This is a genomic window from Myroides sp. WP-1 (assembly GCF_014145635.1).
Classification (GTDB): Bacteria; Bacteroidota; Bacteroidia; order Flavobacteriales; family Flavobacteriaceae; genus Flavobacterium.
Genome location: NZ_JACHTC010000001.1, coordinates 346,030 through 399,706 on the forward strand (window position 1 = coordinate 346,030; position 53,677 = coordinate 399,706).

Annotated in this window: 42 protein-coding genes, 1 pseudogene and 1 riboswitch (1 of these 44 cut by a window edge); of the genes and pseudogenes, 13 read left to right on the forward strand and 30 right to left on the reverse strand. The window is 36.3% G+C overall.

Translation table 11 applies throughout. From position 1 onward, the window contains the following. The 3 genes from H4K33_RS01545 to H4K33_RS01555 form a co-directional block, all read right to left on the reverse strand. A protein-coding gene (locus H4K33_RS01545; protein ID WP_182646738.1) for a hypothetical protein crosses the window boundary here: on the reverse strand, positions 1-110 show its 5' portion. Its footprint begins 898 nt before the window's first position; only the first 110 of its 1,008 coding nucleotides appear in the window; the start codon lies at positions 108-110; its stop codon lies off the left edge, out of view. Continuing rightward, on the reverse strand, positions 97-693 hold the full coding sequence (gene pnuC / locus H4K33_RS01550; RefSeq protein WP_182646739.1) for a nicotinamide riboside transporter PnuC: 597 nt from the start codon (positions 691-693) through the stop codon (positions 97-99). The genes H4K33_RS01545 and pnuC overlap by 14 nt, the downstream gene beginning before the upstream one ends. Before the next feature lie 25 nt (positions 694-718). Beyond that, a riboswitch (TPP riboswitch) is annotated at positions 719-828 on the reverse strand. 87 nt (positions 829-915) lie between these two features. Beyond that, positions 916-2,331, reverse strand: a complete 1,416-nt coding sequence (locus H4K33_RS01555) for a PLP-dependent aminotransferase family protein (RefSeq protein WP_182646740.1) — start codon at positions 2,329-2,331, stop codon at positions 916-918. 85 nt (positions 2,332-2,416) lie between these two features. On the opposite strand from H4K33_RS01555, the gene H4K33_RS01560 reads away from it, so the two are divergent. Next, positions 2,417-3,292 (forward strand): DMT family transporter, encoded by an 876-nt coding sequence (locus H4K33_RS01560; RefSeq protein WP_220485279.1) that lies wholly within the window; start codon positions 2,417-2,419, stop codon positions 3,290-3,292. A 36-nt stretch (positions 3,293-3,328) separates the two neighbouring features. Here H4K33_RS01560 and H4K33_RS01565 read toward each other — a convergent pair whose 3' ends face one another. Then, positions 3,329-4,687, reverse strand: coding sequence for an MFS transporter (locus H4K33_RS01565; RefSeq protein ID WP_182646742.1), 1,359 nt, complete (start codon positions 4,685-4,687; stop codon positions 3,329-3,331). Between the two features lie 205 nt (positions 4,688-4,892). Between H4K33_RS01565 and H4K33_RS01570 the strand changes: the two genes are divergently transcribed. The 4 genes from H4K33_RS01570 to lpdA all read left to right on the forward strand — a co-directional run bounded on the left by H4K33_RS01570 (position 4,893) and on the right by lpdA (position 9,216). Next, positions 4,893-5,816: a helix-turn-helix transcriptional regulator gene (locus tag H4K33_RS01570; protein ID WP_182646743.1), complete on the forward strand. Its 924-nt coding sequence runs from the start codon at positions 4,893-4,895 to the stop codon at positions 5,814-5,816. Between the two features lie 129 nt (positions 5,817-5,945). Further along, complete coding sequence (locus H4K33_RS01575; RefSeq protein ID WP_182646744.1) at positions 5,946-6,539, forward strand: TetR/AcrR family transcriptional regulator; 594 nt, start codon at positions 5,946-5,948, stop codon at positions 6,537-6,539. 92 nt (positions 6,540-6,631) lie between these two features. Next, positions 6,632-7,795, forward strand: coding sequence for a thiolase family protein (locus tag H4K33_RS01580; RefSeq protein ID WP_182646745.1), 1,164 nt, complete (start codon positions 6,632-6,634; stop codon positions 7,793-7,795). 17 nt (positions 7,796-7,812) lie between these two features. Further along, positions 7,813-9,216 (forward strand): dihydrolipoyl dehydrogenase, encoded by a 1,404-nt coding sequence (gene lpdA / locus H4K33_RS01585; RefSeq protein ID WP_182646746.1) that lies wholly within the window; start codon positions 7,813-7,815, stop codon positions 9,214-9,216. A 112-nt stretch (positions 9,217-9,328) separates the two neighbouring features. Here lpdA and H4K33_RS01590 read toward each other — a convergent pair whose 3' ends face one another. Continuing rightward, entirely contained in the window at positions 9,329-10,429 is a 1,101-nt protein-coding gene (locus tag H4K33_RS01590; protein WP_182646747.1) for a hypothetical protein, read from the reverse strand. A 287-nt stretch (positions 10,430-10,716) separates the two neighbouring features. On the opposite strand from H4K33_RS01590, the gene nth reads away from it, so the two are divergent. Further along, on the forward strand, positions 10,717-11,388 hold the full coding sequence (gene nth / locus H4K33_RS01595; RefSeq protein WP_182646748.1) for an endonuclease III: 672 nt from the start codon (positions 10,717-10,719) through the stop codon (positions 11,386-11,388). A 13-nt stretch (positions 11,389-11,401) separates the two neighbouring features. On the opposite strand, the gene H4K33_RS01600 is transcribed toward nth, so the two are convergent. Both H4K33_RS01600 and H4K33_RS01605 read right to left on the reverse strand, forming a co-directional pair. Further along, complete coding sequence (locus H4K33_RS01600) at positions 11,402-11,557, reverse strand: hypothetical protein (protein WP_182646749.1); 156 nt, start codon at positions 11,555-11,557, stop codon at positions 11,402-11,404. A gap of 47 nt (positions 11,558-11,604) precedes the next feature. Beyond that, positions 11,605-12,189 (reverse strand): sigma-70 family RNA polymerase sigma factor, encoded by a 585-nt coding sequence (locus tag H4K33_RS01605; protein ID WP_182646750.1) that lies wholly within the window; start codon positions 12,187-12,189, stop codon positions 11,605-11,607. Positions 12,190-12,413: 224 nt separating this feature from the next. Between H4K33_RS01605 and uvrA the strand changes: the two genes are divergently transcribed. Continuing rightward, positions 12,414-15,224, forward strand: coding sequence for an excinuclease ABC subunit UvrA (uvrA, locus tag H4K33_RS01610; RefSeq protein WP_182646751.1), 2,811 nt, complete (start codon positions 12,414-12,416; stop codon positions 15,222-15,224). Between the two features lie 317 nt (positions 15,225-15,541). Here the strand turns inward: uvrA and H4K33_RS01615 are convergent, their stop codons facing one another. The 4 genes from H4K33_RS01615 to H4K33_RS01630 all read right to left on the reverse strand — a co-directional run bounded on the left by H4K33_RS01615 (position 15,542) and on the right by H4K33_RS01630 (position 20,235). Beyond that, positions 15,542-16,849 (reverse strand): glycosyltransferase family 4 protein, encoded by a 1,308-nt coding sequence (locus tag H4K33_RS01615; protein ID WP_182646752.1) that lies wholly within the window; start codon positions 16,847-16,849, stop codon positions 15,542-15,544. 19 nt (positions 16,850-16,868) lie between these two features. After that, entirely contained in the window at positions 16,869-19,295 is a 2,427-nt protein-coding gene (locus H4K33_RS01620; RefSeq protein WP_182646753.1) for a YfhO family protein, read from the reverse strand. A gap of 196 nt (positions 19,296-19,491) precedes the next feature. Beyond that, the gene (locus H4K33_RS01625; RefSeq protein WP_182646754.1) at positions 19,492-19,782 is read right to left on the reverse strand and encodes a DUF4834 family protein; all 291 of its coding nucleotides are present in this window, start codon (positions 19,780-19,782) and stop codon (positions 19,492-19,494) included. A 78-nt stretch (positions 19,783-19,860) separates the two neighbouring features. Beyond that, positions 19,861-20,235: a rhodanese-like domain-containing protein gene (locus H4K33_RS01630; protein ID WP_182646755.1), complete on the reverse strand. Its 375-nt coding sequence runs from the start codon at positions 20,233-20,235 to the stop codon at positions 19,861-19,863. Positions 20,236-20,326: 91 nt separating this feature from the next. Between H4K33_RS01630 and hemN the strand changes: the two genes are divergently transcribed. The 3 genes from hemN (at position 20,327) to H4K33_RS01645 (ending at position 22,567) form a co-directional block, all read left to right on the forward strand. Continuing rightward, complete coding sequence (gene hemN, locus H4K33_RS01635; RefSeq protein ID WP_182646756.1) at positions 20,327-21,688, forward strand: oxygen-independent coproporphyrinogen III oxidase; 1,362 nt, start codon at positions 20,327-20,329, stop codon at positions 21,686-21,688. A 10-nt stretch (positions 21,689-21,698) separates the two neighbouring features. Next, complete coding sequence (locus H4K33_RS01640) at positions 21,699-21,899, forward strand: hypothetical protein (RefSeq protein WP_182646757.1); 201 nt, start codon at positions 21,699-21,701, stop codon at positions 21,897-21,899. 266 nt (positions 21,900-22,165) lie between these two features. After that, entirely contained in the window at positions 22,166-22,567 is a 402-nt protein-coding gene (locus tag H4K33_RS01645; protein WP_182646758.1) for a DUF5367 domain-containing protein, read from the forward strand. 60 nt (positions 22,568-22,627) lie between these two features. Here H4K33_RS01645 and H4K33_RS01650 read toward each other — a convergent pair whose 3' ends face one another. The 6 genes from H4K33_RS01650 to ychF all read right to left on the reverse strand — a co-directional run bounded on the left by H4K33_RS01650 (position 22,628) and on the right by ychF (position 30,997). After that, positions 22,628-23,545, reverse strand: a complete 918-nt coding sequence (locus H4K33_RS01650) for a phospholipase A (protein ID WP_182646759.1) — start codon at positions 23,543-23,545, stop codon at positions 22,628-22,630. Positions 23,546-23,614: 69 nt separating this feature from the next. Further along, a complete protein-coding gene (locus tag H4K33_RS01655; protein ID WP_182646760.1) occupies positions 23,615-26,278 on the reverse strand; it encodes a DNA gyrase/topoisomerase IV subunit A in 2,664 nt (887 codons plus the stop codon). A 3-nt stretch (positions 26,279-26,281) separates the two neighbouring features. After that, positions 26,282-28,135, reverse strand: a complete 1,854-nt coding sequence (locus H4K33_RS01660) for a DNA topoisomerase IV subunit B (protein ID WP_182646761.1) — start codon at positions 28,133-28,135, stop codon at positions 26,282-26,284. Between the two features lie 95 nt (positions 28,136-28,230). Then, a complete protein-coding gene (locus H4K33_RS01665; protein ID WP_182646796.1) occupies positions 28,231-29,145 on the reverse strand; it encodes a YihY/virulence factor BrkB family protein in 915 nt (304 codons plus the stop codon). 5 nt (positions 29,146-29,150) lie between these two features. Next, positions 29,151-29,759, reverse strand: coding sequence for a TIGR02117 family protein (locus H4K33_RS01670; RefSeq protein WP_255493517.1), 609 nt, complete (start codon positions 29,757-29,759; stop codon positions 29,151-29,153). A 143-nt stretch (positions 29,760-29,902) separates the two neighbouring features. Then, positions 29,903-30,997, reverse strand: coding sequence for a redox-regulated ATPase YchF (gene ychF, locus H4K33_RS01675; protein ID WP_182646763.1), 1,095 nt, complete (start codon positions 30,995-30,997; stop codon positions 29,903-29,905). A 187-nt stretch (positions 30,998-31,184) separates the two neighbouring features. On the opposite strand from ychF, the gene H4K33_RS01680 reads away from it, so the two are divergent. Further along, positions 31,185-31,652 carry an N-acetyltransferase gene (locus H4K33_RS01680; protein ID WP_182646764.1) on the forward strand — a complete coding sequence of 156 codons (468 nt, stop codon included), beginning with the start codon at positions 31,185-31,187 and terminating at the stop codon, positions 31,650-31,652. Between the two features lie 91 nt (positions 31,653-31,743). On the opposite strand, the pseudogene H4K33_RS01685 reads toward H4K33_RS01680, so the two are convergent. The 4 genes and pseudogenes from H4K33_RS01685 to aroB form a co-directional block, all read right to left on the reverse strand. Then, positions 31,744-32,040 (reverse strand): annotated as a pseudogene (locus H4K33_RS01685) (DNA primase); the annotation flags it as partial. A 96-nt stretch (positions 32,041-32,136) separates the two neighbouring features. After that, complete coding sequence (locus H4K33_RS01690; RefSeq protein ID WP_182646765.1) at positions 32,137-33,111, reverse strand: deoxyhypusine synthase family protein; 975 nt, start codon at positions 33,109-33,111, stop codon at positions 32,137-32,139. Positions 33,112-33,136: 25 nt separating this feature from the next. Next, on the reverse strand, positions 33,137-34,540 hold the full coding sequence (locus tag H4K33_RS01695; protein ID WP_182646766.1) for an arginine decarboxylase: 1,404 nt from the start codon (positions 34,538-34,540) through the stop codon (positions 33,137-33,139). Between the two features lie 299 nt (positions 34,541-34,839). Then, the gene (aroB, locus tag H4K33_RS01700) at positions 34,840-35,907 is read right to left on the reverse strand and encodes a 3-dehydroquinate synthase (RefSeq protein WP_182646767.1); all 1,068 of its coding nucleotides are present in this window, start codon (positions 35,905-35,907) and stop codon (positions 34,840-34,842) included. 93 nt (positions 35,908-36,000) lie between these two features. On the opposite strand from aroB, the gene H4K33_RS01705 reads away from it, so the two are divergent. Beyond that, the gene (locus tag H4K33_RS01705) at positions 36,001-37,173 is read left to right on the forward strand and encodes a proline dehydrogenase family protein (protein ID WP_182646768.1); all 1,173 of its coding nucleotides are present in this window, start codon (positions 36,001-36,003) and stop codon (positions 37,171-37,173) included. A 60-nt stretch (positions 37,174-37,233) separates the two neighbouring features. Here H4K33_RS01705 and H4K33_RS01710 read toward each other — a convergent pair whose 3' ends face one another. Together H4K33_RS01710 and H4K33_RS01715 are read right to left on the reverse strand one after the other, a co-directional pair. Continuing rightward, on the reverse strand, positions 37,234-37,848 hold the full coding sequence (locus tag H4K33_RS01710) for a porin family protein (RefSeq protein ID WP_182646769.1): 615 nt from the start codon (positions 37,846-37,848) through the stop codon (positions 37,234-37,236). Between the two features lie 169 nt (positions 37,849-38,017). Further along, a complete protein-coding gene (locus H4K33_RS01715; protein WP_182646770.1) occupies positions 38,018-38,653 on the reverse strand; it encodes an outer membrane beta-barrel protein in 636 nt (211 codons plus the stop codon). A gap of 192 nt (positions 38,654-38,845) precedes the next feature. On the opposite strand from H4K33_RS01715, the gene H4K33_RS01720 reads away from it, so the two are divergent. Then, positions 38,846-39,370 carry a hypothetical protein gene (locus H4K33_RS01720; protein WP_255493518.1) on the forward strand — a complete coding sequence of 175 codons (525 nt, stop codon included), beginning with the start codon at positions 38,846-38,848 and terminating at the stop codon, positions 39,368-39,370. Positions 39,371-39,406: 36 nt separating this feature from the next. Here H4K33_RS01720 and H4K33_RS01725 read toward each other — a convergent pair whose 3' ends face one another. From H4K33_RS01725 to H4K33_RS01755, 7 genes are all read right to left on the reverse strand, one after another. Next, positions 39,407-40,276: a helix-turn-helix domain-containing protein gene (locus H4K33_RS01725; RefSeq protein ID WP_182646771.1), complete on the reverse strand. Its 870-nt coding sequence runs from the start codon at positions 40,274-40,276 to the stop codon at positions 39,407-39,409. Positions 40,277-40,576: 300 nt separating this feature from the next. Further along, positions 40,577-42,538 (reverse strand): OmpA family protein, encoded by a 1,962-nt coding sequence (locus H4K33_RS01730; protein WP_182646772.1) that lies wholly within the window; start codon positions 42,536-42,538, stop codon positions 40,577-40,579. Between the two features lie 11 nt (positions 42,539-42,549). Continuing rightward, on the reverse strand, positions 42,550-43,482 hold the full coding sequence (locus H4K33_RS01735) for a type IX secretion system membrane protein PorP/SprF (RefSeq protein WP_182646773.1): 933 nt from the start codon (positions 43,480-43,482) through the stop codon (positions 42,550-42,552). A gap of 11 nt (positions 43,483-43,493) precedes the next feature. Beyond that, positions 43,494-44,816: a gliding motility-associated C-terminal domain-containing protein gene (locus tag H4K33_RS01740; protein ID WP_182646774.1), complete on the reverse strand. Its 1,323-nt coding sequence runs from the start codon at positions 44,814-44,816 to the stop codon at positions 43,494-43,496. Positions 44,817-44,882: 66 nt separating this feature from the next. Then, positions 44,883-45,431: a hypothetical protein gene (locus H4K33_RS01745; protein WP_182646775.1), complete on the reverse strand. Its 549-nt coding sequence runs from the start codon at positions 45,429-45,431 to the stop codon at positions 44,883-44,885. A 66-nt stretch (positions 45,432-45,497) separates the two neighbouring features. Beyond that, entirely contained in the window at positions 45,498-50,036 is a 4,539-nt protein-coding gene (locus tag H4K33_RS01750; RefSeq protein ID WP_182646776.1) for a hypothetical protein, read from the reverse strand. A gap of 65 nt (positions 50,037-50,101) precedes the next feature. After that, on the reverse strand, positions 50,102-53,677 hold a 3,576-nt coding region (locus H4K33_RS01755; protein ID WP_370576646.1), incomplete at its 5' end, for a hypothetical protein.

The window sequence follows — 53,677 nt, forward strand, 5'->3', positions numbered from 1 at the left end:
TTTGGCACCCAAATTTGCAGCCATCTTTTACTGTAAATATGTTCAATGACGGATTGCTGAATAGCTGTTGCTCCGTGCATAGCCTGTCTTAGTTCACTAACCTCTAACATAGCGCTCTTCTTTTAAGATTCGACTCCATTTCACATACCCTATAACGGCAATGGTAAACAAAAACAAAGTTAGCCCTGCATAGAGGTATAGATTTTTATGTAACATCAGCGGAATGGAAATCAAATTACTGATATTCAACAGAATCCAATTTTCGATTTTGCGTTTTGCCATTAGCCACATCCCTGCCCAAGCAAAAGCACTCACCAAGGAATCCCAAATAGGAACATCCGAATCTGTATAATGTGTGAGAAAAAACCAAAATAAACCAAATGTAAAGGTGACAATCCCTAAAACAATGAATTTCTCCTGAGAATTTGTTGTAGAAATATGCGCTTCTTCTTTTTGTTTACCGTATTTCCAAAAAAGCCATCCATAGATACTCATCACTAAATAGTAGAGATTGAGGGCAAATTCAGCATAGAGCTTAGCCACGATCATGACGTAAAGCGTCAACGATATACCAGCAATACCAAATAGATAGTTATTGGAATTATTTCTTGAAGCAAGTACGACTTGAATCATAGAAAAAATGACACCGAGCCATTCGGTCCACGTAGTTTGTTGTAAGATTTCCTGCATCATATTAACTTAACTAAAGTAAATGATGAGATGATAAATGGTTGATCCCTACGCTAGCATTACCTAGATCAGGTGCGGAAACAAGTTCCAGGGTATCATCTCAGCCACATCGAAATGTAGCACCCCTTTCAAGACGCAAAGTTGACATTTTTTTTTGACACAAAAAAATTTGATCACGCTTCCGCCTACCTTATGCAGTAAACAACAAAGAGACAACAACTTATATCAAATCGCTTGCAAACTCAATGCTCCGACGCGTTTCAATTTCACTCGTACTTCTTCCGTCCAAGGCAGACCTATACTCACTCGAATACAATTCTGAAACTGTCCTTGTACGGTAAACATTCGTCCTGGTGCAATACTAATTCCCTCTTTAATACATAAATCGTATAGTTTGAGTGTATTGACGTCTTCTTGAAATTCTACCCATAAGGACAATCCTCCTTCAGGACGAGTAACTTTTGTACCTTTAGGGAAATCATGGATAATTACAGCTAATATTTTTTGATAATTAGCGTATAAATTTTGTCTCAATTTGCGCAGGTGCTTCTCGTATTTTCCCGATTTCATAAAATTCGCTACTGCTTCTTGTACAATAGCAGGAGATGAAATGGCGTGAATGAGCTTTTGTTGCATCACCTGTTCTTGATATTTACCTGCGCTCACCCAACCTACCCGATATCCTGGCGCTAGTGTTTTAGAAATAGAACTACACCACAATACATTGCCTGTTGTATCAAAAGCTTTACAACACATGGGACGTTTTCCATTGAAATTTAAGTCGCCATATACGTCATCTTCAATTAATGGAATGTTGTGTTGCGCTAGTAACTCAACAATTTTTTTCTTATTTGCTGTTGGCATACAGCTTCCAAAAGGAGTATTATAATTGGAGATCAACAAACAGATATCAATGGTTGAACAAGCTTGTTCTAATGCATCGATCTTAACACCTGTAACGGGATCAGTTGGCAACTCCACTACGTTGAATCCTAAATCGAGTGCCAATTGAAATATACCTGGGTAACAAGGACTCTCAATCGCAACAGTATCTCCTGGTTTTCCCAATGCCAACAGACACAGAGATATCGCGTGTATACTGCCATTTGTTGTAACGATATCATCCTCTGTCAAATTTCCTCCCCAATGCAAAGAACGAGAGGCTATCATTCGCCTTAAATTGCTATTTCCTCTAACTGATTCATAATCCATCCCACCATATGTCAGCTGTTTCGTCGCCTGAATGAGTTCTTTTTTCATTTGAACACTTGGCAAAAACTCACCATAAAGCGAATTAAACGAGAACAACGTCAATGCTTCGTTCCCCATATGAGCGTATACCTTATTAATAATCTTCTTTGGAACATCAATATCCGCTAAAGGCGTTGGATTACTCGCTTGTGGTAGAGGCAAATCTGCGTAATTAACATGACTCACAAAATACCCCGATTGGGGAACAGCTAATACCAATGATTCCGATTCTAGTTCCAAATACACGCGTTTTGCAGTATTCATACTAATGTTGTGCGTCTTACACAATGCGCGAATCGAAGGTAAACGATCTCCTTTTTTTAGTACTCCTTTGCGGATTTGAGATCCAAGATTTTCTGCTAAACGCAAGTAGATGTATTTCTCATTCATATCGTAAACTGTAACCATTCAAATATACAAAACTGCGACTGTATTGGTTGTTAAATTCACCCTACTTTTGAAAAAAATAAATAACATGACTACAGCTACAGTAACACAGACCTCAAACGGATGGACAAACGGATTAATTGGTGTACTTTTATTTAGTGGATCTATGCCTGCTACAAAAGTTGCTGTATTGAGTTTAGATCCTGTTTTTGTAACCTTAGTACGCGCCTTAATTGCAGCTCTTCTTGCTGCACTCTTTTTATGTTATAACAAAGTTTCTATACCAACCAAAGTAGAATCAAAATCACTCATACTTGTTTCTATTGGTGCAGTGATTGGCTTTCCTCTTTTATCTTCTTTAGCCTTGCAGCATATGACTGCCGCAAGATCTTTGGTTTTTGTGGGAACGCTTCCCTTGAGTACAGCTATTTTTGCCGTTTTACGTGGCAAGGAAAAACCAAAGCCTCTTTTTTGGTTATTTGCTTTATTAGGTAGCGCACTTGTTGTAGGTTTTGCCTATGCCCAACATGCGACCAGTTCTCTTACAGGTGATTTACTCATGCTTGCCGCTATCATATTGTGTGGTTTGGCTTATGCAGAAGGTGCTGTTTTAACTAAAAATATGGGAGGTAGTCAAGTGATCTCTTGGGCTATCATCTACGCTCTACCGCTCTTGATTCCAGCAATCTTCTTTTTTATTCCTTCTAACCTACACCATTTGCAAACTGACACTTGGGTTAGCTTACTTTATTTGGGAACCATGAGTATGTTTACAGGATTTATCTTTTGGTATAAAGGATTAGCACAAGGCGGAATTGCCACTGTAGGACAACTTCAATTGCTTCAACCTTTCTTTGGTTTGGCACTTGCAGCTTTTTTCTTGAAAGAGCACATTTCACTAGGTATGCTCGCAGTTACCTTAGGTGTAGTTGGATGTGTAGCAGCTAGTAAAAAGTTTGCGTAAGCTGTTTCTGGGTATTCACTGACATCCCTCCTTCTTTCACTTCATTTTTTGAGCCAAATAAATAGCCAGTAACAAGAAGAAACAGATTAACCCTAAAACGATACCAAAGGCGAATGTGTAACTTTGTATTTTGACTAACGCAAAAAACACACTTCCTAAAGCAGCAACCCCAAAAGCGGAACCAATTTGTAACCCACAATTAACAATTCCAGAAGCTAAACCTGCAAACTGAATGGGAATTTGACTCAAACTAAGGCGCACAACTGAAGACAATGTCAGTCCCATACCGCAACCTATCACAAATAAATCAAACGCAAACAACAACGGGTGATAGTGATATAGTGTAGCCCACAGCAGAATAAAGCCCGCTACATACACCCAAAGGCCTACCGATAAAATTGCTTCGCGTATATAGTTACTCAATATTGAAGAACACAAAGACATTACAATAAAACCAACGCCGAAGGGAATAATTGCCTGGCCTGCTTCCATGCGTGTCCAATGCCATTCTTGTTGTAAAAAAATGCCAAAAACTAAATAAAACACACCACTAGCATAGTAGAGAAAACTAATAATGACTCCTATTTTTAACTTGCTAAATTGAAAAATATCAAAATCGATAAGTACACTTTTTGCTTGTTGTTTTCTCTTTTGTTCCAATCGAACAAACAAGTAGATCAATAAACAGGCACTCAATAGATAACCTCCTGTTTCCAGAGTAAAACCACGTTCAATAAGGGTAGTTAATGGATAAATAAAACTCATCAATCCCAAGCTAAGCAATAAAGTTCCTTGATAGTCGATCGAAGCTACTTGATTCACTTCTTGCTTAGGCAAAGCGACAAACCCTAAACCGAAAGCCAATAGCCCAACAGGAACATTGACTAAAAAGATAATTCTCCAACCCAAATCGAAGAGATTCCATTCGATGAGTAAAGCACCTAGAAATTGACCTAAAGCAGCGGCGATTCCAAAAGTAAAACTATACAAAGCCATTACCCATCGCTTTTCTTTATCATTGAATAATCCATGTACAATTGCTAATACTTGTGGAATCATAATAGCACCAGAGACCCCTTGTCCAATGCGTCCGATGATCAGTAACATTGCTGACTGTGCCACTCCACACAGTACCGAAAAGGAAATAAACCCTAAAAGCCCAAGTAGAAATATTTTTCTTCGTCCATATATATCACCTAATCGTCCACCGGATATTTGAAATACCGCATACGCACAGGTATAAAAAGAAACAATCATCTGCAATTCACTGTTTGTTGTTTTTAGCGATTGTTGCATCGAAGGCAATGCCAAATTGACAATGTAAAAATCGAGGGGAGATAAAATCGTCGCTAGGAGTAAAATAAACAGAATAACCCATTTGTCTTTTAAAATCATGTGTTTTGTTTTTTCGAAGGAGTCTATTATACAAGACCTTCAATTAATTTGTACAAAACTCCGAAAGCTTTCGCGTTTGGAAACAACGTCAAAAGAAGCATAAACAACGTCAAAAGAAGTATTCAGGAGCAACATAAGATTAAATTTGAATACCTTATTTATAATCAATATAAATACGTATTTTTACAAGCTAAAACATGCGTCTATGTTCCCGTCAACACAACAATCTATTTTCTCTTCGTCTACTTCTTCATTGCTTATAGAACAGCATCATATAGCAGGTCAGAACTACCAGATGGATATTTCGGTTATACAAACACCCCTTGCCCGAATCAAACATGGTATGTATACAGCTGAAGAGGAATTCTATCATGAGGTACTGCCAACAAAAGCATCCATCCTCAGTTGCAGTTGCCTATACGGAAGCAGTTTAACATTAAACCACGACAACCTCAATATACAACAACAAGGCTCCTTATTATTCCAAGAACAAGCAGTTCCGTATCAACATTTGATGCAACCAGATAAAAATAAAAAAGGAGAATTCTTGGAAATTGCAGTAGACCAAACTTTTATTACCACGTTATTCGCTGAAGAAAAAGATTATCTTGGGGAACTATTGGGAAAGAAATCATCTAAACTGAGTTTTAACCTAAATGTACAAAGCCTACAAGTACTGCATCAAATGATTGCCAATCCTTATCAAGGTAAGTTAGCTCAACATTATTTGGACAATAAAATTGAAGAGATGTACTTGCTGCAGTATGCGCATTGGTCTTATCAAAAAAAGCAACAATCCTCCCCACTTCACAAAAGAGACGAAGAAGCAATTCACGAGGTAAAACGCCTAATCACCACCCATTACAACACCAACTTCACTTTAACAGAACTTGCTCATAAAGTGGGGATTAACCAAACCAAATTAAAGCAAGGGTTTATGTATTTGTTTGGAACTACTACCTTTAAATACATACACGATTTACGCATGCAAAAGGCTTTAGAAATGATTCAAAGTCAAGCATATACCATTTATGAAATTGCAGAATTTGTCGGTTATAAACACAGCCATCACTTTACAACGGCTTTTAAAAAATACTACGGAAAAGTGCCTACACAGGTGAAGACCTAGCTATTTTCGTTACTATCCTATTCCCCTATTTGAATTCAAGCCTTTAAAGTTTTAACTCTTTTTAATATACCGATTGGTATTTTTATTTTACCTTTGATCAATCAAGTTGAAAAAAACAAGTGATAAGCAATGAGTAAAGCCGCTAAAACCAAACAGTTTATCATAGAAAAAACAGCTCCTTTGTTTAATACCAAAGGATATGCTGCTACTTCTATATCAGATCTCACAGCCTTAACAGGTTTAACTAAAGGTAGTATTTACGGTAATTTCAGCAATAAAGATGAAGTGGTTGTTGAAGCTTTCTTGTATAATGTAGCGATAATAAAAAGAGAAATCCACAAAGCACTTACTCAAGGTAGCAACCCTAAAGAGGCTTTACTTAATTTTGTAGATTTTTATCGCAACTATTGGGAGAAACTCATCGCTTCAGGAGGTTGTGCCTTACTAAATGCAGCGACAGAAGCAGATGATCATCTTCTGTTTCTCAAAGCCAGTGTACAGCATAATTTTACTCTGTGGATTAATCGTCTTGCAGGAGTTATTGAAGAAGGACAAAAAGAAGGTTTTTTCAAACCCAATATTAGTCCGACTGACTTTGCTTCCACTTTCGTCATGCTCGTTGAAGGAGGAATCTTACTCTCCCGATCTATGGGAAACAAGAAGTATCTCGACCTTGCACTGGATCAGATCACTCATATTATCAACAAGGAAATAAGCAACTAACTCTCTAAAGTCATTGGATTCGCATTTGAATGACTTTTTTTACCAGCAAAAATATACCGATCGGTATTTTATTAACCTAAAAGATTTGAATTATGAAAGATGTATTTATTGTAGCAGCCAAACGCACTCCAATTGGTGGTTTTCTTGGCAGTTTACAACCGTATCAAGCTCCAGCACTAGGGAGTTTAGTAACACAGGCTTTGTTAGCTGAATTGGCCTTGCCTCAAACGGCTATTGATAGTTTGTATATTGGAAATGGCGTTAGTGCTGGTTTGGGGCAAGCTCCGGCAAGACAAGTTGGAATCCTATCAGGCATTCCCAATACCACAGATGCCACAACCATCAACAAAGTATGTTCTTCGGGCTTAAAAGCCGTGTCATTAGGGGCGCAACAAATTCAATTGGGACAAGAACATGTAGTACTTGCAGGAGGAATAGAAAGCATGAGCAATGTTCCTTTCTATTCTTTTCATCGTCAGGCTCATAAATTGGGTGACTTAACGACCATTGACGGATTATTAAAAGATGGGTTAACTGATGCTTATGCCCATTGCCATATGGGAAATGCAGCAGAAATCGGCATTCGTCATTTCAATTTTACTCGGGAAGAGCTTGATCAATACGCACTCCGTTCGTATGATAAAGCACAACGAGCAACGGAAGCAGGAAAATTTAAAAATGAAATTGTTCCGATACCTTCCACTTCCACAAGTGTCTTAGACAAAGACGAGGATATTTACAAGGTAATTCCTGAAAAGCTACCTCAATTGCGCGCTGTTTTTGAAGAGGGAGGACGTTTAACTGCTGCGAATGCGAGTAACTTAAATGATGGAGCTGCAATACTTCTGCTGGCTTCTGCTGAGGCTGTTGAACAATACAAGTTAACGCCACTTGCTAGGATTATTTCTTATGCTGATGCGGCTCAAGATCCACTTTGGTTTACGACCGCTCCTGCCCTTGCTATTCCCAAAGCGATGGAGCGCGCAAAATTAAACCTGAGTGACATAGATCTATTCGAGGTCAATGAGGCTTATGCTTCTGTGCCTTTATCGATAAGTAAACTTTTAGATATTCCGATGGATCGCATGAATATTTATGGTGGTGCAGTAGCTTTAGGTCACCCCATTGGTGCTTCGGGTGCACGCATCTTAGTGACGCTCACTCATGCACTTCAACAAGAAAACAAACGCTATGGCGTCGCTGCCATTTGCAATGGCGGTGGCGGTGCTACAGCAATGGTTATTGAAAAAGTATAATAGAAATCACTAAAACAATGGAAAAATTTGACCTCGTAGTTATCGGATCAGGTCCTGGTGGCTATGTAGCTGCTATTCGAGCAGCTCAATTGGGATATAAAACAGCACTCATTGAAAAATACAATACATTGGGGGGAACGTGCACCAATGTTGGATGTATTCCTACCAAAGCGTTGTTAGACAGTACACATCACTATGCGGATATCTTAACGAAGTTTAGCAAACAAGGTATTGAAATTCAAGGGGTACACTTGAATTTCAGCCAGATGTATCAAAGAAAAGAAGAGGTCATTCAGAAGAACACCCAAGGGTTGACTTTTTTAATGCAAAAAAACAAGATTACTACGTTTTATGGGATCGCTTCTTTTACTAGTAATACCACGCTTACCGTAACAACATCAGAGGGAGAAGTAACGCAAATAGAAGCAACTAAAATCATTATTGCCACGGGGTCTAAGCCTGCTACTTTACCTGGTGTAGTACTAGATAAAAAGCGAATTATCTCCTCAACAGAGGCGTTAGCATTAAAAGAGCAACCTAAAAAATTGGTTATTATTGGTGGTGGCGTTATTGGGGTAGAAATGGCCTCAATCTTCAATCGAATTGGCAGTGAAGTTACTATTATTGAATATGCGCCTTCTTTACTACCTACCATGGATAGAGAATTGGGCAAAGCCTTACATAAAATACTAAAAAAGGAAAACATTGACATTCTATTAGAACAAAGTGTATATCAAGTTGAAAATCTAGGTGATCATGTAGCGTTAAAATTCAGAGATAACCAAGGCAAGGAACAACAAGTAGAGGCAGATTATGTACTCATGGCGGTAGGTCGACGTCCTTATACAACGGGTTTAGGTTTAGCCAATACCACTGTTACATTAGATTCAAGAGGTTTTATAGAAACCAATGCTCAATTGCAAACGAATGCTCCTACTATTTTTGCTATTGGAGACGTTATTGGAGGTGCAATGTTAGCACATAAAGCGGAGGAAGAAGCTGTTTTTGTAGTAGAGACCATCAATGGTCAAAAGCCTCATATCCAATACAATCACATTCCTAGTGTAGTCTATACTTGGCCAGAGGTCGCTTCTGTTGGAGCAACTGAAGAGGAGTTGAAACAAAAAAACATCGCTTATCAGGTTGGAAAATTTCCTTTTGCTGCCAATGCTCGTGCTCGTGCTTCAATGGATACGGAAGGATTTGTCAAAGTACTCGTAGATCCTAAATACGGTGAAGTACTCGGCGTTCATCTTATTGGTGCACGTGCAGCTGATCTAATAGCTCAAGCCGTAGTAGCCTTGGAATACGAGGTAACCGCTAAAGATATGTTCTCCCTCTCGTATGCACACCCCACTTTCTCAGAGGTTTTTAAAGATGCATATCGATTGGCTTTTGGCCAACCTTCAATTAATATTTAATATTTCACAACAAAAAAGCGCACCTTGCATGCAAAGTGCGCTTTTGACGTTAATTATATTCCCCTACCAAGTAGGAACTAGTAACCCCTCACTAGTTAATTTTGTGATTGAATTAATTCAGTGCATTCAAGATTGCAATAACCTCTTGTGTTGTTCCTGTTTTTAAATCTTGTGCCTTAATCTCAATCATTTGTTTTTTCTCTACCTTAATTTCTTTAATTGCATATACCACTTTATTGGTATTTGCATCTACTGAAATAAAGAAAACGTATCCTTCTAATCCAACAGGTACCCATCCGTAATGTTCCGTAAACACCTCTCCTAATTCTGAGTGATTTAAGAAGACATCCAAATGAGCTAACCCCTCCTCGTTCTTTACACCTAAGTAAACCCCTGCGTTTTCATAGTTATATCCTTGAGGAACTTTAACGAAAAACTGCGTCTTTTCACCTTCTTCACTGGCATATTTATCAATATTACTCCACCCTATTTCTGAAGGTAAGTCATTCCATCCATTCAAGAATAAGACATAGTTTTCATTGTTCTCGTCATTATCAAGAAAACCCATTTCTGTTTGGATGGGAATTTCTGTAAAAGTCAGATCGTCTTTTTCGTTTACATTGCCCTGCCAAAGCAACATATCTTCTTGAAATCCACGCGTATTTACAACAGGAACAACCATGTTAATTCCATAATTGGTCACTTGTTTGCCATTGACTTTAATGTCAAAATAGAACTCCCCTCCAGTAATAATAAAACCTCTATATCCTTCAACTGTAAGACGCCCATAATCATCTGTCTGGTAATCTACTCCTCCCCATTCATTTCTCTCTGGATAGATTCCCATAGTTGGGCGGTTGGCAAGTGCCATAACTCCTTTATCGTAGAGTTCAATAAACGTACACGTTACTGTGTCGCCTACTGTTAGTTCACCACCGCGTATATCTAAGTAGGCTACCTCTACTTTCACTCCTTTTTTACTCGTAAAGGCAAATCCTCTGTCTTCATTGAGCAACGCACTGATTTGCTGTTTTTCTCCTTCTAACACCTGTTTTCGTAAATTACTAAATTCAACTGCTGAAGGAATGCTGATTTCCTCTGGTGATGGACCAGGATTTGGCGTTGGACTACTGTCATCACTACTACAGGAGGTTACTCCAATAACGCCGAGCAACAATACAAATGCTGTAATGGTTTGAAATCTCTTTTTCATACTTTTTTGATTTTATTTTGATTTCAAAACTATTAAATAGTTTCTACAAAAACGAAACAATAGTATACCTTAAATAACTAAAACAACTATTAATTAAAAAATACGGTAATAAAATATGTTAAAAAACAAAATACACGCTAATAAAACATACCTTATAGGTATAAGTTCAAGCATTGCCATTTTTATCGAGTTAGTTCCTTTTCTTCTGCTTTAGTTATCTCATCTTTTTTCGCGATATTTGTAAACGAAGTTAACAGTGACATTACGTATAATTTTCACCCTTGATCATGACTAAAACTGAAAAAGTAAATTTTGTTCTTGAAACGTTAGACGCCCTATATCCGGAAATTCCGGTTCCCTTAGATCACAAAGATGCCTATACCCTATTAATAGCGGTACTGCTATCGGCACAATGTACAGATGAACGCGTAAATAAAATCACTCCAATTCTATTTGCAAAAGCTGATAATCCTTATGATATGGTCAAAATGACGGTAGAAGAGATTCAAGAAATCATTCGTCCTTGTGGTTTATCTCCTATGAAGAGTAAAGGCATTTATGGTTTATCTAAAATTTTAATTGAAGAACATGGTGGAGAAGTTCCCGCTGATATGGAAGCTTTAGAACGGCTACCTGCAGTTGGACACAAAACGGCTTCAGTAGTTATGGCACAAGCCTTTGATATTCCTGCATTTCCAGTAGACACACATATTCACCGCTTGTTGTATCGTTGGGGATTTTCCAATGGCAAAAGTGTGCAACAAACAGAAAAGGACGCGAAGCGTTTATTTCCCAAAGACAAGTGGAATAAATTGCATTTACAATTGGTATGGTATGGTCGTCAATATTCTCCAGCAAGAGCCTGGAAATTAGAACTCGATATTATTACAAGTGTTATTGGGCGTAAAACCGTACTCAATGAATACTATAAAAAACAAGAAAAAAAAGCATCGAAATAATCGATGCTTTTTTTTAATTTACTTTTGATGCTTTTAATTTTGTTTCCATAAAATCGCTTAAAGCTAATTGTGACCAAAATTTAGAATACGTCAACAACTTTTCTACCAATTCTGGTTGAGGTAACTTCATATCCTTTGCTTTCAAAAGAGTTTTGTAGTTTTTCTTCATAAAAAATCTTTTATATTCTCTTTTAAAACGTGCAAAGTGCGACTTTATTATAAACTTAATGAAATTTGTTTTTTATCTAACATTCTTCTCAAATTAATAATAGCATAGCGCATTCTACCCAAAGCTGTATTAATACTAACATCGGTTGCTTCTGCAATTTCCTTAAAACTCAAATCTTGATACAAGCGCATTCGAATCACTTCTTGTTGATCTTGAGGTAATTCTAATATTAAATGTTGTAAATCTTCGGTGATTTGATTCTGAATCAACAATTCTTCTATTGTATCACTATCATCTTTTAAGAAAGAGAAGAATGGCGTTTGTTCCGTATCATTGTGAATAACGGTGCGCTTTTCACGTCTATAATGGTCCATAATTAAATTATGAGCAATGCGCATAACCCAAGAAATGAACTTTCCTTCTTCGTTGTATTTTCCTGATTTAAGGGTATTAATTACTTTTATGAATGTATCTTGAAAGATGTCATTTGTCAGTTCAACATCGTCCAATTTACTAAAAATAAATCCAAAAATTTTTGCTTGATGTTTTTTAATTAAAATTTCAAGTGCTTGTTCATTGCCCTTTATATAATGCTGAACTAGCGTTGCATCTGGTAATTGAATTAACTCCATAACAAATTCCTTTTTATAGCGGTTCTATTCTGATCTAAAAAGTACTTTTGTTATATAGGCAATTGATTTTTTGTATTGAGTAAGACAAATATATATAAAAATATTTGTTAAAAACAAATTAATTAAAATTATTGTTAAATAACTTAATTTTTTATTGCATGACCAAAGCGTTTCATAAACAAAGATAAAAGCGTATTTTTGTGACTTAAACACAGGATTCTCATATGTCTAAAATAGATTTTTCGAAACTAGATCCCAAAAAGAATATCATAATCAAAGGTGCACATCTACACAACTTAAAGCATATTGATGTTGTGATTCCTAGAAATCAGATGGTTGTTATAACTGGACTTTCTGGTTCGGGGAAATCGTCTTTAGCTTTTGATACGTTATATGCTGAGGGTCAACGTCGCTATGTAGAGAGTTTATCTTCTTATGCTCGTCAATTTTTGGGTCGTATTGACAAACCCAAAGTAGAATATATCAAAGGGATTGCCCCTGCAATTGCAATTGAACAAAAGGTCAATACAACAAATGCTCGTTCAACAGTAGGTACTTCGACAGAAATTTACGATTATATCAAGTTGTTATACGCTCGTATTGGACGTACCTTCTCTCCTATTTCGGGGCAGGAAGTAAAGAAAGATACGGTAACGGATGTTACGTCTTTGATTCAAACACTTCCTCTTGATAGTAAGTGGCTTTTATTGGCACCTTTGTTTTTTGAAGAGGATCGATCGCTAGCGGAACATTTAGCCATTTTATTAAAACAGGGATATGCTCGTTTATGGGTTAAGGGTGAAATGGTGCGTTTGGATGAGTTTTTAAGTTTAGAAGCGGATATCATCAATCAATTTTCACTAACTGATGTCTTGTTAATTATCGATCGTATTGTTGTAAAAGATACAGATGAATTTTTTAATCGACTGGGAGATGCGGTGGAAACGGCTTTTTTTGAAGGAAAAGGCACTTGTTTTGTACGTGCTCTTGACGGTGATACGCAATATGAATTTAGCAATCGTTTTGAACTAGATGGTCTTACTTTTTTAGAACCCAATATTCATCTATTTAGTTTCAACAATCCCTATGGTGCTTGTCCAACCTGTGATGGATATGGTAATGTTATAGGTATTGATGAAGAACTTGTATTTCCCAATACAGGACTATCTGTTTACGAAAATGCGGTATTTCCTTGGCGTGGTGAATCTATGGGATGGTATCGAGATCAATTAATTCAACACGCTTATAAATTCGACTTCCCCATACATCGTCCAATTTTTCAACTAACACCTGAAGAAAAGGCGCTCCTATGGAAAGGAAATGAATTCTTTACTGGATTAGATGCTTTCTTTGAGGAATTAGAAGAAAAAAATTATAAAATTCAAAATCGCGTTCTACTTTCGAGATATAGAGGAAAGACAAAATGCCCTACCTGTAAGGGAAAACGCTTAAGAATAGAGGCAAATTATGTTAAGATTGGCGGTAAAACAGTTTCTGATCTTGTTGATATGCCTATCGACAAACTGGTACTCTACTTTAAAGAATTAGCCCTAAATAATTATGAGCAACAAGTTGCCAAACGCTTGTTGATTGAAATCAATAATCGCTTGGGATTCTTGCTCAATGTTGGTTTATCTTACCTCACTCTAAATCGAAATTCATCTACTTTATCGGGAGGAGAATCGCAACGTATTAATTTAGCTACTTCACTTGGCAGTAGCTTAGTAGGATCAATGTACATCCTGGATGAACCTAGCATTGGTTTACACCCCAAAGATGGTGAAAAACTCATCGACGTTCTCCAACAGCTCAAAGCTTTAGGTAATACTGTTATTATTGTTGAACACGATGAAGAAATCATGCAAGCAGCGGATCAAATCATAGATATTGGTCCGGAAGCAGGTACATTTGGTGGAGAGCTTGTTGCACAAGGAACACTGGCTGAGGTTTTAAAATCAGACTCTTTAACAGCGCAATACTTAAATGGCACAAGAGCTATTGAAGTACCCAAGAAAAGAAGACCTTATAAACATTATATCGATATTATTGGAGCGCGAGAACACAATTTAAAGAATATTGACGTTCGTTTTCCATTGGACTGTTTAACTGTAATTACTGGAGTTTCTGGAAGTGGAAAAAGTACGTTAGTTAAGCGCATTTTATTTCCTGCTCTGCAGAAAAAATTAACGGGATTAAGCGATAAACCCGGACAATTTACTTCATTAGAAGGAAAATTTGATCACATTAAACAAATCGAATATGTTGATCAAAACCCTATTGGAAGAAGTTCGCGATCAAATCCAGTAACTTATATCAAGGCTTATGATGAAATTAGAGATTTATATGCCAAACAAAATACATCGAAATTAAGAGGATATCAACCTAAACACTTTTCATTCAACGTCGATGGTGGTAGATGTGAGGTGTGTAAAGGAGAAGGAAGCGTTACTGTCGAAATGCAATTCATGGCGGATGTGCACTTAGCATGTGAAGCTTGTCATGGGAAGCGCTTTAAGAAAGAAGTATTGGAAGTTAACTTTGAAGGAAAAAATATCGACGATATCTTATCGATGACTATTGATGATGCTTTGGCTTTTTTCAAACAGTACAACCAAACGAAAATTGCCACACGTTTGCAACCTTTACAAGATGTGGGATTGGGATATGTTCAATTAGGACAGTCGTCTTCTACGCTTTCTGGAGGAGAAGCACAACGTATTAAATTGGCGTCTTTCCTCTTGGCGGGATCCACACGTGAAAAGGTACTTTTTGTCTTTGATGAACCAACTACAGGATTGCACTTTCACGACATTAAAAAACTTCTAACAGCTTTCAATGCCTTGATTGACAAAGGTCATTCTATCTTGGTAATTGAACACAATTTAGATCTGATTAAATGTGCCGATTACATTGTAGATATAGGTCCAGAAGGAGGTGAAAATGGAGGTCAATTGATCGCCTTTGGAACACCTGAAGAAATTGTGCAATGCGCTGCATCTAGTACAGGACAATACTTGAAGAATAAGCTGAAATAAACTCTTTTATTAGAAAGAAGAAAAGGGAAAGAGGAAAGAGGTGAATTCTCCAGACGCTATAAAAAATAAAGGACGAGTTACACTCGTCCTTTATTTTTTTATTTTATCTCACTTTGATTGGATTTGTTTTGAGGTTCGATGAATCTTCACTGCGTTTCGATTTTCACTTCGTTTTCAAAAATCTCCTCTATCCTCTTTCCTCTTTCCTCTTTATCTCACCAAGTTTATATTTGTTTTTGTGTTCGATGAATCTTCACTACGTTCCGATTTCCTCTTTCCTCTTTCCTCTTTCCTCTTTCCTCTTTCTTCTATCTTACTTATTTTCTTTCTTCCAAAAGACTCACCAAGCGCTCTGTCAGTCGCTTGCGGCCAAAGTACTGCAATCCCATAGCGTGTACTTTTAATTGATTATTTTGATACTGTTCAAAATACTGAAGTAAGATCTCGCGTATCTTATCCTTTTCGCTGTAAAGTGCATTTCGTCCGACGTTGGTTTGCTGAATAATTTCGAAAAAATCAGATTCCTCAGGACCAATAGCTAAAATAGGTCGTTCTGCTGCCATATATTCAAAGAGTTTTCCTGGAATAATAGCCTTTGTATCATCAGAATCTATTTCAACCAAGAGTAAAACTTGTGAAGCACGCATTTGTCTCAAGGCTTCTTCGTTATCCACATATCCTCTATTATCCGTACATTCCAAAAGTTTAAATTCATCTATTGTGCGGAGAACATCATCGCTAATCTTACCGATCAACTTCAATTCAAATGCATCGCGAAAGGCTTGATTTTCCCTTCTTAATTCACTTATGGCTTTCCATAATACACGCGGATTGCGATTAGAAAGAAAAGAACCAATATGTGCTAAAGTAAACTTTTCATCTAAAGGAATTTTTCCTAAATGACTTACATCATATCCATTGGTAATAATGGCAATGGGTTTATCCGTTTTAGTTTCAAATTCACTTCGTGTTGTTTTACTTGTTACAATTAGCTGATCGGCTGTATTTAACACCTCTTTTTCAAGTGCTAAATGCTTGTTTTTTGATTGATCTGATAGTTTAAGCTCCTTATGGTAACCAATTGTAGTCCAAGGATCTCTAAAATCAGCAATCCATTTAATATTTAATTTTTTCTTCAGAGCTAATCCAATCATATGAACACTATGCGGAGGTCCCGTTGTTATAATTGTATCGATATCTGGATGCTTTTCTAAATAGGAATAGAGATAGGAAACGGACGGTTTTACCCAACCAACACGTGCATCAGGAATAAACATATTTCCGCGAATCCACAGCAATAATTTATCCCATTTAGATTGATTTCTCTCTTGTGGAATCATTCCTGAACTCATCGTTTGAGCACGTTGTCCGCCTATTTTCTTTGCCAGCGAATAAGGTTCTTTTATTTTATGTCTCAAAATTGTCACCGCAGGATCGACCTCCATTTCTAACTTGGTATCAATCAAAGGGTAATTTGCTCCATCGGGAACGTATACAATAGGTTCTATGTCAAAATCGGGCAAGTACTTTACGAACTTCAACCAACGTTGTACGCCTGGTCCTCCAGCTGGTGGCCAATAATAACAAAGGATGAGTACTTTTTTCTTTTCTTTTTTCTTTTCCATTTCAAGTAATTGATCGCTTTTATTTTTCTTTTCTTTTTGTTCTTGTTAAGGCGATTGCCCCTACTGATAGCAACACAATTAGTATACTACTCGCTAAAGCAATTCTGCTTCCCGTTTTTACCACTTGTGGTTCAAAGCTAAATTCAATCGTGTGTTTTCCTTTTGGTAGAGTAATTGCGCGCAAAACATAATCTACGGCAAAAATAGGCACTTGCTGACCATCTACTTTTGCAATCCATCCTTGTGGATAATAAACCTCAGAAAATACAGCTAAACCATCATTAGTATTCACCGACTCGTATGTTAACTGGTTGGCTTTATAAGAAGTCAGTTTAATTGTTGCTAGTGAATCAACAACATAAGTATCTGCAAGCGATTGTTCAAAATCGCGTGTATTAAATAGGGCTGTTGTTTTGGTGTTAATTGTTTCCAAAGCTTTCATTTCTTGATCTGCCGTGGTTACTTTTTGAACGTTCGACACAAACCAAGCATTTCCGTTTGCTTCTGTATTAAGCATCGCTACGCTTCTACCCTCTTCATCTTCTTGAATAATATACTTTACATTCATCATATTAAAGACAGTCATTGGATTGTCTTTTAATTGATAGTCAGCTAATTGTTGAATTCTTCTAGGTTTTGCTGCGTGATATCCTCCTAACGAATGATGAAAATAAGAAGCTTTCGCACTGTTTAATCCTCCTTGGGCATCAAATACCCTAAAGTGCGTTGGATCGTTTAAAATTTGCTTATCTGCTTGTGTTATATCAAAAGGTTCCTCCATTTTTCGAGCAGCAACAAAAGATTCGTCATTAACGTATTTGCGATCTACCATCACTAGATCACCTACCAATAACAATCCGACGATAACTAGTGCATACATTTCTTTGATTTTGTCTTTGGCCAAAACAAATAATACTGCTGCTGTTGCCAAGATCAAAAGGAATGATCGAATTAAGTCACTTGTATACATAGCTTTGCGTTCTTCTATCAAAGCACGCACAAAACCAGGACCTACCTCTCCATACGCCATGCGATAGTAATCGTCATTTAATCCTGAGAAAGTAAGCATTCCTTTAATTAGAAAAAGTAAGATGATCAAACCTCCTGCAACTAAGCTCGTTTTCTTTAAGGCTTCTATCTTTTGTTTTTGTTCTAATCTAAAATAGTTATATAAACCAAGTATTGCTAGAACAGGAACACACATTTCTAAGATAACTTGAATGGAAGATACCGCTCTAAACTTATTGTACATCGGTACAAAATTGATAAAGAAATTCGTTACCAAGGCGAAGTTTTTCCCCCATGAAAGCACTAGTGCCAAAAGGGCTCCGATAAAGAAGATGTATTTGAGTTTTCGCTTTTCTGTAAACATTCCCAACACAAAAAGGAAAAAAACGACTGCTCCGATATACGCTGGTGCAGCAACAATTGGTTGATCGCCCCAATACGTTGGTGCTTGTTTACTCATTTCTTGTGCTTGTTGAGGGTTAGCACCCATCGATACAAAGTATTTCGAAATGGCATTATCTTTTTCTAATTTTTCATTATTAGCACCTCCTGTTAATCGTGGAGCGATTAAATTTAAGCTTTCAAAAACACCATAACTATACTCCGTGATATAGTCGTAACTCATCGCATTCGAAGATGCTTTTGGCGTTCCATCTGGTTCATAAGTTAGCTCACTAGCGCTGCGTGTACTGAATTTTGTATATTCGGCAGTAGCCATGATATTGGTTGCATTGGCTCCAATGCTCAGTATCCCTGCTCCAACTAAGATGGCGTATGCAATCCCTAAACCTTTCCAATCTTTTTCTTTCGCGTATTCCCATGTATAGACCACAGCTAAAACAAGCAAGAAAAGCAATAAGTAATACGTCATTTGAAAGTGATTTGCACTAATTTCAAGTGCTGCTGCAACAACAGTCAAAATACCACCTGCTACATATTTCTTTCGAAAGACTAATAAAACACCTGCCACAACCAAAGGCATATAAGCAATGGCATGTGCTTTAGCGTTGTGCCCAACTCCAAGGATAATAATTAAATACGTTGAAAAACCAAAAGCTAGAGATCCGATAAACGCCTTTAATGGACGGATTCCCAATACTAATAACAAGGCATAAAACCCAACAAAGTACAAGAATAAATAATCTGCAGGACGCGGTAAAAAGCGAATAGCCGTATCTAGGTGCTTCACAAAATTATAAGGATACTTTGCTCCTAACTGATAGGTGGGCATACCTCCAAAAGCGCTATTTGTCCAATAGGGCTCTTCGTTAAATTCTGTTCTAAAATTGTTTTGCTCTTTCGCCATCCCAGTATACTGTACAATATCAGATTGATAAATGACCTTATTCTGTAATACAGGTGAGAAATAGAGTAAAGCTACTACGATAAAACCGACTAACACCAATAGATGTGGCACATATTTTTTTACTGCATTCATGCTATAAAATTAACTTTGCTGTGATTGAATTCTGTTCAATTAGCTAAAGTAAGTAATTTTAAGGTTAGATGAGCCGTTTTGTTTTTGCGATTTTTGTGTTTTTGCGTTTTTTCACAAGACGAGAAAATAAGAAATAAAAAATGCCCCAAAAGTGACTTACTTATTGGGGCAGGTTTACTCTTTTTGAGTGTTTTAATTATTTCTTATCAACTTCTTCAAAGTCAATATACTCTCCAACAACTTTCGTTGAACGTGGAAATTTATCTTTTCCTGTTGATGTTTGATTATTGAAATTTGATTCTTCTTGAGTTGATCTATTTTGTTGATAAAAATCTTGCTGTTGCTGTTGAAAATTACGTTCTACTTTTTTTGCCATTTTGTAGACAAAAAGTGGAAATAAGTAGCGCATCGCAAATTTAAAAGCATAATAGATCACAACAATAATGACCAATGTTCTTAAAAAACTTCCAAATGATGCTATATCCATACTTTACCTTTTTTTCAAAAATAGCAATTATTTCAATCATCCAATACTGTGAATTCTTAAATAATTGATAAATTAAACCTAGTCGTGTTCAGCCTTCCACGCTTTGTATCCTCCAGCTAGTTCAACAACGTCAAATCCTGCTTTTTGCATCTTTTCCGCTGCTGCTGCACTACGCTTACCAGATTGACAGAAAATATATACAGGTTTCGTTTTGTCTAACGTACGAATTACTGTTTCAAAATCATCTGCTAAAAAATCAATATTTTTTGCGTTAGAAATTGTTCCTTCTTGGTATTCTTTTGGTGTACGCACATCGATTAACTGTACTTTTTTTGCTGTTATTTGCTTCTCAAATACAGTTGAATTTACTAATTCTTTTGCTTTAACTTCTTGAGCGTTAACCTTAAAAAAAGAAAGCATCACTAGCAATGCTGTTAAAATTATATTTTTCATGGTGTTTTTCTTCTAAATATTTTTAATCAAGTGACAAATATCAGTATTATTCAATTTTGTTCCTGTTACATTTGTTACAAATATACGAAAAATGGCTACCCCTCTGATACAAAAATACAACGTTCCAGGACCTCGATACACTAGTTATCCTACGGTTCCTTATTGGGATGAAACCACTTTTTCTCGTGAAAAGTGGCTAAAAAGCGTAAAGGAAACTTTTGACAAGACCAATACAAGTGAAGGTATTAGTCTTTACATTCACTTGCCGTATTGTGAGAGTTTATGCACTTTTTGTGGTTGTCATAAACACATTACCAAACGCCATGAGGTTGAAGTACCCTATATTCAAGCGTTGTTAAAAGAGTGGAATCTCTACTGTGACCTTTTAGAGGATCAACCACGTATTAAAGAGATTCACTTAGGAGGTGGTACTCCAACTTTTTTTGAACCTAAACAGTTAGAAATCTTACTGACCGGTATATTAACCCGCGGTATAAAAGCAGAGAATTACGAATTCAGCTTTGAGGGTCACCCAAATAATACAACTAAAGAGCATTTACAAACTTTATTTAACCTCGGTTTTCGAAGAGTTAGTTTTGGCGTACAAGATTATAATCGCGAGATACAAAAAGCCATAAATCGTAATCAAACGTTTCACGATGTCGCTAAAGTAACTCTTTGGGCCAAGGAAATGGGCTATACCTCAATTTCTCATGATATTATTTTTGGATTGCCTTTTCAAAAAATAGAACATGTTATCGATACGATTGAAAAAACCAAATCACTTTCACCGGATCGATTAGCTTTTTATAGCTACGCGCATGTTCCTTGGATCAAGGGCAACGGGCAACGAGGTTTTAAAGATGAAGATGTACCGAAAGATGAAGAAAAGAGAAAGTTATACGAAGTAGGGAAAAATCTATTAGAGGAGAAAGGGTATAGTGAAATTGGAATGGATCACTTTGCATTAAAGACAGATAGCTTGTACAAAGCAATGAATACCAATGCTATTCATCGAAATTTCATGGGATACACTTCATCCAAAACGGATTTGATGATCGGGTTAGGTGTTTCGTCTATTAGTGACAGTTGGACCGCCTTTGCTCAAAACGAAAAGAACATCGAAGCGTATTATCGCTTACTAGAGCAAAATGAAATTCCTGTGGTAAAAGGACATATTTTAAGTGAAGAAGATTTGATTATTAGAAAACATATCCTAAATTTAATGTGTAATCTCAAAACAGATATTAGCAGTGATTTGGATTTGATTAACTTCACTCCCATTCTTGAAGAATTAAAAGAAATGGAAAAGGATCAATTAATTAACATCAAAGACCATGTCATTACTGTAAATAAAGTTGGACGAGCATTCGTTCGCAATATCTGTATGGCATTAGATTTGCGTTTACAGCGCAACAAACCAGAACGCGCTTTGTTTTCTATGACGATTTAATTTGAAAGATATGAATAAAAAATTTGAAAAAATAACCACCTATCTAGTCCTATTCCTATTGGTTTATGGTATCTATCAATTAGATATGGAACACCTTTGGTCTATTGAGATAAACTGGTTTTCATTTCTAGCTTTTGCAATCTTCTTGTGTTACTTGGTCTTTTCTTTAAAAAAGGCTGCCAAACAACAAGACTTACAGAAGGAAAAATAAAACAGAATACATGTAGTTGTCATTATACAGCTCCTTATCAATACAATAAAAAGCGATGGTCAATTAATTTCACCATCGCTTTTTATTTCTTCTCCGTTTAATATACACTCATTTTTTGACTTTTTTTGCTTATTTTCGTTCTGAAATTGAAGATAAATACCGCAACATGTTAGCGTCGAATGAGTTGCCCTTTTCTCGACAGGAAAGGAAAAGTCTCAAAACGCATACATCCTTAAAACTGGCGTTGTCTCCTTAGTATTTGAAAAATGAACAAAACAAACCGATCGTTTATTATTCCTGTTCTTTTTATAGGTTTTTTAGTTTGGCTCTTAGCTACTTTAGCTTTCCGTTTTGCAGGACAATTTTTCTTTATCACAGAATCTTCTACGGTTTTAGCTCTTCTTTATTTTATTCTAATTCCCTCCATGATTCTTCTCTCGTTATTTACATTTAAAAAATTCAATTTATCGGGATTTGAAAAAACAGCAGCTGGAATTCTACTGGTATTACCAGGTATGCTTATTGACACTTTTGTTATTCAATTTTTCGAAGATATCTTTCCCAATATGCCAAGCAGTAGAGCTGCGTCTTTTGGCTCTTGGTTGATGTGGGCTTATAGTCTGGTAATTTTATCGGCTATAATTAGTAGTGTGCAACAAAAAAAGTAATCTTTTAGATTTAAAACACAAACAAAAGGAGAGCTATCAAGCTCTCCTTTTGTTTGTGTTTTAGTACCATTCCATTAAGGAAATTCCGATACCTATTGTCGTTTGATTCCAATTATAGTCAATCAGAGATTCTCCATATCCATTATTGACAACGAAAAATGCTTTGAGGTTATTCTTAATTGGATACGTATACGTTAACTCGTGAAATCCTTTATATCGAGAATTAAAACGCATATTATTACGCGTCATAAAAGTGAGTACCTGGCCATTGTGTTCATAAGCCACCGTTAATTCTCCTTTTCCATAATACTCCGTAATGAGCGCATTATCGTCCGTCTTATTTTTTTCCGATAATCTTATCCAGGGCTTCAGCATAAAAGTCCACTGATTATATTCCATTCCCGCATGCATAATCACTCGATTCCAACTTCTTGAAGTAGGTTCACTCTTTCCGTTAGATTGATGGTTTAATGCAAAACCCGCCATTTTGAATTTGAAATTACCGATAGCAAGATCCAAAGGATAATTAAAGATAACTTCTGGTTCGTAGTTCAATTCTCTAAAAGGTCTAGAAACCTCTCCATTAAATACTTGCCAATTGGCTGTTTGTGTAAAAGCCAACCAAATATCACCTTTTCCAAACAATAAACCCTCAGTTACTTTAGTCTTAAAACTCAATTGAAAACGGGCCTCTACTCTATTGTAATCAACCGATTGAGGCTGTCCCATGTGTTCACTGTAACTAAAAGGCTGTTTGTTGGGTTTACTACTCCATCTTGCAGGCAAAAGATAAATAGGTTTATAGGGAGAAATGGTAAATGTTTTTCTCTTACTTGTTGGGGATAAATCCCATCGTTCCGTTAAAGAATGTACCACTGTATTTTCGAATAAATGGTCCTCCGATGGCGTTTGTCCATACGAAGTTCCAATCATCCCCAACAATGTGCTACCACAAATGAAATATGTTTTCCACTTCATCTTCTCAAATCTAATTTGATTTATCTTTTAACCGTTTATACAATGGAGCCTATCCATCAAAAAGCTACCTTAAAACAGGCTACTTTGTCCATCTTCATCAATAGTGACATCAGGTAAATTCTCTAGCTCATACGCTGTTGTCTCTTCCGCTTCTTCTACTTCTTCTTCATAAGGCAAAGACTCCAAATGATCAATTTGTTTTACTTTATCTGTTGTCAGTTGATTACCTAAAGCTTTAATTCCCCTAACAGCTATAAACTGCTCTAAATCAACAATTAAACTTTCTTTCTGAACTCCTTTAACCTTAGAAAAAACAACCTCTACTCTTGGTCGATAGTCCGTAGAAACCAATTCTAATTTTGAATTCTCGTGTTCTGAAATAAAGATTTCTTCTCTATTTTCATTTTCCACGATAAATCGCTTCACATAGTATCTTGTTTTCTCGCCATCAAAATAAATCGCTGAAATCGGTTTTGTTGGTTTCCATTTTTCCAAGACGATCATATCTTCCTCGAAATGGGTTGTCAATTCGGGAATAACCGTTTTCAGCTTACCACTTTGTGTGATAATCAGCAAGCGGTCTTCTGGTTTAAATTCACCTAACAATTCTCCTCTTCCTTCAACGTTTAATCGTCTAACAGTATCGTCATACCAAATTTTACGTGGACGCAAAGTAGATATTCCTTTTTCTTTCAGTTCAATTTTTTTAATCGCGTATTTTGTTACTAAGTTTCCTTTAGCGATACGACCTTTGATGAGCAATTCTGCAAAATCCAAATCAAATTTTAGCTTCTTCACATTACTCAATTGACGCAACAAGATGGTTACTACCTCTGCTTCACCATTTGGATTGGCAGAAAAATAAAGCACCTGAGAACCTGGATTACCTTGTGTCAAATCATATACTTTATCCCGTGTAATGCTCATCACATTAAAACGCTTGATATAAGAAGGTCCGGATTTTCCATCGCGGTAAATCAAATTGTAAATGGTGCGCTTGTCATTCTTTGCAAATACATCAATATGAATAATATCTTTACCGACAAATCGCTTTTCTTCTACTTTAGAAATCACCATAGAACCGTCGCGCAAAAAGACAATAATATCATCGATATCCGAACAATCGCAAACATATTCATCCTTGCGCAGCGAGGTACCAAAGAATCCTTCTTGTCTATTTACATAAAGCTTAGTATTTCTCAGTACTACTTTAGTAGCTTCAATCGTATCAAAACTTCTCAATTCAGTTTTGCGCTCTTTGCCTTTACCGTACTTTTCTTTTAAATTCGTAAAGTATTTAATCGCAAAGTCAACCAGATGGGCAAGGTTGTATTTTACTTGTTCGATTTCACCCTCTAGTGATTCGATTTGTTGATTGGCTTTATCAATATCAAAACGTGAAATACGCTTGATTCGAATTTCTGTCAATCGAACGATATCTTCTTGTGTTACAGCTCTTTTCAGATTAACTACAAAGGGTTTTAATCCTTCGTCAATAGCTGAAAGCACTCCTTCCCACGTTTCTTCTTCCTCAATAGCACGATAGATCCTATTTTCAATGAAAATGCGTTCTAACGATAGGAAATGCCATCTTTCTTCTAATTCGCCCAGTTCAATTTCAAGTTCTTGCTTGAGTAAATCAACTGTTTGGTGTGTAGAGCGTTTGAGCATTTCCGAAACGCCAATAAAGAGCGGTTTATTGTCTTGAATAATACAAGCCAACGGTGCGATTGATGTTTCACAAGCAGTAAACGCGTATAGAGCGTCAATCGTTTTATCGGGAGAAGTTCCTGCAGGCAAGTGAATGAGAATTTCAACACTCGCTGCGGTATTATCTTCAATTTTTCTAATTTTTAGTTTCCCTTTCTCATTTGCTTTTAACACACTATCAATCAATGATGTCGTTGTTGTTGAAAATGGAATTTGAGTAATGACTAAGGTATTCTTATCCAATTGAGAAATTCGTGCACGCACACGTACACGACCGCCTCTTAATCCATCATTATAGGCGGAAACATCGGCAATTCCCTCTGTTGGAAAATCGGGAAACAGGGTAAAAGGCTTTCCTTTTAATATTTTTATTGAGGCATCGATAAGTTCTAAAAAGTTGTGTGGCAACACTTTGGTTGACAACCCTACCGCAATTCCCTCCGCTCCTTGCGCTAATAACAAAGGAAACTTTACAGGTAAATTAATAGGTTCATTACGGCGACCATCATAAGAAGACTGCCAATGTGTAATTTTAGGTGAATACAACACTTCCAAGGCAAACTTACTCAGGCGGGCTTCGATATAACGCGAAGCAGCAGCCCCATCACCAGTAAGGATATTCCCCCAGTTTCCTTGCATGTCGATCAACAATTCCTTTTGCCCCAATTGCACCATAGCATCTCCAATACTCGCATCACCGTGTGGGTGATATTGCATGGTATGCCCCACAATATTAGCAACCTTGTTGTAACGACCATCATCTAACTCTTTCATCGAGTGCATAATACGACGTTGAACAGGCTTAAAACCATCTTCAATTGCCGGTACAGCACGCTCTAGGATTACATACGAAGCATAGTCCAAAAACCATTCTTTGTACATTCCTGTAACCTTGGTAATCGTCTCTTTTTCTTCTTCTTCCTGTAATTCAGTATGATCTTCTACAAAATCCCCATTTTCGAGGTTATTCGGTTGGATATCGTCCTTTAGGTTATTGTCATTCAAATTATCTTCCGTACTCATAGCTTATTCTTCTACAACATCAAGTTCAACTTTCAAATTATCGATAATAAATTCCTGTCTATCGGGTGTATTTTTACCCATATAGAATTCTAACATTTTTTCGATAGACATCGATTTATCAAGCATCACAGGATCAAGGCGTATACTTTCACCGATGAAATGCTGAAACTCATCTGGTGAAATTTCCCCTAATCCTTTAAATCGCGTGATTTCCGGTTTAGGTTTTAATTTTTCGATCGCTGCTACGCGCTCTTCATCACTATAACAATAGATGGTTTCTTTTTTGTTTCTCACACGGAAAAGCGGTGTTTGTAAAATATACAAATGCCCTTCTTTAATCAATTCCGGGAAAAACTGTAAGAAGAAAGTAATCAACAGCAGTCGGATGTGCATTCCATCGACATCGGCATCGGTTGCGATTACGATATTGTTGTAGCGCAAGCTTTCAAAATCTTCTTCAATATCTAAAGCAGCTTGCAATAGGTTGAACTCTTCATTTTCGTATACAATTTTTTTAGTCATTCCATACGAGTTCAAAGGTTTACCACGCAAACTAAATACAGCTTGAGTGTTGACATCTCTAGATTTTGTAATCGATCCTGATGCCGAGTCTCCCTCTGTAATAAAAAGAGTACTCTCTAAATATCTTGGGTTCTTGATGTCTGTCAAGTGTACGCGACAATCGCGTAACTTACGATTGTGCAAGCTCGCTTTCTTTGCGCGCTCTTTGGCAATTTTACGAATACCTGACAATTCTTTTCGCTCGCGTTCTGCTTGCAAAATTTTGCGCAACAACGCATCAGCAATATCTGGATTCTTGTGTAAATAATTGTCTAATTGCGTTTTAACGAAGTCATTGACAAATGTACGTACGGTAGGTAAATCCGGTCCCATATCAGTAGAACCTAGCTTTGTTTTGGTTTGCGATTCAAATACAGGTTCTTCTACCTTTACTGAAATAGCAGCAACAATAGATTTACGAATATCTGACGCTTCAAAGTTTTTGTTGTAAAACTCTTTTAACGTACGAACTAAGGCTTCTCTAAATGCACCTAAATGCGTTCCGCCTTGTGTTGTATTCTGTCCGTTAACAAATGAATAGTACTCTTCTGAATACTGAGTTTTACTATGTGTAATTGCCACCTCAATATCATCCCCAGATAAGTGAATGATTGGATACACTTGATCTTCTTCATCGATATTTTCATTCAACAAATCTTTTAATCCATTTTCTGAATAAAACTTTTCGCCGTTGAAAATGATCGTTAATCCTTTGTTTAGGTAACAGTAGTTTTTGAGCATACGCTCAATATACTCTTTGCGATACTTGTAATTTTTAAAAATTTTCTCATCCGCAACGAAAGAAACTTTCGTTCCTTTTCGCTTTGTTGTTTCGATTAACTCCTCTTCATTTACTAAGTTTCCCGCAGAGAAATCAGCTGCTTTTTGCTGATTATCACGAACTGAAACAACGCGGAAATAAGTAGACAAGGCATTCACTGCTTTTGTACCTACCCCATTTAGACCAACTGATTTTTTAAATGCTTTGGAGTCATACTTACCTCCTGTATTCATTTTCGATACTACATCGATTACTTTACCTAATGGAATACCACGTCCGAAATCACGTACGGTAATCATTTTGTCTTTTAATGTAACTTCAATAGTCTTTCCTGTGCCCATTACAAACTCATCAATACTATTGTCGATTACCTCTTTGATTAGGATATAAATCCCATCATCAGGAGACGATCCATCACCAAGCTTACCGATATACATACCCGGACGCATACGGATATGTTCTTTCCAATCTAAAGAACGAATATTGTCTTCAGTATATTGATTTTGATTCTGCATATAAATTGTTGGAATTTGTGCTAAAATACTACTATTTAAGGTAAAATAAAAATGATAAAAATTTGTAAATACCGTTTTTTCGCCTGTTAAACTTTCTATTCTTCAAGCTTTTTGATGGCATTTTTATCAATTTCTAAAGAAAACTCACCCGGTCTAATTCGTTTGCCAAAAAGCGAGGCGTAATTTTTGGTAAATTCAGCTCCAAAATACAAAATCATCGCTGAATAATAGACCCAAACTAACATAATAATAATAGATCCTGCAGCTCCGTATAAGGAAGATTTTGCCGTTGTTCCCAAATAAACGCCGATACCAAATTTACCAATCATAAACAATACTGCAGTAAAAGCAGCACCTACAAAAGCATCTTTCAATCGAAGTACTCCATTGGGCAAGGTCTTGAAAATTACAACAAATAAGAGCGTAATAATTAAAAAGACAATAACATTATTAATCACTTGTACGAAATAAATGGTTGATTCAGCAAAATAAGTGGTCAAATATTCAAAGAGAATACTTGCAAGTGAATTGATCAACAAACTAACTAGCAATAAAAACCCAACTGATCCGATCATGGCAAAAGAAAGCAATCTATTTTTCAATAAGCGAATCATGCTTTTTTCTGGTTTAGCCACAAACCCCCAGATGTAATTAATTGAACTTTGGATTTCGGCAAACACACCTGAAGCGGTAAACAATAGCATCGCAACACCAATAATAGTTGGCAATACCCCTGACCGATTGATGGTAACGTTGTTCATTGCATTTTCTACTTCTTTGGCCGTATTAGGCCCTACCAACTCACCTACTTGCTGATAGAAAAAAGCAGAAACGTCTTTTTCTTCCAAGAAAAATCCCGAAGCAGATACGATTAAAATAATTAAGGGAGGTAATGCAAAAATGGTGTAGTACGACAAAGCAGCGCTAAATGTAGTTGCTCGATCATCTAAAAAGTCTACGACTGAATTTTTGAATAAAAGTCCAATCTTCTTAAAAGGTATTCTTTGTATCATATCTATTTATAATGCCTAAATATTCCTTGATCATGTAAGGTCCATAAGGCCGCATTTTGATTTGTTCTTTTTAATCCCTGATTCACCCAAGTATTGCACGTATAAAATAAGCTATAACTCCCTTTAGCTTCATAAAATGCATCTGACAAACCATATCTGTGCGCTTTAATGGGTTTGTAGCGTTCTTGTTCTGTTTGAAAACTGGCATCGATATAGTTCACCAAGGCGAGGTACGCTTCTTTTGTCAATGTTAATTGAACGACATCTTCTCCTTGTTCAAAATAAGTGTAAGCTGTTACGTGCATTGCCGAATCACCTGTACCGGAAATTGCGCGTAAGGCGGTTGTCAAACTCAAATCACTCCATGTAGGGGTATCTAAATAAAACCCGCGATCACCCCATCCAAAAGCCAACCACTGTGCTCGATGTGAAGGCAGTTCTAATCTAGTTCGCCAATCTATCACGTCATTCACTACAGGCACAACAAAATCGGTATGGACACCGTTTGTGGACAGGAAGATAATTACCTCGTCTTCTGTCTGTTGACTCTTCTCCTTGTCTCCTACAACAGGTATCACAGATAGCAAGTAGAAAACCGCTACATATATCATAACAAATGTAAAAAAACACAAGGTAAACACTTTGAAAAAGTGTGCTATTTTTTTTAGCATATTCCAACCAATCAAAACTTAAATATACAAAAAAAGAGAGGTTTTTGTCGACCTCTCTTTTTTTGTTTTACTTGTTGTTATCCTTATACGTTAAAGCGGAAATGCATTACATCACCATCTTTTACGATATATTCTTTTCCTTCAACTCTTAGTTTTCCTGCTTCTTTTACTTTCGATTCAGAACCAAACGTCACATAATCGTCGTAAGCGATTACTTCTGCGCGAATGAATCCTTTTTCAAAGTCCGAGTGAATTACTCCTGCTGCTTGCGGTGCAGTATCACCAACGTTAATAGTCCAAGCTCTCACCTCTTTTACACCTGCAGTAAAATACGTTTGTAGATTTAGTAATTTATATGCTGAACGAATTAATTTTGACGACCCTGGTTCTTCTAATCCCAAATCTTCCAAGAACATTTGACGCTCCTCAAACGTTTCAAGCTCTGTGATATCTGCTTCTGTTCCAACAGCTAATACGATCACTTCAGCATTTTCGTCTTTTACAAGTTCTTTCACTTGTTCTACGTAGTCATTTCCGCTAACCGCTGCTCCTTCATCTACATTACACACATACAATACAGGTTTTGTTGTAATTAATTGGAATGCTTCTAGTAGCTCTTCTTCATCTTGATTTTTTGCTTCAACAATACGAGCTGATTTTCCAGCTAGCAATGTTTCTCTAATACGATCTAATAAATCTGCTTCTACTTGTGCTTCTTTATTTCCTGTTTTAGCTGCTTTTTTTACTTTTTCTAAACGTTTCTCTACCGTTTCCAAGTCTTTCAACTGCAATTCGATATCGATTGTTTCTTTATCGCGAATTGGATTTACTTTTCCATCAACGTGCACGATATTATCATTGTCAAAACAACGTAAAACGTGGATGATTGCATTACACTCGCGGATATTTCCTAAAAATTGGTTACCCAATCCTTCACCTTTACTTGCTCCTTTTACTAATCCAGCGATATCAACGATTTCTACTGTCGCTGGTAAAACGCGCTCTGGATTCACCAACTCTTCTAATTTTAATAAACGGGGATCTGGCACGTTTACAACTCCAACATTGGGTTCAATTGTACAGAATGGGAAGTTAGCACTTTGCGCTTTAGCGTTTGATAAACAATTGAATAGTGTTGATTTTCCAACATTAGGCAATCCTACAATACCTGCTTTCATATTTTTAGTAACTTATTGTCTTTTTATAATGGTTGCAAATATATTCAAATTTTACATAAATTCTTCTATTCTCTCCTACATTAAAAGATAGAACACCCTCAAATGCTATACTATTCTCACTTTTAGGGCTTAAATTTCTTAAATACAAGAAAGATTGTACTTTTGTTCTAGACAAAATCGATCATTTATGCTACTTGAATCCCTTGAAATAAAAGAAATAAAAAACAAACAATACCCTATGCATTTGCTTTTATTAGCGGATGAAACGGTAGAAGCAATTGAGCAATACCTTTATGACAGTCAGGTATACAGCGTGTGGAAAGACCAGGAGGAGCTTGCTGTTTTCTGTCTCTATACCCAAAGCTCTACTTGTTTAGAAATAAAAAACATAGCCGTCAGCACAGCTTATCAAAACCAGCATATTGGCAGTTTTTTGCTCAAAGCAATCAAACAACTTGCACAGCAACAAAACTACGAAACACTGCTTGTAGGAACATCTGATACGGGAGATGCTCAAATCCGCTTTTATGAACGCAATGGATTTGTACGTCACGAAATACGCAAAAATTTCTTTCTAGACCACTATCCTGAACCTATATTTGAAAATGGAAGACAAATGAAAGACATGATTGTATTGAAGCTTACCCTTTCTTAATCTAAAAAAGAGCCTTTTATTTCGTCAGATTACAATAAAAAAAAAGCTATCGCAGTGCGATAGCTTTTTTTTATATTACTAGAAACTGTTAATCTTCTTCGTCAGCAATTTCTAAATCCTTCAATGCATCTAATGAATCATCTGCAGGATCTACAAAATCATCTTCATCTTCGTCATCGAAGTTCTCGATACGATCGGCTAACTTAGTACTTACTTTAACTAGATAGATGGTGTCTTCTGTTCTCACTTCAACAGCCTCAACAGTTTCGTTTTTAATATTTTTAAAACGAATAATATCTGAATCGTCATAACCATCAGGAAACTTCTCCACTAAAAGTGTCAAAATTTCGTTTGTTAATTTCGCGTAATCAACAATTACTCTCTTCATTTTATATTTATTGCTTTATTTCGTTTTCAAATGTAATAGCTAAATCCTAATTAACAAATAAAATGCCAATTATTTTATCGAGATTTTTTCTATTCATTACTGACCTAAAATGTATGCAAACACTAATGGAGCCACAATTGTTGCATCTGATTCAATTACGTATTTCGGTGTATCTACATCTAATTTACCCCATGTGATCTTCTCGTTTGGCACTGCACCAGAGTAAGATCCATACGATGTAGTAGAATCAGAAATCTGACAGAAGTACGCCCAGAAAGGAACATCTTCCCACTCTAAGTCTTGATACATCATTGGCACAACACAGATAGGGAAATCTCCAGAGATACCTCCTGCAATTTGGAAGAATCCAACACCTTTTCCGCCTGAATTAGCACGGTACCACTCTGTTAAGTAGATCATGTACTCAATTCCTGATTTTACAGTATGTACGTTTAATTTTCCTTTGATTACGTTCGAAGTAAAGATATTACCACAAGTTGAATCTTCCCATCCTGGAACTACGATTGGCAAGTTTTTCTCAGCAGCAGCAACAATCCAAGAATCTTTAGGATCGATTTCATAGTATTGCTCCAATACACCTGAATTTACAACTTGATATAAGAATTCGTGTGGAAAATAACGTTCTCCTTTCGCTTCAGCAGCATGCCATACATCTTCTAAGTGTTTTTGTAAACGACGGAATGCTTCTTCTTCAGGAATACATGTATCTGTTACACGGTTATAGTGATTGTCTAACAATTCTCTTTCTTGCTCAGGCGTTAAATCTCTGTAGTTTGGCACGCGTTTGTAGTGCGAGTGAGCTACTAAGTTCATAACATCCTCTTCTAGGTTAGCCCCTGTACAAGAAATAAAGTGAACTTTATCTTGACGGATCATTTCAGCTAATGAAATACCTAATTCAGCAGTACTCATTGCACCTCCCATAGAGATTAACATTTTCCCACCTTCTGCTAAATGCAATTCGTATCCTTTTGCAGCATCTACTAATGCAGCTGCATTAAAGTGTCTATATTGATGCTCAATAAACTGACTAATTGGTCCTTTACTCATTTTATTAATCTTTTAATTTTATTGTTTATTTATTTCTGTTGTAACCTAATATTTCTAAAACTTCATCTGCTGTTTGTTGTTCAGAGAACAATTCAGATGCGATAATTCCGTTTTCATCCTTGTCAATTAGAATGTGTTTCGGCTGTGGAATCAAACAGTGGTGAATTCCGCCAAACCCTCCAATTGTATCTTGATAAGCTCCTGTATTAAAGAAACCAATATACAACGGTTTTTCTTTATTGTATTTTGGCAAATAAATCGCGTTCAAGTTTTGTTCTGAGTTGTAGTAGTCATCACTATCACACGTTAATCCACCCAACAAAATACGCTCGTAAGCATCATTCCAACGATTAATAGGCAACATAATAAATCTTTTGTTAATAGCCCAAGAATCAGGTAAAGTTGTAATGAAAGAAGAGTCAATCATATTCCATTTCTCTCTGTCATTTTGTTGTTTTTGGTATAGAATTTCGTAAATAGCTCCTCCACTCTCTCCAACGGTATAAGAACCGAACTCTGTAAAGATATTAGGTACATCCACCTCTGCTTCATCACAAACAATTTTAATTTGGTTGATGATTTCGTCTACCATGTATTGATAGTCAAATTCAAAAGCCAAAGAATCTTTGATTGGGAATCCACCGCCAATATTCAAACTATCAAGCGTTGGACATTCTTTTTTCAAGGTGATATACACTTTCAAACATTTCACCAACTCATTCCAGTAGTATGCCGTATCACGAATACCTGTATTAATGAAGAAGTGTAACATTTTTAATTCTACTTTTGGATTTTCTGCAATCTGCTTTCTGTAGAAAGGCAAAATACTCTTGTATCCAATCCCTAAACGAGAGGTATAAAATTCAAATTTTGGAGACTCCTCTGAAGCGATTCGAATACCAATTTTAAATTTCTTTTCAATCTGATCTTGCAATAATTCCAACTCTTCGTAATTATCGATAATTGGAATCGTTTTCTCGTGCTTATTATTGATCAGATTTGCAATATTATCAATGTATTGAGAACGCTTGAATCCGTTGCAAATAACAAATGTATCTTTGTTTATTTTTCCTGTTTCCAATAATTTCTCAACAATATTAACGTCAAATGCAGAAGATGTTTCTACGTGAATATCGTTTTTAAAAGCTTCATTTAACACATAAGAAAAGTGCGAGCTTTTTGTACAATAGCAGTAGTAGTAATTTCCTTTGTACTTGTTTTTCTCCATTGCTTTTCTGAACATCCCTTTTGCTTTAGCAATGTTGTCAGAAATTTTTGGAAGATAAGTAAATTTTAGTGGAGATCCGTATTTTTCAACCAATCCCATTAAATCAATATTGTGAAATTGAAGATTGTCTTTGTTTAATTTAAACTCCTCTTGAGGGAAATAAAAAGTTTGATTGATTAAATCAACGTATTTTGTGTTCATTTGAAAAGTCAATTTTAAAAGTTATTAATTATTTTAATCTAAACGGTAATGAAACCGCTTTTCAAACTCTAATATTGGCAAATACTATGGGTAGCTTATGTCGAAAACGAAAAGAATTCAACGCTTCCTTAAAATATTTAATCATTGTATATACAAAATTAGCCTTTTGTTTTCTGACAAAACGCTTGATGTTTCTCCGAGATGAGACACATAATCTAATATATAAAACATCTATTTTCACGAGGGCAAATGTAACAAAATATTAAATCCAAATCTTAAAAAGACATTTAAAAAAATCACTATTTTAAATAATCTTCAAATCCTTTAAGGATCAAATCCTTACTCACTTCCTGATCATAAAAAGCCGCTCCAATATTTGACAATAAAACCATTCGAATCTCGCCTGCTCTATTTTTTTTATCAAACTTCAACCACGTCAGGATTTCTTCTACATCCGCTTCGGAAAATATTTCCTTTCCATAAATATATTGAATTGATTCTTTGATTTCTTGATAAACTACCGAATTTAACCCTAAAATAACAGTTGATATATACGCTTCGATGATCATTCCAATTGCAATGGCTTCTCCGTGTAACATACGTTCTTTTATTGGATTTAACAAATAATAGCTTTCAATTGCATGTCCTATAGTATGTCCAAAGTTGAGTATTTTGCGCACTCCTGCTTCTTTTGGATCATCTTGTACTATTTGATTTTTAATTACAACAGAGTGGTAAATCAGCGTTTCAATGTCACCAAAATCAACTTGTGCGATATCTTTAAGGTGATTAAAATAGCTAAGATCGTAGATCAGTCCGTGTTTAAGCATTTCCGCATACCCTGATTTCAATTCTCGGGGATCTAACGTTTCAAGGTATACCGCATCAATAATCACCATTTTAGGCATTGTAAAAGAGCCTATGCAATTCTTTGCTCCTTGCAAGTCAATTCCTGTTTTCCCTCCTACTGAAGCATCCACCATCGCTAATAAGGTAGTAGGCACAACGAAACAATCAATTCCGCGCATATAAACAGAGGCTACGAATCCACCAAGATCAGACACTACACCACCTCCAACGGTAATCACGGCACTATGTCTATCCAATCCAAGATCAAGCATTGCTTCCCAAACTCCCTCACAGGTCGCTAGGTTTTTTGCCGGCTCTCCTGGTTCAATTTCGACAATTTCGAAAGGAATTGTTGTTGGTAAATGAGCCAAAAAGTGAGGTAAACACAGCTCATTACAAGTTGAATCGGTAAGAATCAGCAGTTTACTATATTGCTTTTCATTCAAATACGCTCCTAAAACCGCATAATTCTCAACGCCAAAATAAATGGGATAATCTGGTGTTTCTACTTTTATCATTTACTTTCTATTTATACACAAAGTAAAGGAGAAAAAATTGAATTAAAAGTAAAAGAGTAACTATATTTGCCTAACATTTATTATTACCAAATAATGAAAAACTTATTTAACAATACAGAAGTAGCATTCGCACTTAAGAATAATAAAGAGTTGAAGAGAGCTCATTTTTTATTCAAAATGATTAGCAAACCCGTTCTTGTAAAAATGGGATCATCATTAGCTAATTTTGCCATTAAAACCCATTTACCAGTTACAGGCTTAATCCGTTCGACGGTTTTCGACCATTTTTGTGGAGGAATTAACGAGGAGGACTGTTTAAGTGTAGTTGATAAGATGTATAATCAAGGTAGAGTTGCATCGGTGTTGGACTATTCTGTAGAGGGAAAAGAGACCGAGGAGCAATTTGACGCGGCATTAAACATGACAATCAAAACGATTGAATTGGCGAAAGGACGACCGGATGCGATTCCGTTTGCTGTTTTCAAACCAACTGGATTTGGACGTTTTGATATGTTTGTCAAAAAAGGAGAAGGAAAACCTTTTACAGCTGAAGAAGAAAAAGAATGGGAACGCATTGTTTATCGCTTCAACATGGCTTGTAAATTTGCTTATGATCACGATGTACTATTGTTGATTGACGCAGAACACAGCTGGATGCAAGATGCAGCAGATGCTATTGTACTAGAGATGATGCGCAAGTACAACAAGGAAAAAGCATTGATCTACAATACGGCACAAATGTATCGTTGGGATCGTTTACAATTCTTAAAAGATTTACACGTAATTGCTAAAGCAGAAGGATTTCACATTGGAATGAAAGTAGTTCGCGGAGCTTACATGGAAATTGAAAGAGAACGCGCGGCAGAAAAAGGATATCAATCACCGATTTGTGTTGACAAAAAAGCAACAGACATCAACTATGATGCGGGTGTTACTTTTATGCTAGAAAACATGGATTGTATGGCATTATTCGCTGGTACACACAACGAAAATAGTTCGAAATTGGTTATTGAATTAATGGAGAAACACCAAATTGCACATCACGACAAACGACTATTCTTTGGTCAGTTATATGGAATGAGTGACAATATTAGCTTTAACTTAGCCAAAGCAGATTACAATGTAGCAAAATACTTGCCATTTGGTCCTGTTCGCGATGTTATTCCATACTTAATTCGACGTGCTCAAGAGAACACTTCAGTTAAAGGTCAAACGAATCGCGAGTTGGATTTAATTGAAACTGAAATGAAAAGACGCAAACTTTAATTGCGCTATTTATAATAAAAAAAAGGGAACGTGAACGTTCCCTTTTTTTTATTCCTATTTTTAAAACTTATATCCCGCTCCAAGATTAAAGGCAAAGTTTTTATTTGACTCCGTATTCTTTAGCACATTTACTGCTCCAAAATAAACGCGTGTATCTAAAAACACACCAGAAGGAAAATCATAGCCTATACCTGTAGTAAAACCAAAATCTACTTTATTTACAACACTGCCTATATCACCTGTCTGACCATCTACTTTACCTTCCGTTTTTACTGCAAACGCAAATTGAGGACCAGCTTTAATATTGAATCCCTCAACTACGTATACTTTCAACATAAAAGGTATAGCTAAATAATTCATTGTTATTTTTCCAGAACTAGTTGTAAACGGAAATACTGGCTCTATATCACCTCCCATTGTTGTATAGAAAAACTCTCCTTGCAATGAAATTTGGTCAGCCACAAAATACTCTCCCATTATACCAATATGCATTCCGCTTTTTCCAACAACATCCACCGCATTTGTGATTGTAGTTCGGTTATATCCTGCTTTAAAACCAAAATACGATTGATTTTTAGAAGTTGATTTTTCTTCTTTAATCACTCCTGCTTCTTGTCCCATAACAGCTGTTAAAGACATAAATAAAGCACAAAGTGTAAGTGTAATTTTTTTCATGGTGTATACATTAATTTACCAGCAAAAATAGATTATTTTTATCTACTTTTTAAATTTCACTTTAATTAACAATAAAAAAATAAAACTTTAACTATAAGAAAAACAAAATATTATCATAATAAAAACAAAATTTAAAAATCACATACAATCTTTTATTTTGTTTGCATTTTTAAAATTTAAAACCTAATCCAAAACTCACATTATAGTTGTATTGTTCTCTTAGTTCTAATTCTTCGTTGTGAATGCTAACTAATCCAAAGTACCCTCGCAGATCGAAGTAAAAATTTGGTGATAGTTGAAATCCACCACCTAAAAGTAGACCAAAGTCATAAGGACTTGAATCTCCCCAACGCGAAGTTTTTATTCCATTTACTTCGTCTGTTGCTGCCACAAGTAAAGCTCCTTGCATTCCACCTTGAAGGTATAACTTATCGAGGTAGACTTTACCGATATAGGATAAAGCAAGATAGTTCATACTAATGCGGTCATTCTGTCTTGGATTAAAAAGTGTCCCATGATCTTTCAATCGAACACCTCTTTGAGTATAAATCAAATCAAGTTGATATGACACTTTCTCTTCCAAAAAACGTTCAAATGTAACTCCTGTATAAAAACCTCCTTTTTGTCTTGCGCTATTTTCTTTGCTGATTCTGGTGTGATTATATCCTCCTACAAATCCGAAATAAGATCTTTTTTTATTTATTTCCTCTACTTCATCATCAAAATCTTGGTATTCTCTACTCTCTTGAGCATAACAAAATGACGTGAATACCCCTGTGAAAATCAGGAAGATAAGCTTTCTCATCTGTACTTTTATTTGAATTTTTAACTCTTTTAAACAGCCAAAGTTATCTCTTATTTGCTAATTTATCCTTTTTTTATCATAAAAAAACGAAATTTTTATTAGACATCCACCTTTAAAAGACAAGTAAAATAAAGCAGGGAAGCTATGATTTGCCTTTCAATTAAATTACCTTTGCTTTTTAATTAAGTCATAATGATGAGAGAATTCCCCTCTATTTTGTTGTCTACTGATGCAATAGCTAGTGCTACTGCTTTATCGGTTGTGCATTCTAATATTTCTGTAGTTAATTACTTGCGCCATGCTGAAGTAGGTGATGATGAATTACACCCGGATGCTTTTGCCAGTTATTGTGTGGATTACTACTATAATACAGTGCAAAATGAGGGACTTGCTTCTTTCATCCACAAGACACAATGGGATTTAGATTTAATTGAAATTATTCAGGCTGGGTTATCAGCTATGGAAGCTGCTGAACATTTGGCTTACTTTGAGAAACAAATGCGTCAAATGAAGCTTTTTAGCAAGATTAAGCTTGGAAAGTTCTTGCAACAACCTTTAGACAAAGGACAGGAAACCGCTAAACTATTAGAGGACAAAAATTTCCCAACAGAGGACTTAACTGAACTAAATGCTGCCTGGCTTAAGCAACATCCAGATACACAAGTTGTTTCTATTGAAGAAATGCAAGAAATTATTACTGATTTTTTAGGCGCGTAATATTGTATAAGCGAACAAGTCAATTATCCTACTTTTTTACAAATTACGTCTATACTCATCTGGAGTAACGTGCAAGTATTTTTTAAAGAAACGCGTAAAGTATGAGCTATCTTTAAAGTTTAAGCGAAAAGCAATCTCGCTTGCAGATAAATTAGTAGTGATCAGCAAGCGTTTACTCTCTAGAAGAATTCGATCTCGAATCAAGTCGCCAGCCGACTTTCCTCTCATTTTACGGCAAATGCTGTTTAAGTAATTTGGCGTAACTAATAAGTATTTTGCATATTCTTTCGGAAACTTATATTCATAGAAATGGTTTTCGATTAACTGTTCAAATTGATCTATTAAGATGTTAGAATTGACACTTTCATTCTTTACTTCGTTTTTACGATCAATTTTTCTCTTACAGATTAATAATATCTCAAGTAAGTAAATACGAATCAAATTAATATCTCTATTTATTTCAATTTTTAATTCATGTACTATATTCTGAATGGCATGATCAATTCGATAGCCAGAACTATTGTGCTCTTGGATATTATGAGCTGTAAATCGATTAAAGAACGACAAATCTTGAATGAATTGATGGTTGGCAATAAACTTGGTTAGAAAGGCGGAAGTAAAATTAATGACATAACCTTTAACGTTTCGATTAAAACTCCAGCGATGTTCTTGAAAATTGCGAACAAAGCAGATATCTCCTTTTTTCACTTCGAATGCTTCTAAGTCGGCATAATAAACTCCCTCACCTTCTGTAATGTAAATCACTTTCAAAAAGTCTTGCTTACTCAACGCTTCTGTGTAAGAATTTCCCAACTGAAGCAGTTGATCAATTTCCATAAGCATAAAATCGTGTTTGTTTCCGTAATTGTCAAACAACGCATAATTATCAAATGTGTTATTTTTCATTTTATAGCAATTTTTTACATAAATTTAATAAAAATATTTTAAATAAAAGCTAATAAAATGTTTTTTAAATTTATTTTTAAGATAAATAAATATTTTAAACCTATTTTTAAAAATTGTATATACGCCACTTTTTTTGACTTTTTATAGTGCAATTCAATAGAAACACGTAGCTATCGTTGCTTCATCGCATTTCTATAAAAAAATAATTCAGCTGTTCTAAGGGGAGAACAGCTGAATCTCTTTCTTCTTAAAATAGATTTTAAAAAGATTTTTGTCACGACTATAGGTTAGTTGTATTTGCTACATCTCCACAATAATAAACTCACTTCGTCTATTAACTTGGTGTTCTGTTTCTGAACAACGAATACCATTACTACAGTGATTGAGTAATTGTGTTTCACCATAACCTTGTCCTGTTAATCGACTACGTTCAATTCCCTGTTCATTCATCCATTTGATCGTTGCTTGAACACGACGGTCGGATAAACTTAAGTTATATTGGTCATTTCCTCTACTATCTGTATGCGAGCGAACATCAATTTTCATTGTTGGATAGGCACGCATTACTTCTACAATTTTCATTAGTTCAATGGCAGCATCTCTTCGAATAATAGCCTGATCAAAATCAAAATAAATCGGTTGCAGTTGTAGTCGCTTGAATAGATCGTCATTAACTTGCAATGGTTTTTCTGTGCGTTCTAATCCTATATCGACTTTTTTAGCACCTGTTTCTTCTTTTATTGTAAAGGCAATTTCTACAGTGTTGTATGTTGGTTTTTCTGCCTTAATACGATACTTCACACCGCATTCTAAATCTACAATGCGATATTCTCCTTTGTTATTCGTTCGAATTGTGTCGCTGTGCTGATATAATGCATCAGAGATTACAATACTCGCATCAGCCAAAATTTCGTTGGTATCTAAATCGTATACTTTTCCTTCAAATGTTTGTTTGCATTGGGTCGGTGCGAATAAGTAGATATTATCAGTGCCTTTATCACTTGCTCGATTTGAACTGATAAATCCTTTTTTCTCTTCGATATCATAGAAGAATGCAAAATCATCCATACTACTATTAATAGGTTCTCCCATATTGATTACGGGACCAAAGCTTCCATTGGGAAACAGTTGAGAAACAAAAACATCCATTCCTCCTAACCCAGGATGTCCGTCAGAAGCAAAATATAATTTGTTGTCAGTGGAGATAAAGGGAAAGCTTTCTCTACCTTCTGTATTGATTGTTTTTCCTAAATTCTCTACTACTCCATACCCGCCATTGTTAAACAAGGCTACACGATATAGATCAGATTGGCCAATGGTTCCCTTTCGATCAGAGGCAAAATACAGCCATTTTTCATCCGGTGTTAAAGCAGGATGGGCAGTATTGAAATTATCCGAATTGATCGGCAATTCCTCTACTTGTCCCCACGACCCATCCGCTTGTTTAACAGCCTTATATATTTTTAGCGAAGAGTTGTGTGCTTTATTTTGTTTGCTTTTTCCACTAGGTTTACTATTGTTTCTAGTAAAGAACATGCTTTTACCATCTTTTGTAAAAACGGCCGTAGCATCATTGACATAGACATCATCACCTAAAGGAAAACGCTCTGGTGCAGCGAGTCCATTTTTATCAATAACAGAAGTATACAAACGCGTATAACTTTCATTGGTCCACGAGTGAATTTTATTTTTATTTTGTTGCGGAGTCTCCCTAGCGGAAGTAAACACAAGCTTACTTCCCAGTATCGTTGCTCCATAATCTGAATAGTCGCTATTGATATTAAGCAATCGAATATCATAGCGATTGGAAAGATTTTCAATCGCAGACAGATAAGTTCTGTCTTTATTGTATTCCATTACTCTTCCATCTTCTTTTTCAAGAAGTGCAAATTGATTCATCAATTCTTGCGATTTCTCATAATTTTGAACTGCTCTAAGTGTTTGACTGTATCGATAGTAGTATTCAGAGGGCAATTGCGCCAAATTTTTGTTGTCATACTTTCCTTCGAAAAGTTCTGTATACCATTTATTTGCTTCGACTAGTTTGCCATTGAAGTAATAAGCATCAGCAAGATTTTGCAACACCGAACTATTGACATAGCCATTTTCGGCCATACGCTCATAAATTTCAATAGCATTGATGTATGCAGTTTGATCAAAACTTTTATCGGCTTGTTTCTCTTTTCTAATTTGGCCATATCCTAGATTAACCACACCTAGAATTAGTGTGAGTACACCTATTTTTATCATTTGTTTCACCATAATGCTGATTTTTAGAAGAACCTCGGCGCAGCAACGCGTTTGAAGCTATTAAACAAACTAAAGCGCAGAAAGATTTCATGTGAGCCTGAATTGTAACGGGCTAACTTACTTGTTTCTGCATCATAACTATATCCTACAAAAATATTTTCCGATACCTGGAAGCCTGCCAATGCACTGACTGAAGCATCCCAACGATAAGCTGCCCCTAAGGTGAACTTGTCGAGGAAAATGAAGTTGGCACTAACATCTACTTGCAAAGGAGAACCTTGCTCCATTTTAATCATTGTAGCAGGTTTAAATTTCAGGTTTGGATTCAAGTCAAATACATAACCACCTGTTAAATACAAGTGCATTTTTTGACGAAGTGTTTGAACGTCATTATCATCATAACGCGTTCTTGTTAATAGATTAGGCGCTGACAATCCGACATAGGCTTTATCTGAATACAAAAACAATCCAGCGCCTATATTAGGTGTAAACTCATTTTTTATATCATCGGCTGACACAGGATCCGTTGGATTGTAAATATTTAATTTACTGTAATTGACATCCAGTAGATTGGCAGATCCTTTTAATCCAAAGGCCAATTTGTAGCGATAGTTTAAGTCAATGGCATAGGATAAATCTACTGATAACGTATTGTCATCCATCACCCCTAAATGGTCATTGGTGAAATTTACACCTAAACCGAGTCCTGATTCACCTAATGGAGTATTGACCGAGAGCGTTGCTGTTTTAGGTGCTCCTTCTAATCCCACCCATTGTGTGCGATATAATCCAAAGATATGTACTCCTTCTCTACTCCCAGCGTAAGCAGGATTTATATTAGAATGGTTATACATGTACTGGGTATATTGTGGATCTTGTTGACCATAAGTTTGCGTGATGCCCAACAAACCTAAGCTCACAAGCCATACATTTCGTGTTGATTTTTTTAGTCTCATTTGCTTCTGATTTAATTGGTCTCTAAATGTAAATTAGCTGCTTTTTTGATCATGCGACTTCCATTAGCATCTTTATACTCATAGGTCAGGATGTAATAGTATGTACCACTAGGCAACTTTTTCTTGCGATCTACTGTAATTTTTCCTTCTGAATATCCTCTAAATACATTTGTACTTCCATCACCTAAAGCATCGTAATTGGTTGTTTCAAACACTTTTACTCCCCAACGGTTGTATATTTCAACGCGATTATTAGGGTATTTCGCTATATTGTCAATAATGAAATAATCATTTTTACCATCACCATCAGGTGTCACTAAGTTATAGATCACAACATCGCCATCGAGAATCAAATCTTCTTTTACAGTTCCCAAAGTGAAGTAGCCAAAGTCTTTTATTTTTGTAGGTGTTGTTACTGTACGAGTAGACATGTCTACTACACCTCCTTCATCAACCCAAAGCTGTTGTTTTTCATCCCAACGAATAATGTGAAGATCACTTTCGGGATTAGTCATCATGGCAGATAACGTTGTGCGTTCATCCCATGTTAAACTCAAAATAACAGTTTCGTCTTGCTTTAAATTTCCTTCTAGTTTCCAATATTCATTGGTATTTACTTCTTTTACTACTCCGGTCTTGTTTTCACGTTCGGCAAAAAAAGGTGTATCTTTTAGTTTATACTCAGCAACTATGGCATCAAGAATATCTTGTGGAGCTCCAATACTTGCTGCTCTAAAATAAGTTTCATCTCCAATTGGGTATTCAAAGTATTCTTTTCCTATTTTTTCAACTTTACCCTCAGCATGAGAGCGATCACTAGTGTTGAAGGCTTGAGCGCCCTGCTGGAACGTCAACATTCCGTATGATGATTTGTGAATAGGATTAATAGATTCATCTATTTTTAGAATTCCCTCATCAAAGTTAAGAGTCCCGTAAACATCCATATTATTTTTCAAATCAAAAGCAACAACTGGAGTTTTACTACTTAGTTCAAGATCAAAAAATTCAGTAATAGCGTTTCCACTTATTACTTGTATTCCTTCATCCTGATTATGTCGACGAAAAACAACCGTACTGCTCTTCGCATTTTTTCCTTGTTTACTAAAGCTAAATTGCCCATCGTTATTAAAGTTTTGGAAAAAAAGGACTGTACCATCATTGACTACCTTCCCATTTTCGGTATTGGAAAAATCAAAATGTGTTGCAATCGTTTCATTAGGGGCGACAAACATGACTCCTGTATTGACAACGATATTTTGTTCACCATTCTGGGCGTGCACGACACAGCCCAAAAAACTGACAGCTAGACTTATACTATATGTTATCTTTTTCATTGTATGATTTTTTACCTATATTTTTAACGTAATTTACGCTATTTTTTTTTATAATTTTTTCAAAAATTAATTAACTTTCCAAAAAGACCATTCATTTCCATTAAAAATACATAGCATTTTTGACACCGTATCGAAAACCATAGTACCCGCCTGTGGGCTCAAAAGATTTAAATGAGGACTTTCCATTCTAGGTAAAACCATAGCTTTTGTGGTAGTTTCAAGCACTAAAACACCTTTTGCTGCTGATGTTCGACTTCCAATTACTGTTGGTGTTATCGCTGTATTTTCAGCATAGGCTTGTTGTATACTCAGGTCAACCTGTCCTTCGTGAATAGATAAGTCCACCCAACCAGGATTTGTTCCCTCTTTATAGTATTTGACTTTTTTATCTTTTGAATCAAAAATTAGTGTACCTCCAACGGGAGAGTCTACCTGATTTTCTTCAAGGATCCAGGGTAAGATAATTCCTCTTTTGTCACCTTCTTTAAAATCGAGGATCACGGTTTCGTTCTCTACCGTTTTTTTACCTACAGCTGTTTGTCCTAAAGCTGTTCCCATTCCCAAGATCAAGCAACATCCCAATCCTAATATGCTTTTATATTTTATATTAACCATAGCAATTTCATTTTAAGGTAGTGAAAAAAAGACAAGTTAATACTGCCTTTCTTCCACTTTGATTAACTATTCATCCACACAACCTTGGTCTAAACAGCCCCAAGTTATACCGTTAAACATTTTAAGACAGTGCATTGTTGTATCGTAAACCAACATTCCTGCTACTGGCGATAACTGCATGATTTGCGTTGTGGTTAAACGCGAAATCACCAATCCTTTTGTTTTAGACTCTAACACAATAAAAGCATTGCCTCTTGTTGGAATCCAGCTTTTATCAGGTCTATTCAATGTTGTTATAGCCAAGTAACCTGCTGAGTCTAGGATATCTCCATTATCACCTATCACAGGATCATAGTAACAAACTACACAGTAATCCATTTCCAATGAACCATAGGTATTTGAGGTAATTGCATTCAGACAGGCGTCATCCGATTCGTTGATTAAATCAAAATCGATAAACAACGGTGTTTCAATTTGTCCTTGTGAAGGATCCAATGGATCAACATCGACCATAACGAGATTGGCTTCTGTTGGCGCTTTTATCTTAAACGAAATTGTATGTTCTCCTGGTGGTAAAATAAAATCTTCAATCAAGATACTTCCTGCTTCAGCGGTATCCACTAAAACAGATCCTCCTAAGCTTATCGTCGAAGAGGTTAATGAATTATTGACATAACTAAACTCTTCATTGTAGTCCAATTCAAACAACATATCCTCTACGTTGAAGGCATTTGAATTTTTTACTTTTATGAATACAGTTACCACATCATTTTCGCTATAACATCCTTTATCTGCAGTTGTGCTCACCACTTCAATTGGTAAAGGCCTTACTGAAGGATCACCCGTTGCGATTGTTCTGGTTGGTTCACACCCAACTAATAGGCGATCACAACTTAGTAATTCTATGGTTCTTGGCGTTCCTGTTAATGGCTGATAGCTTAGTTTTCCACGATTTTCATAGGTGCCTGGTTGGGCATCTCGATCAAAAATAGCTCTAGCTCTAAACGTCAGCGTTGATGTTCCTGGTACGATTAAATTTTGGATATCCAAAGTACGTCCATGTTCATAGTTGTTTATTGTTGCCTGAGCAACAGCTTCTTCCTCAACAGCTAAAGATTCACCTACCCATTGCATTCCTACAGGTAATACATCAGAGAAATTCACTTGATAAGGCGCACAGTTTGTATTGCTGATACGGAAGGTATATACAGCTTCTTCACACAATAACATTTCTGGTGGTCCTTGTTTGGTAAAAATTAATCCTTCCTCATTTGGTGTTGGTGTTGGCGGTAAGCAATAGAATTCCATAGGACCTATTCCAATTCGCATTGTTCCAGAACCGTTTCTACCTGTGAATTTATGTACAACGTAAATTTTCTCTACCGGCACATCAAATTCTACATACATTCTCCCTTTAGGTGAGGCATAACTAGAAGAGGTATATCCTTTGGCTTTATTACCCGCAATTTTATACGAACTCTTCTTCGCCGTATAGCTAAGATTTGGCATAACGACACCATTACCACAAACACCGTACACTTCTACATCAGAAAAACGCCCTCCATAACGATCAATTTCAAAAATCTCAAAAGAGGTTGCTGCCGCACGTAAAGAAGCACCTTGTTTAAGGGTTACTTCTGTCACCATAGCATTGTCTCCCACTCCTCTACGTCTGTATTCACGAAGTGATTTCAGTGAAGATGGACGTGGATAGCGACTTCTCAAAGTTGCTGGTGATTCAATTGTTACTTTTACATCAGCTGTAAATCCATCTCCTAAATTATATGTATTAGAAGTTGCTCCTTTTGCCCAATTGTTTTTTGTAAATTCTAGTTTTTTTACTCCTTCAAAATCACAAGATTCACAGATTCCAGGTAGTGCTTTGGCTGCAAAAGTGAAATACATTTTTTGATCTTTCGGAAATTTGTAATTGACTTGATGTCCTTCATATAGGAAGTCCATCGGAACTACGCGATCCCATTGATTATTGGTCAATTTCGTTGGGGAATCCGCTACAAGTAAAAACACTTGCCAATTCGATCCATTGTATGGAAAATCATTTGTTGCTGCACGGACTAAAATACTTTGGTCAAAATTTGTATTTTCAACCATCCATATTCTACCACTCAGACGAGAATCCATTTCTCCACAAATTTGTTGATTTCCTGCAAAGGAATAACGCGTCAAAGCACCAGCATTATGTCCCCAAACAAGTGCTGATTTATCGTGAATGATATTTCCAAGTACTGGATCTAACCCAATTTTTGTACCTACACCCATGTGAACAATAGCGCCTAAATCGGTCGATTTTGCTTGATGGTTATATAAATCTGCATTGTCATCTCGAACTACTCCCGCCACATTGTGGTGAAAATTTCGATTTGCTGTAGCATTTCCATTCCATACTGACGTATTATCTGATAAGAGGTAATTGAAATTAGGACTTCCTGCTGTACCTAGTTTAATGGTAATTGCATATTTCAACCCTAGATAAGAGTTAATTCGCTCTTTTTCATTCGCTGTAAGTATGCCTTCATAAAGAATTACTTCAGGCATTACTCCTTGTAAATAGTAGGAACTAGAAGAACTTCCCAACCCTAACATCCCAGGACCATTCATCAATACGTTGTTGTATTTATGGGTAACAAATTCAGAGTGGCCACCATCAAATTCAAAGGTTACTCCTGTACCAACTTTCCAATGGTACCCTGCAATTGTTGTTGCTCCGGTATTAAATAAGCGACTCGGACTATTACTCAATCCTGTCGATCCAATACGTCCTAATCCGTCAATATTATTGGAACTTCCTCGATATACTCCAAATGCAGGTCGTCGGGCATTGGTTCCTGGAGATTGTTGACCAAAACCAATAAAATAAGATCTTGAAGTAGCAAAATTGTGATTGACTACTGCATAAAAGGCTACATCATCTGGTATTGCCTTAGACATAGCGGCTTTGTCTGTTATTAAATAATCTTTTTCACCTCTAAATAAAGGTGTTGGGTGATAATTAGTTCTTTCGTCTTGTTCTACATACTGAGGCGCCGAATTGTTAGATACTTTCTTGCGGTAGGTTGTTCCAATTCCTGAATAATCGGTCCAGTTCATGATTTCTCCACTACTCACCGTCAAAGTTTGTCTTTGAGAAGCATTTAGCCACATTCTCAATCCGTTAGTTACCCCACCTGGCGCTACAAATTCAGATGTAAAACCAATATAGTCTCCATCGTTAATTACAACATCTTTGATTTCTCCGTCAATGCTTTTGTAAATACGCGTTTGACTTGGCGTAAAATCAGGGGTATTACTCACTAGTAACCAGGTACCAATTCCTATCCTCGCATTAACAGTAAAAGAAGTTTGTCCTGTTGTTTTTGCTCGTAATTTGTAGTTGAACAAAGTAGTCAACTTCTCTTGTTTAACAACACCCGTAACGGGATCTGTATGGGTTTGCAACGTATAGTTCACGAAACTTGTTCCTGTATCATGGCTATAAGATTGCGTTCCTGTTAACCCATTCGCTCCGAGAATTAATGCGTGTTTATCTGTTAAAGCAGACTGGTTCTCTTTGTTCGTTTCTTTAAATTCCCCAAGTGAAATGGAAAGAGCAGGATCATCTGCACTCATGGCTTGCTTTTGAAGCAATCCACTGGCATCATCTCTTGCTATACCAAATATATCTTTGTTGTAAAGGGTATAACCTTGTTGAATTCCACTGTAAATTAATGTTCCATCAGATAAGATGTAGTTTGGCGTAGACGGATCTAAACTCACTCCGTATTTAATAGCGAAATGTGTATTGATTTTTCTTAACTCATCTGCACTTAAACTAACACCTGTTGTTCCAGCAGGACGAGATAAAACCACAACTTCCATCACTTCTCCGTAATAGTAATACGTGTTAGAAGATCCAGGGTCTGTACCTCCAATAATACTTTTAGTTGCTGTGGATGCCATAGCACGAGCTGCCATAGTTGTTGTACTGGCTAATCCATTTAAGTATTGACTTTGTGTGAGTGCTGAAGATCCAGTTTTATTTGGCATTACAGCAATTCCAATTCCATAGGCTTTACCTAAATGGCTATGGGTATATGAACCTCCTCTTGTTTCATGCCACAATTTTTGGGCATCATTTCCAGTACCTGCAATCCATCCATAGTTGTCTCCACTTGATGCACTATTGACCGTAAATACGGGAGCATATTTTAAAGACCCAGAGAATGAATCATTTTCCAAACGAGAAATCCATATCACATAATAAGATCGGTTGGGATCTACTTGATATGTACTGATAGATTCTAGCTTTCTCCTTCTACTATCCGTCTCAGCTGTTTCTTCATCATTGTAAAACTCTACTGCCGCGTGATAGTTCATGGCAGATTTAATATATCTCGGTGTAAATCCTGTTGAATTATAAAAGTGCCTAGCATTGATAGATTTATCCATCCAATTTGAAATACTAGCCCCGTCATTCACTTGGTTGTTCAGTAATACTTCATCCGCAGATAACCAATACTCAATGGTTACTCCTTGAACTCCTCCAGGCGTTTGTCCTTTAACCAACATAGAACTGAGAAGAATCAGTAGTATATATAGTTTTTTCATATAGCTGTTACATTTAATTCTTCCTGAAAATTGCTTTTCAGGAAGAAGTTAATTACTCTAGTTGATTATTTCTTTTCCATTAGTTTTTCTATAAGCTCTAAACGTTTTGCAACAGCTTCTTGTTCTTGTTTCAATTGATCAATTTGATTTTGTTGTTCAATCGTATGCAAGAATAATTCTTCTACTTTTTCTAATAATTCAACAGATAAATTGGTTAAGTCAAATCCATAACCTTTGTCATTTTTAGCCAAATCTCCAATTGGAGTTACACCTGGTAAGTGATGATTTTCTTTGACAAAGTTGGCAATGTCCTTCAAGCTATTAAACTCATAGGTCAATTTGATATCTGAACTTCCAGTAAAGTATTTTTCAAATACATAATCCGCATATACTGCATTGGTTGTGAAATACTTTCCTGTTGTTACTACGTCTCCAGCAACATATAATTTTGCTGTTGGTTCTGTACTAGGAATTTCATTCGCCCCGATCGCTATCGTACCCATTTGGAAAATATTTTGGGTATTCAATGTTGCGATCGTTGTTGACCCTTGAACCAACCAAGGAGATGTAGATAGTACAGAAGGGTTAGCCCATCCTGGTACATTATTTCCATCTGTCACTAACACTTGGTTAGCAGCAGGTGAGGCAGCTAAATCTTCAGGAAGAATCGTTCCATTTTTAATATGAGTTGTTGTGATTCCTCCATCTGCTACTTTAATTGTTGATTCTTTCAACAAAGCAGCTGTTCCGTCAGTAACCGTGATTGAAGCATCTGATCCTAGGTTTTTCCCATCCGTAACTTTAGTTGCATCTACATCTGGCGTACCTGGCACCCATGATGTGCCATCAAATACAAGGGCTTGCCCATTGGTAACTGTTGCAGCTGATACAGGGTTTCCTTGAATTTTAGCTAAATGGGTTGTGCCAATTGGACCTGTAACATCACCTGCTAAATCTGCCGTAACACCAATATTAAGCTCCTCTAATGTGCCGTCTGTTTTAATGTAAAAGTATTTTTGTGAGGTTGAATTGTAAACCATATTACCATACTTTCCATCCAATTGACTAATCATCTCAGTAATAAACTTTTGATTACTAGCAATCTCTTCTACATTCAAGGCAACGGTATTACCCTCAGAATCCGTAATCGTCAACTGATCGTTCACCAAAGTGAAGCTTTCGTTGGTTGTATTAAAGTCTGTCCAATCGATCTCTTCTTTGGTTCCGTCTGTTTTAATGTGGTAGAATTTCTTATCTGTTACATTATAGAAAACGTTTCCGTATTTACCAGCTAACTTATTAACGATGTTGTTGATCAACGTTTCGTTTTCTGTCAACTTGGTGATGAACTTCGTATTGCTCGCGATTTCTTCTACGTTTAAAGCAACGGTATTACCCTCAGAATCTGTAATCGTCAACTGATCGTTCACCAAAGTGAAGCTTTCGTTGGTTGTATTGAAATCTGTCCAATCGATCTCTTCTTTGGTTCCGTCAGTTTTAATGTGGTAGAATTTCTTATCTGTTACATTATAGAAAACGTTTCCGTATTTACCAGCTAACTTGTTGACGATGTTGTTAATCAACGTTTCGTTTTCTGTCAACTTAGTGATGAACTTCGTATTGCTCGCGATTTCTTCTACGTTCAAGGCAACGGTGTTACCATCAGAATCTGTGATCGTCAACTGATCGTTCACTAAAGTGAAGCTTTCGTTGGTTGTATTAAAGTCTGTCCAATCGATCTCTTCTTGAGTGCCGTCAGTTTTGATGTGGTAGAATTTCTTCTCTGTTACATTGTAAACAACGTTACCGTATTTACCCGTTAATTTATTAACGATGTTGTTGATCAAGTTTTCGTTTTCAGTCAACTTGGTGATGAACTTCGTATTGCTCGCGATTTCTTCTACGTTCAAGGCAACGGTATTACCTTCAGAATCCGTAATCGTCAACTGATCGTTCACTAAAGTGAAGCTTTCGTTGGTTGTATTGAAATCTGTCCAATCGATCTCTTCTTGAGTGCCGTCTGTTTTAATGTGGTAGAATTTCTTCTCTGTTACATTATAAACGACGTTACCGTATTTACCCGTTAATTTATTAACGATGTTGTTGATCAAGTTTTCGTTTTCAGTCAACTTGGTGATGAACTTCGTATTGCTCGCGATTTCTTCTACGTTTAAGGCAACGGTGTTACCATCAGAATCCGTGATGGTCAACTGATCGTTCACTAAAGTGAAACTTTCGTTGGTTGTATTAAAGTCTGTCCAATCGATCTCTTCTTGAGTGCCGTCAGTTTTAATGTGGTAGAATTTCTTCTCTGTTACATTGTAAACTACGTTTCCGTATTTACCAGCTAACTTGTTAACGATGTTGTTAATCAACGTTTCGTTTTCTGTCAACTTAGTGATGAACTTCGTATTGCTCGCGATTTCTTCTACGTTTAAGGCAACGGTGTTTCCATCAGAATCCGTGATGGTCAACTGATCGTTCACTAAAGTGAAGCTTTCGTTGGTTGTATTGAAATCTGTCCAATCGATCTCTTCTTGAGTTCCGTCTGTTTTGATGTGGTAGAATTTCTTCTCTGTCACATTATAAACGACGTTACCATATTTACCAGCTAACTTATTAACGATGTTGTTAATCAACGTTTCGTTTTCTGTTAACTTGGTGATGAACTTCGTATTGCTCGCGATTTCTTCTACGTTTAAAGCAACGGTATTACCATCAGAATCCGTGATCGTCAACTGATCATTCACCAAAGTGAAGCTTTCGTTGGTTGTATTAAAGTCTGTCCAATCAATTTCTTCTTGAGTGCCGTCTGTTTTGATGTGGTAGAATTTCTTCTCTGTTACATTGTAAACTACGTTTCCGTATTTACCAGCTAACTTGTTGACGATGTTGTTAATCAACGTTTCGTTTTCTGTCAACTTGGTGATGAACTTCGTATTGCTCGCGATTTCTTCTACGTTTAAAGCAACGGTATTACCATCAGAATCCGTGATGGTCAATTGATCATTCACCAAAGTGAAGCTTTCGTTGGTTGTATTGAAATCTGTCCAATCGATCTCTTCTTGAGTTCCGTCTGTTTTGATGTGGTAGAATTTCTTCTCTGTTACATTGTAAACTACGTTTCCGTATTTACCAGCTAACTTGTTGACGATGTTGTTAATCAACGTTTCGTTTTCTGTCAACTTGGTGATGAACTTCGTATTGCTCGCGATTTCTTCTACGTTTAAAGCAACGGTATTACCATCAGAATCCGTGATGGTCAATTGATCGTTCACCAAAGTGAAGCTTTCGTTGGTTGTATTGAAATCAGCCCAATCGATAAGCTCTTGAGTACCGTCTTCTTTGATGTGATAGAATTTCTTCTCTGTTACATTGTAAACTACGTTTCCGTATTTGCCTTTTAACTTATTGACGATATTAGTGATCAACGACATATTATTTGTCAATTCAGTCACAAACTTCGTGTTATTAGCTATTTCAGTTACATCTAATTCAACCGTGTTTCCATCTGAATCGGTAATTGTCAACATATCGTTCACTAAAGTGAAGCTTTCGTTGGTTGTATTGAAATCAGCCCAATCGATAAGCTCTTGAGTACCGTCTTCTTTGATGTGGTAGAATTTCTTCTCTGTTACATT

What these genes read in the sequence shown, in the direction of transcription:
- H4K33_RS01615 (WP_182646752.1), bottom strand. Translation starts at nt 16,849, where the DNA reads ATGGAAAAGAAAAAAGAAAAGAAAAAAGTACTCATCCTTTGTTATTAT.
- pnuC (WP_182646739.1), bottom strand. Translation starts at nt 693, where the DNA reads ATGATGCAGGAAATCTTACAACAAACTACGTGGACCGAATGGCTCGGT.
- ychF (WP_182646763.1), bottom strand. Translation starts at nt 30,997, where the DNA reads ATGAAAGCAGGTATTGTAGGATTGCCTAATGTTGGAAAATCAACACTA.
- H4K33_RS01735 (WP_182646773.1), bottom strand. Translation starts at nt 43,482, where the DNA reads ATGAGACTAAAAAAATCAACACGAAATGTATGGCTTGTGAGCTTAGGT.
- H4K33_RS01565 (WP_182646742.1), bottom strand. Translation starts at nt 4,687, where the DNA reads ATGATTTTAAAAGACAAATGGGTTATTCTGTTTATTTTACTCCTAGCG.
- H4K33_RS01730 (WP_182646772.1), bottom strand. Translation starts at nt 42,538, where the DNA reads ATGGTGAAACAAATGATAAAAATAGGTGTACTCACACTAATTCTAGGT.
- H4K33_RS01710 (WP_182646769.1), bottom strand. Translation starts at nt 37,848, where the DNA reads ATGAAAAAAATTACACTTACACTTTGTGCTTTATTTATGTCTTTAACA.
- uvrA (WP_182646751.1), top strand. Translation starts at nt 12,414, where the DNA reads ATGTCTAAAATAGATTTTTCGAAACTAGATCCCAAAAAGAATATCATA.
- lpdA (WP_182646746.1), top strand. Translation starts at nt 7,813, where the DNA reads ATGGAAAAATTTGACCTCGTAGTTATCGGATCAGGTCCTGGTGGCTAT.
- H4K33_RS01670 (WP_255493517.1), bottom strand. Translation starts at nt 29,759, where the DNA reads ATGATATATGTAGCGGTTTTCTACTTGCTATCTGTGATACCTGTTGTA.
- H4K33_RS01695 (WP_182646766.1), bottom strand. Translation starts at nt 34,540, where the DNA reads ATGAACACAAAATACGTTGATTTAATCAATCAAACTTTTTATTTCCCT.
- H4K33_RS01680 (WP_182646764.1), top strand. Translation starts at nt 31,185, where the DNA reads ATGCTACTTGAATCCCTTGAAATAAAAGAAATAAAAAACAAACAATAC.
- H4K33_RS01690 (WP_182646765.1), bottom strand. Translation starts at nt 33,111, where the DNA reads ATGAGTAAAGGACCAATTAGTCAGTTTATTGAGCATCAATATAGACAC.
- H4K33_RS01590 (WP_182646747.1), bottom strand. Translation starts at nt 10,429, where the DNA reads ATGAAAAAGAGATTTCAAACCATTACAGCATTTGTATTGTTGCTCGGC.
- H4K33_RS01580 (WP_182646745.1), top strand. Translation starts at nt 6,632, where the DNA reads ATGAAAGATGTATTTATTGTAGCAGCCAAACGCACTCCAATTGGTGGT.
- nth (WP_182646748.1), top strand. Translation starts at nt 10,717, where the DNA reads ATGACTAAAACTGAAAAAGTAAATTTTGTTCTTGAAACGTTAGACGCC.
- H4K33_RS01560 (WP_220485279.1), top strand. Translation starts at nt 2,417, where the DNA reads ATGACTACAGCTACAGTAACACAGACCTCAAACGGATGGACAAACGGA.
- H4K33_RS01750 (WP_182646776.1), bottom strand. Translation starts at nt 50,036, where the DNA reads ATGAAAAAACTATATATACTACTGATTCTTCTCAGTTCTATGTTGGTT.
- H4K33_RS01570 (WP_182646743.1), top strand. Translation starts at nt 4,893, where the DNA reads ATGTTCCCGTCAACACAACAATCTATTTTCTCTTCGTCTACTTCTTCA.
- H4K33_RS01740 (WP_182646774.1), bottom strand. Translation starts at nt 44,816, where the DNA reads ATGAAAAAGATAACATATAGTATAAGTCTAGCTGTCAGTTTTTTGGGC.
- H4K33_RS01620 (WP_182646753.1), bottom strand. Translation starts at nt 19,295, where the DNA reads ATGAATGCAGTAAAAAAATATGTGCCACATCTATTGGTGTTAGTCGGT.
- H4K33_RS01650 (WP_182646759.1), bottom strand. Translation starts at nt 23,545, where the DNA reads ATGAAGTGGAAAACATATTTCATTTGTGGTAGCACATTGTTGGGGATG.
- H4K33_RS01725 (WP_182646771.1), bottom strand. Translation starts at nt 40,276, where the DNA reads ATGAAAAATAACACATTTGATAATTATGCGTTGTTTGACAATTACGGA.
- H4K33_RS01705 (WP_182646768.1), top strand. Translation starts at nt 36,001, where the DNA reads ATGAAAAACTTATTTAACAATACAGAAGTAGCATTCGCACTTAAGAAT.
- H4K33_RS01555 (WP_182646740.1), bottom strand. Translation starts at nt 2,331, where the DNA reads ATGAATGAGAAATACATCTACTTGCGTTTAGCAGAAAATCTTGGATCT.
- aroB (WP_182646767.1), bottom strand. Translation starts at nt 35,907, where the DNA reads ATGATAAAAGTAGAAACACCAGATTATCCCATTTATTTTGGCGTTGAG.
- H4K33_RS01745 (WP_182646775.1), bottom strand. Translation starts at nt 45,431, where the DNA reads ATGGTTAATATAAAATATAAAAGCATATTAGGATTGGGATGTTGCTTG.
- H4K33_RS01660 (WP_182646761.1), bottom strand. Translation starts at nt 28,135, where the DNA reads ATGCAGAATCAAAATCAATATACTGAAGACAATATTCGTTCTTTAGAT.
- H4K33_RS01655 (WP_182646760.1), bottom strand. Translation starts at nt 26,278, where the DNA reads ATGAGTACGGAAGATAATTTGAATGACAATAACCTAAAGGACGATATC.
- H4K33_RS01630 (WP_182646755.1), bottom strand. Translation starts at nt 20,235, where the DNA reads ATGAAAAATATAATTTTAACAGCATTGCTAGTGATGCTTTCTTTTTTT.
- H4K33_RS01640 (WP_182646757.1), top strand. Translation starts at nt 21,699, where the DNA reads ATGAATAAAAAATTTGAAAAAATAACCACCTATCTAGTCCTATTCCTA.
- hemN (WP_182646756.1), top strand. Translation starts at nt 20,327, where the DNA reads ATGGCTACCCCTCTGATACAAAAATACAACGTTCCAGGACCTCGATAC.
- H4K33_RS01645 (WP_182646758.1), top strand. Translation starts at nt 22,166, where the DNA reads ATGAACAAAACAAACCGATCGTTTATTATTCCTGTTCTTTTTATAGGT.
- H4K33_RS01625 (WP_182646754.1), bottom strand. Translation starts at nt 19,782, where the DNA reads ATGGATATAGCATCATTTGGAAGTTTTTTAAGAACATTGGTCATTATT.
- H4K33_RS01575 (WP_182646744.1), top strand. Translation starts at nt 5,946, where the DNA reads ATGAGTAAAGCCGCTAAAACCAAACAGTTTATCATAGAAAAAACAGCT.
- H4K33_RS01715 (WP_182646770.1), bottom strand. Translation starts at nt 38,653, where the DNA reads ATGAGAAAGCTTATCTTCCTGATTTTCACAGGGGTATTCACGTCATTT.
- H4K33_RS01605 (WP_182646750.1), bottom strand. Translation starts at nt 12,189, where the DNA reads ATGGAGTTAATTCAATTACCAGATGCAACGCTAGTTCAGCATTATATA.
- H4K33_RS01720 (WP_255493518.1), top strand. Translation starts at nt 38,846, where the DNA reads ATGATGAGAGAATTCCCCTCTATTTTGTTGTCTACTGATGCAATAGCT.
- H4K33_RS01600 (WP_182646749.1), bottom strand. Translation starts at nt 11,557, where the DNA reads ATGAAGAAAAACTACAAAACTCTTTTGAAAGCAAAGGATATGAAGTTA.